Source organism: Clostridium sp. CTA-17 (genome assembly GCF_054767895.1).
In genome coordinates, this window is sequence record NZ_BAAABF010000012.1 from 1 (window position 1) to 57,448 (window position 57,448).

Here is a 57,448-nt window from a genome sequence, read left to right on the forward strand (position 1 = left end):
ATCGAAGGATTACAAGCTAACTTTGTAGGAGAATGTACAGAAGTAGGAATGTACTTAGCTATGTCAAGACAAGCTGACAGAGAAGGATTCCCAGAAGTTGCAGAAGCTTATAAAAGAATAGCTTTCGAAGAAGCAGAACATGCTGCTAAATTTGCAGAAATGTTAGGAGAAGTTGTAGAAGCTGATACAAAAGCTAACTTACAAGCAAGAGTAAATGCAGAGCATGGAGCTTGCCAAGGTAAAAAAGACTTAGCTACTTTAGCTAAACAATTAAACTTAGATGCAATCCACGACACAGTTCACGAAATGTGTAAAGATGAAGCTAGACATGGAAAAGCTTTCGCTGGATTATTAAACAGATACTTTAAATAAGATATAAAAATTACACGCTTTATAAATTAAAAATTTAATTACTTCCTTATTAGAAGAGATACCTTTAAGGTATCTCTTTTTACTTACAAATAAAAAGTTTTTTATTATGATATTTTTAGTATAAGGTATATAATTATTACAGAGTTAACTACTTATAATTTAAAATAATCTTTTTAAATCTAATTTTCTTAATACAAATAAGTAAATAACTATTTTTATGCCACAAAGATAATAATAGATGGTTATTGGTGAAAGATGATTGATTTAAAGAAGTTTATATTTAAATGATATTTAAGTAGAAATAAGATAAAATTTATGTATAAATAAGATGAATAGAAGGGAGAAGTATTTTTAATATGAAAATATATTTCACAAGACATGGGGAAACTTTATGGAATCTTGAGCATAGATTTCAAGGGTGGAAAGATTCTGAGTTAACTGAAAATGGAGTTAAAAGAGCAGAGTTATTAGGAAAGAGATTTAATGATATTAAAATAGATAAAATTTTTACAAGTCCTATAAAAAGAGCAAAGAGAACTGCATACTTAATAAAAGGCGATAAGGATATTGAGGTTGAAGAAGTTGAAGGATTAAAAGAAATAAGCTTTGGAAAATGGGAAGGAATGACTACTGAAGAGATAAAAAGTCATGAGGAATACGTAAATGAGTTAGATAATCTATTTAATAAACCATTTTCTTATAAGAGTTTTGAAGGAGAAAATATAAAGGAATTTACAGAAAGATTATTTAAAACTGTAGATGATATAATAAAAAATAATGAAGATAAGGACATTTTAATAGTTACTCATGGAATGTGTGTAAGATATTTAATAGGATACTTTAAAAATGAGTTTGAGGAAAGCAAAATAATAGATTATCCTATATTCCATCAAGCTAGTTATAATGAGGTTGAATGGAATGGAGCAAATTTTGAAGTAGTTACTTTGAACAATATTGACCATTATGAATATGATAAATAATATAAGAAGTTTAAATTTTTATTATATGATTTAATGAATAAAAATTTAAAAATTACACAACTTAATAGTAGACTTGTGCTACAATCTTAAATCTAAAATCTAGTGATTTTTAAATCTACTTTCTTCGATTTTTGGGAAGATGGGAATAGATTTTAGAAGTAAGATTTTTAAATATTGAGGTGCTTTAAGTAGCACCTCCCTAATCTAAAAGTTATGGCTAAATCAAAATATTAGCTTAAAGTTTAATGTAAAAGGGATATTTAGCTAACTGTAGCTTAGAAAGTAGCAATAAAGTTATAGAAAATTATGCTTTTAGATAATTTATAAGCACATTAAAAAATAGGGATACATACTTGTATCCCTATTTTCTTAGTAAATTATTTTTTCGCAAATTTTTAAATTTACATTATTATCATTAAAGTATTCAATATATTCATTACTAGGTTTTGTATCTGTTATAACATAATTTAAATCATTAATTTCACAGAAAGTCATTAAAGAAACATGATCAAATTTTGATTGATCAGCTAAAAGAAAACATTCAGCACTTCTAGAGATTGCGGTTTTCTTTATTTTAAATTCTTCTTTAGTAGAATTAGTAACCCCTCTTTTTAGTGAAATACCAGTACAAGCCATGAAGCATTTATTTATATTATAACTTTTTAATATATCTGTGCTATGTAAGCCAGTAAAAGATTGAGTCTTTCTGTTAAGAATTCCTGATAAACAAATTATATTTAAGTTATTATAATGAATTCCTTTGCATATAGCTGTAACGCTATTAGTGAAAATAGTTATATCTTTTTTATCTTTTAAGAAATCAATAATATTAACCGTTGTTGTACCAGAATCTAAAAAGATGCTATCTCCATCTTCAATAAATTCAGCAGCAGCCTTTCCTAAAGCTAATTTTGAGTTGCTATTTTTAACATTTCTTTCTTCAAAAGATACTAACTCTTGATTTTCATTAACCGTTACTCCGCCATAGACTTTTTTTATGGTTCCTTTTTCAACTAGAACACTTAAATCCCTTCTTATGGTATTTTTTGATACATCAAACACTTCACATAGTTTGTCAATTGATACGGTTTTGTGATTAATAATGTAATTTTCTACTAGGTCTATTCTTTTTGAACGCATATCTTTCCCTGTTGCTCGTAATTTTCTATCAATAATATTAAGTTTAGTTAATTAGTGAGTATAAAATTTAATCTATTTATAATATATAGAGTTTATACTAAAGGTATTGCTTTAATTTCATGATTAACAAATAAAAAATACTAAGAAGATAATCAATATAAACTAAAATTAACTCAAAATATTATATGTGATTAATCTGGATTTAGTACAGCAATTTATTGTAATGATACCTACTGCAACAAGTGTTCATCTCCTTTCATAGGCTTTGTGATTCTATTATAAACGAAATTCTTAATAAAAGGAAGGGCAATTGTGAAAATAAATGAGTAACTTTTGATTATATTTTTATAAATAATGATTATATTTGTGGTAAATATGTGAAAATGTTATTGACATGTTATGGTTAAGTTGGTATTATTAAAACATAAAGAGAACAAACAGTAAATAAACAGAAAACGTTAACTCATGAGAGGTGATTATATGGCGAATCAATTTATTATGCCAAAACGTATTATTTCAGGTGAAAATGCTTTAAATGAAAGTAAAGCATATTTAAAGAATTTTGGTAAAAGGGTTTTAATAGTTACTGATAAAGTAATGACTGATCTAGGCAATGTAAAGGTTTTAACAGATGTATTAGATAGTGAGAATATTGGGCACGTTTTATACAATGAAATAAATAGTGAACCTACAGATACTATGATAGAAAAAGGAATTAAGCTTTATAAAGAAAATCAATGTGATTTTCTAATTGGTTTAGGTGGAGGGAGTCCAATAGATTCTACTAAAGCAATTGGAGCTATGATAACAAACAAAGGTAAGATATCTGATTATATGGGTAGAGAAATAGAAAAAGAACTTCCACCCTTTGCTGTAATACCAACTACAGCAGGAACAGGTTCAGAAGCTACTCAATTTACAATAATTACAGATACAAAAAATGATGTTAAGATGCTTTTAAAAGGAGCTAACTTATTACCAAACTTAGCAATAGTGGATCCAAGATTTACAATGACAGCACCTGCTAAGATAACAGCAGCTACAGGGTTAGATGCATTAACTCATGCTATAGAGGCTTATACATCTAGAAAGGCACAACCACTTTCAGATAGTTTTGCAGTTTCAGCTGTAAAAAGAATATTTAAGTATTTACCTATAGCTTTTGATACTCCAAAGGATTTAAAAGCAAGAGAAGAGATGTCAATTGCAGCTTTAGAAGCTGGAATAGCATTTAATAACTCTTCAGTTACAATAGTTCATGGAATGAGTAGACCAATAGGAGCTTTATTCCATGTACCACACGGATTATCAAATGCAATGCTTTTAGAAGCTTGTTTCACATATGTAGTAGATGGTGCTTATGATAGATTTGCTCAATTAGCTAAAGAAATAAATATAGCTAACGACAACATGAGCGATGAAGAGGCAGCAAAAGCATTTATAGATGAAGTGGTTAAATTAATGGTTAAATTAGAAATACCGACTTTAGAAGAGTTTGGAGTAGATAAAACTAAGTTCTTTGATAATATAGAAAAAATGGCAGCTGACGCTATGGAAAGTGGAAGTCCAAGCAATACAAGAAAGATTATTGAAGTTGATGATGTGATAAAAATCTACAATAATCTTTGGAGGTAATAAATTATGGCATTAGTAAAGATGACTGAGCTTTTAGATGCTGCAAGAGAAAAAAATTATGCAGTGGGAAGCTTTAGTATAGCAAACATGGAAATGGTGAAGGGTGCTTTAAAAGCAGCTGAAGAAATGCATTCCCCGATGATTCTTCAGATTGCTGAGGTTAGATTAACTAATTCCCCATTAGAATTAATCGGACCTTTAATGGTAAGCGCTGCAAAAAATGCTAAGGTACCAGTAGCAGTTCATTTTGATCATGGACTAACCTTAGAGAATATAGAAAAGGCTTTAAAGATTGGGTTTACATCAGTAATGATAGATGGATCTCATTTAAGTTTTGATGAAAACGTTAAGATAACTAAAAGGGTAAAAGAATTAGCAGATAAATATGGGGCTGCTATAGAAGCTGAAATTGGACAGGTTGGCGGAAGTGAAGATGGTAGTGAAGATATAAAGATGAAAGTAACTAACGTAGAAGACGCTAAAAGGTTTGTTCAAGAGACTAAAGTAGATGCTTTAGCAGTGGCTATAGGAAATGCTCATGGAGTATATAAAGGAACTCCAAAACTTAGATTTGATGTATTAGAGAATTTGAGAGAAAACATCGAAACACCATTAGTTTTACATGGTGGATCAGGAATAACACCAGAGGACTTTAAAGAGTGTAAAAATAAAGGAATAAGAAAAATAAACATTGCAACTGCAACCTTCAATTCTGTTGAAGAGTCTGTAAGAAAATTATACGTAGATAATGAAAAGAAAGACTATTTCACACTTCAAGCTGCAGAGGTTCAGGGGGTTTATGAGAATGTAAAGAAGCATATGGATATTTTTGAAAGTGTAAATAAGGCTTAGGAGATGGGTTAGTATGAGATATATAGAATTTGATGAGAAAAGAAAATTTGATATTGTCCCAGTAGGGAGAGTAGCAATAGATTTTAATCCTACAGATATTCACAAACCATTATCAGAAAGTAGGAATTTTAATAAGTACTTAGGAGGTTCTCCTGCAAATATAGCAGTTGGACTTGCTAGATTAGGAAAAAAGGTTGGATTTATAGGAAAAGTTTCAGATGATAGATTTGGAGAGTTTGTAGTAAATTACTTCAAAAAAGAGGGAATAGATGTATCTGAAATAAGTAAAGCTAAAAATGGTGAATCTTTAGGATTAACATTTACAGAAATATTAAGTCCTACAGAAAGTAGTATTTTAATGTATAGAAATGGTATAGCTGATTTACAATTAGACGTTAATGATATTGACGAAGACTATATTAAAAATACAAAGGCTATAGTTATTTCAGGAACTGCTTTAGCAATGAGTCCTTCAAGAGAGGCTGCATTAAAAGCTTTAAGACTTGCTAAAAAGAATGGAACAGTTGTTATATTTGATGTTGATTACAGAGAATATAATTGGAAAAACAAAGATGAAATAGCAATTTACTATTCAATAGTAGGAAAAGAAAGTGATATCATAATGGGATCAAGAGAAGAGTTTGATCTAATGGAAGGCTTAATAGCTAAGGATAGCACTGATGAAGAGACAGCTAAAAGATGGTTAGATTATGGTAATAAGATAGTAGTAATCAAACATGGTAAAGATGGTTCTACAGCTTATACTAGAGATGGAAAAGCATATAGAATAAAACCTTTCCCAGTAAAACTTTTAAAATCCTTTGGAGGTGGAGATGCTTATGCATCAGCATTTATATATGGAATCTTAGAAGGATGGGATATGATGGATGCTCTTGAGTTTGGAAGTGCCTCAGCAGCAATGTTAGTTGCAAGTCATAGTTGCTCAGAAGACATGCCAACAGTAGAAGCTATTAAAGAATTCATAAAGAAAGAAAAAGAAGAGTATGGAGAAATGGTAGCTAGAAGCTAAGGAGGTTATAACTATGGTAGAAAATATAGGTTTTTCAGAAGATGGGAAAAAGATTGTTACAGAGATTAATGGTAAGCATAGCAGTATGCTAATGGATATAGAAGTTATAAAAATGAAAAAAGGTGATAAAATAGTAATTTTAGAACCTAAAAAGGAAGTTGCAGTACTTCTTATGGAAGGTAAAATAAAATACCTTTGGGAAAATAAAGAGGTTGAAGCTAGCAGAAAAAATGTATTTGAAGAAGAGGGTTTTTGTCTACATGTTTGCAAAAATGTAGAAGTTAAAGTTGAGGCATTAGAAGAGGCTAAGATATTAATTCAAAAAGCTGAAAATGATAAAGAATTCTTAGCTAAGCTGTATAGACCTGAGGATGTAATAATCCAAGAATCATCTTTAGATAAATGGGATGGAACTGCAGCTCGTAAGATAAAAACATTCTTTGATTACAGTAATGCACCATATTCAAATATGGTTAATGGGGAAATAGTTTCTTATCCAGGAAGATGGTCAAGCTATATTCCACATGAACATCCACAACCAGAAGTTTATTATTATAAATTTGATAAGCCACAAGGCTTTGGAGCTTGCTTTATAGGTGATGAGGCTTACAAAGTTAAAGATGGTGGATATGCAATAATAGAAGGTGGATATACACATCCACAAGCTACTGCACCAGGATATAGAATGTATTATTGTTGGATGATAAGACACTTAGATGGAAACCCTTGGACAGATAGAATTGATGATCCAGCTCATGTTTGGTTATTAGATGAAAAATAGGAAGGATGAGAAGTTTATGAGAATGACTACAGGCCAAGCGCTAGTAAAATTTTTAGATAATCAATACGTTTCTTTTGATGGTAAAGAAGAAAAATTTGTTGATGGGATATTCACTATATTTGGACATGGTATTGTAGTTGGATTGGGAGAAGCTTTATATGAAAATCCAGGTGAACTTAAAGTTTATCAAGGAAGAAATGAGCAAGGTATGGCTCATGTTTCAACAGCTTTCGCAAAACAAAACAATCGTAGAAAAATAATAGCTTGTTCAAGTTCAGTTGGCCCTGGAGCTGCTAATATGGTTACTGCAGCAGCTACAGCAACAGTGAATAATATACCATTATTACTATTACCAGGAGATTCATTTGCTACAAGACAACCAGATCCTGTACTTCAACAGATAGAACAATCTTATAATTTAGGAATAACAACAAACGATGCTTTTAAACCAGTTTGTAAGTATTGGGATAGAATAAATAGACCAGAACAACTTATGTCAGCAATGATAAATGCTATGAGAGTATTAACAGATCCTGCTGAAACAGGTGCTGTTTGTATAGCATTACCACAAGATGTTCAAGGAGAAGCTTATGACTTCCCACAATATTTATTTAATAAAAGGGTTCATAGGATAACTAGACCTCTAGCTGTACAAGAAGAGTTTGAAGAGGCATTAGATATAATAATGAATAAAAAGAAACCTATAATAATTTGTGGTGGTGGAGTTAGATACTCAGAAGCAGGTGAAGTTTTAGTTGATTTTGCAGAGGAGTTCAATATTCCAATATGCGAAACACAAGCGGGTAAGAGTGCTATTAAATCAAGTCACCCATTAAATTTAGGTGGTATAGGGGTTACTGGTAACCTTGCTGCAAATATGATTGCTAAAGATGCTGATTTAGTAATTGGTGTTGGAACAAGATTCTCAGACTTCACAACTTCATCAAAATCATTATTTAAGAATCCAGAAGTTGATTTTATAACTGTAAACGTATCAAAATTCCATGGTGGAAAAATGGATGCTCACAAGATAATAGGTGATGCAAAGGTATGTATAGAAGAATTACAAGCTATGTTAGAAGCAAATAACTATGAATCATCATATGAAGATGAAATAGTAAATGCTAAAAAAGCTTGGAAAGAAGAGATGAAGAGATTAACAAATATTAAATATGATGAAAACTTTGAAGCTTTAATAAAACCTAAGAGAGAAGGATGTATAGAAGAGTTTAGTGTATTAACAGGAGGTTTAATCACTCAAACAGCTGCTTTAGGAGTTATTAGAGAAACAATAGATGATGATGCCATAGTAGTTGGAGCTGCTGGAAGTTTACCAGGAGATCTTCAAAGAATGTGGGAAACAGATGTTAGAGATTCATACCATATGGAATATGGATATTCATGTATGGGATATGAAATAGCAGCTACATTAGGAGCTAAGTTAGCAGAGCCAGAAAGAGAAGTTTACTCAATGGTTGGTGATGGAAGTTACTTAATGCTTCATTCAGAGATGGTAACAGCTATGCAAGAGCAAAAGAAGATAAATATACTTTTATTTGATAACTGTGGATTTGGATGTATAAATAATCTACAAATGTCAAATGGTATAGGAAGCCTTGCTACAGAGTTTAGATATAGAGATGAAAATGGTAAGTTAGAAGGGGGATTAATCCCTATAGATTTTGCTAAGGTAGCTAGTGGGTATGGATTGAAAACATATTCAGTAAAAACTTTAGCTCAATTAAAAGAAGCTTTAGAAGATGCTAAAAAGCAAAAGGTTTCAACTTTAATAGACATAAAGGTGTTACCAAAAACAATGACAGATGGCTATGATGCATGGTGGCATGTTGGAATAGCTGGAGAATCAGAAATTGATGGTGTAAATAAGGCATTTGAGAACAAAGAGAAAAATTTAAAAGCTGCTAGAAGATATTAAAATATTTAAAGCAATTTTACTTTATATTATTTTGAAAATAAATTTAAATTTTAAAAGATGATGGAGGAAATGGTCATGATTAATATTGGTGTTATTGGAGCAGGAAGAATAGGAAGAATTCATGCTCAATCTATTCAAGAAAAAGTACAAGGAGCTCAAGTTAAAACTATAGCAGATGTATTTGAAGAATCAGCTAAAAAAGCTGCTGAGGAATTTAAAATTCCAAATTATACAGGAGATTACATGGAAATCTTAAACGATCCAGAAATTGATGCTGTAATAATATGTTCATCAACAGATACTCACTCAAAAATATCAATTGAAGCTGCTGAAAGAGGTAAACACATATTCTGTGAAAAACCTATAGATTACGATGTTGCTAAAATTGAAAAAACTTTAGAAGCTGTTAAAAAAGCTGGAGTAAAATATCAAGTTGGATTCAATAGAAGATTTGACCACAATTTTGCTAAATTAAAAGAGCTTATAGAAGAAGGTAAAATAGGAAATCCACACATAATAAAAATTACTTCAAGAGATCCACAAGCTCCACCAATAGAATACGTAAAAGTTTCAGGTGGTATGTTCTTAGATATGACAATTCATGATTTTGATATGGCTGCATTCTTAAGTGGAAGTAGAATTTCAGAAGTATATGTACAAGGTGCATGTATGGTAAATCCTGAAATAGGAGAAGCTGGAGATGTTGATACAGCAATTATATCTTTAAAATTTGAAAACGGATGCATAGGTGTAATAGATAATAGTAGAGAAGCTGCTTATGGATATGACCAACGTGTTGAAGTATTTGGTGGAAAAGGATATGTAATGGCTGATAATGACTCAGATACAACAGTTACAATAGCTTCAGTTGATGGTATTGTGGGAGAAAAACCAAAATATTTCTTCTTAGAAAGATACATGGATGCTTATGTTAATGAAATGCAACAATTTATAAACTGCTTAGTTAATGATACTGAAGTTCCTGTTGGAGCTAATGAAGGATTATATTCAGTTTTAGTTGGACTAGCTGCTACTAAATCATTAAAAGAAGGTAGACCAGTTAAAATAGAATACTAATATTAAAAATGAGAATTAAAATGGTATAAAAAATTAAAAGGTATAAATAAGTTTTGGTCAGAAGAGCTAAATGGGAGTTAGCTTTTCTGACAAATAAAAAATGTAATGGGGGAAACGAGAATGTTTAATTCAAATGTAAAATTAGGAATAGCACCAATAGCATGGACAAATGATGACATGCCAGACTTAGGAAAAGAAAATACTTTCGAACAATGTATAAGTGAAATGGCTTTAGCTGGATTTAAAGGATCAGAAGTTGGAAACAAATATCCAAGAGATGTTGAAGTTCTTAAAAAAGCTTTAGAATTAAGAGATATGGAAATAGCAAGTGCTTGGTTCAGTTCATTTTTAACAACTAAACCATACGAAGAAACTGAAAAAGCATTTATAGAACATAGAGATTTCCTTAACGCTATGGGAGCAAAGGTAATCGTAGTATCAGAACAAGGACATAGCATACAAGGTCAAATGGAAACACCAATATTTGATGGAAAATATATTTTAAATGAAGAAGAGTGGAAAACACTTGCTGAAGGTTTAAATAAATTAGGAGCTTTAGCAAAAGAAAAAGGAATGAAGCTTGTTTACCATCATCATATGGGTACAGTAGTACAAACAACTGAAGAAATAGATAAATTAATGGACTTAACAGATGAAAATTTAGTTTACTTATTATTTGATTCAGGTCATTTAGTTTATTCAGGTGAAGATGCTTTAGAAGTATTAAAGAAATACGTAAATAGAGTAAAACATGTTCACTTAAAAGATATAAGAAAAGAAAAAGTAGAAGAAGTTAAAAGAGATAAATTAAGTTTCTTACAAGGAGTAAGAAAAGGAGCATTCACAGTTCCTGGAGATGGAGATATAGATTTTGAACCAATATTCAAAGTTCTTGAGGATAATAACTATGAAGGATATTTACTAGTAGAAGCTGAACAAGATCCAGCAATAGCAAACCCATTAGAATATGCAATAAAAGCAAGAAAATATATAAAAGAAAAAACTAACCTTTAATAAATTTGGTCAATAATGAATTTTAGGTAACAGCATAATTAAATTATGCTGTTACCACAAAATAGGGTAGGGGGAGAATTTATGTTCATATTTTTGAGTTTTGCAATATTCTTAGTAGCTGTATTCGCTATTGCTTGGTATAAAGCTAAAGGCACTGATAATACAGAAACAGCAACAGGATATTTCTTAGCAGGAAGAGGATTAAGCGGTCCTGTAATCGCTGCAACAATGATACTTACAAACCTTTCAACTGAACAGATCATAGGTCTTAACGGTCAAAGTTATGCTACCAATATGGGACCAATGGCATGGGAAGTTACATCATGCGTAGCACTTATAACACTAGCTCTTATATTCTTACCAAGATACTTAAAAGGCGGAATCACAACAATCCCAGATTATTTAGAAGAGAGATTTGATAGCACAACTAAAAGAATAGTTTCAATTTTGTTCTTAGTTAGTTATGTTGTAACTTACATACCTACAGTTTTATATTCAGGTGGACTAGTTTTAAATCAGATTTTTGGTATATCAGATTTATTAGGAATAAGTACATTCCAAGCTGTAGCATTAACTGGATTTTTACTAGGGGTAGTAGGTGCTATATATACAGTTCTTGGAGGTATGAAACTAGCAGCATTCTCTGATACTGTAAATGGAATTGGTTTATTAATCGGAGGTCTTTTAGTACCTATATTAGGAATATTATTACTTGGAAATGGAGATTTTGTTGGAGGATTTGAAATAATAATTGCAACTCCAGAAAAGCTTAATGCTATTAACCCAGCAAATGCACAATCACCATTAATTCCATGGCCTGTATTATTCACTGGATTATTATTTAATAACTTATTCTATTGGTGTACAAACCAATCAATAGTACAAAAAGCCTTAGGAGCTAGTAGTTTAAAAGAAGCTCAAAAAGGTGCTATACTTGCAGGATTAATTAAGGTTTTAACTCCAGCAATACTTGTATTTCCTGGAATCATAGCTTTTGCTAAATATGGAGATGCATTACCAAATGCGGATATGGCATATCCAACATTATTACTTGATGTATTACCAAAACCTTTATTAGGAATATTTGCAGCAATTTTATTTGGAGCTGCCATGAGTTCATTAAATGGTGCTATGAACAGTTCATCAACACTATTTACTTTAGATCTATACAAACCTATCATAAATCCAGAGGCTTCAGATAAACAACTTGTAAAAGTAGGACAAAAATTTATTATAGTGGTATCAGTTATATCAGTTATAGTTGCTCCATTTATCCTATACGCTCCATCTGGATTATACAACTTCTTACAAGAGTGTAATGGATACTTTAACGTACCAATATTAGCTTGTGTAATAGTTGGATTCTTTACAAAAAGAGTTCCAAGTCTTGCCGCTAAAGCAGTATTCGTAGTACACATTGTTTTGTATACGTTATCAAAATTCTTCTTATCAGATATACACTTCTTATATGTACTAGGTGTGTTACTACCAATAGGTGTAATTGTAATGCTTATAATAGGTAAGATAAAACCAAGAGAAACAGATTTTGTTCAAGCTGATAAGGCATTAATAGATATGACTCCTTGGAAATATGCAAAACCAGCATCATTAGCTGTAGTTCTTGTTATGGCATTTATATATCTATTATTCTCACCTATAGGATTAGCTTAAAGTTAATAAATATAAGGTATAAAGGGTTAAGAATGAACCTTAATGCAATAAAATTTTGTTAGAAATTATGGTTTTGGAGGGGATAAAATGAAAAAGATAAATTTTGGTATTGTTGGTTTAGGAAGATTAGGAAGAGCTCATGCTGAAAACCTAGCTTTTAAAATTCCAAATTCTAATCTTTTAGCAGTTTGTTCAATAGATAAGAGTCAAGTTGATGAAGTTCAAAAGGCATGGAATATTTCATATGGATATACTGACTTTGATGAAATGTTAAAAAATAAAGAGTTAGATGCTATATTTATAGCTTCACCATCAGGATTCCATTGTGAACAAATAGAAAAAGCTTTAGATGCAGGTTTTCATGTATTTAGTGAAAAACCTCTTGGGCTGTATTTAGATGATGCAGTTAGAGCTATGAAGGCAGTTAACTCACATCCAAATCAAATATTTATGTTAGGTTTTATGAGAAGATATGATAAATCATACGCCTATGCTAAGAAAAAAATAGAAGATGGTGCTATAGGTAAACCTGTACTAGTTAGATGTTATGGATTAGATCCAGCTAAGGCTTTACCAAGCTTCTTAAAGTTTGCAAAAGATAGCTATAGTGGTGGATTGTTCTTAGATATGGCAATTCATGATATAGATTTAGCTAGATGGTATCTAGATTCAGAGGCAGATGAATTATGGGCTATAGGTGGAGCTTATGGACATAAGGAGTTTGATGAAATAAATGATGCTGAAACTGGAGCAGCCATGGTTAAATTTAAAAATGGAACAATGGCATTACTTGTTGCTGGAAGAAACTGTGCTCATGGTTATCATATAGAAACTGAGATCATAGGAACTGAAGGTACATTAAGAATTGGAACAACTCCAGATAAAAATTTAGTTACAGTATTTGATAGTAGAGGAGTTAACAAGGAATGTGCAGGGGGATTCTTAGAAAGATTCGAAGATGCATATTTAGCTGAAGTTAAAGAATTTGTTGACTGCGTATTAGAAAATAGAAAGCCAGTAGTAACTGTTGAAGATGGCGTTTTATCTACTATTGTTGGATATGCTTGTAAAGAGTCTTTTGAGACTGGAGAATTAGTAAAGGTTAATTACGAAGGTTATGATAAATTAATAAAATAGCCGCCTAATACTCAATAAATATCTTTGTATTAGGAAGCTTTAGAATATATTGAATATAAAGTTCAATTGCTTTAAAGAGCTTCCTAATATATATGATTAAAGAGTATTTTATATAAATTGCTTATTAATGTAGGATGTTTCATAGTTTTTTATCAAGGTAAAAATTCAACCTTCTCCTTAGCATGGTAAACTTGGAATATTGTCTAAAGGTTACATCCTACATTTTTAAATTAAAAATCTAATAACTTTAAATTAAAAGATGGTTATTTATCATTGAGGAAGTTAAGTTTTACTTAGCACTTTAGTGATTTAAACTAATAAATAAAAATCAGCCAAATAAAAACATAATATATAAATAAAGGAGAATAAATGCAAAAAAAAGATATAAATTTAATTTCAGACATGGCAGTTAAGAAGTTTAAGTTTGCAGATAGAGCTCCTATAAAGTATTTTTTTAGAGCTATAGTTGCAGGATTTTTCCTAGTAGTAGCCATAATTCTTTCATATACTACTGGAGCTGTTTTAAACAATTCATATCCAGAGATGGCAAGAATAATGGTAGCTGCAACCTTCTCGTTAGCATTAGGTCTTATTGCTTTTATTGGAGGAGAGCTCTTTACAGGAAATAACTTAGTCATGGCAATTGGGATATACAACAATGAGTGTACCTTAACTATGGCCTTAAAAGTTTGGTTTATGAGTTATTTAGGAAATTTTATAGGATCTATATTATTAGGGTTTTTATTTGTTAAGAGTGGAGCATCTATGGATTTAATCAAGGATTATGCCAAAGGTATAGTTGATATAAAAATTAATTTACCGGCTCTTGAACTATTTTTAAGAGGGATGCTTTGTAATTTCATGGTTTGTATAGCATTTCTAAGCACAATAAAAATGAAATCTGAAACAGGCAAATTAATAATTATGTTCTGGTGTATATTTGCATTTGTTATCGCTGGTTTTGAACACAGCATTGCTAATATGGGAATATTCTCTATAACTTATTTCGCCTTAGGTGATGTAAGTTTATCACTTGTTTTCCGTAATTTATTTTGGGTTACATTGGGAAATATGGTAGGAGGGGGAGTCTTATTAGCATTGCCACTTAAATTTATGAGCATGGAATAACTTTTATGGATTAACTAACTTCCTTACCTGTTAATTATAATTTTTATTTAGCATCTAAAAACAATGATTTTTAAAAATTACCACCTTTTAAAATTATTGATTTTAATAAATTACTACACTGAAAATTAAATATCTAATTTACTTTAATATATAAATTTAAAACTTAGAAATTTATATTAACAGGAAAAATCTAAAAAATATATATAGGGTTGAAAGGAAGTAGAGTTTTTATGGAAAATATTATTTTTAATGAATCAAATGGAATTGCTGAGGTAATTATAAATAGACCTAAAGCATTAAATGCCTTAAATAATCAAACTATAACTGAACTTGGTGAAGTTATAAATGAAATTTCAAAAAGAAAAGATATAAAAACTGTAATTATAACAGGAGCAGGAGAAAAGGCTTTTGTAGCTGGTGCAGATATTGTTGAAATGAAAGATTTAAATTCAATGGAAGCAAGAGATTTTTCAAGATTAGCTCAAAAGGTATTTTCAGATATAGAAAATATGCCACAAATTGTAATAGCTGCTGTTAATGGATATGCATTAGGCGGTGGATGTGAGCTTTCAATGGCTTGTGATATAAGATTAGCTTCTAAGAAAGCTAAATTTGGACAACCAGAAGTTAATTTAGGAATTCTTCCAGGTTTTGCAGGAACTCAAAGACTTCCAAGATTAGTTGGGAAAGGAATAGCTAAAGAGCTTATATTCTCAACAGATATGATTGATGCTGAAGAAGCACATAGAATAGGACTTGCTAATAAGGTTTATGAGTCAGAAGAGTTAATGGATAAGGCAAGAGAATTAGCTAATAAGATAATGAGTAAGAGTCCAGTAGGAGTTAGATTAGCTAAGGCAGCAATAAACAATGGCTTAAACATGGATACTGAATCAGCATATAACTATGAGGCAGATTTATTTGCTTTATGTTTCTCAACAAAAGATCAATTAGAAGGTATGAATGCCTTTGTTGATAAGAGAAAAGCTGATTTTAAAGATAAATAAGACTACTTTGAATATATAAAATTCTAATAAGTTTATAAAAATTAAAACAGCAATTAAGTTTATGTAACTTATATTAATCTACCCACGAAAGGATTGTTATGTATGGTAAGAGTTAGTTTTTTAAAACCATGTGAAGTAGCGGAATTTGTTAAAGATGGAGATACTATAGTGACAGAAGGATTTGTTGCTAGCTGTTGCCCTGAATCCTTGACTAAGGCTTTAGAAAAACGTTTTTTAGAAACTGGTCATCCAAGAAATTTAACTTTGATGTATTCTGCAGCACAAGGAAATAGAGATGGAAGTGGAGCAGATCATTTTGCTCACAAAGGAATGACAAAAAGAGTAATAGCAGGTCATTGGAACATGGCTCCAAAGCTTGGGAAAATGGCTGTTGAAAATGAAATAGAGGCATATAATTTGCCACAGGGAACTTTAGCTCAATTATTTAGAGATATAGCTGGCAAGAGAGTTGGAACTATAACTCATGTAGGATTAAATACCTTTGTTGATCCTAGAATAAGTGGAGGAAAGTTAAACGAAGTTACTAAAGAGGATATAGTTAAGCTTATTGAGATTGAGGGAGAAGAAAAGCTTCTTTATAAATCCTTTCCAATAGACGTTTGCTTCCTGAGAGGTTCATCAGCAGATGAATGTGGAAATGTAACTTTAGATAGAGAAGTGGCAACTTTAGATGTTACTTCAATTGCTCAAGCTTGTAAAAATAACGGAGGAAAAGTTTTTGTACAAGTTGAGAGAGTGGTATCAGGGGGATGCTTAGACCCTAGACTTGTTAAGATTCCAGGAATATATGTTGATGGAATTGTTTTAGCTGAGCCATGTGATCATGAGCAATGTTTAGGAATGAAATTTAATCCAGCTTATACAGGAGAAGTTAGAATTCCTTTAAGCAGCATAGAAAAAGCACCTTTAAATGCAAGAAAAATAATTGCAAGAAGAGCAGCTATGGAGCTTAAGAAGGATACAATAGTTAACTTAGGAATTGGTATACCAGAGGTTATATCACTTGTTGCCAATGAAGAAGGTATTGGAGATTATATGACACTTACAGTTGAATCTGGTCCCGTTGGAGGAGTACCTCAAGGGGGAGCAGCCTTTGGAGCTTGCATAAATCCAGATGCTATTTTAGATCAGCCTTATCAATTTGATTTTTATGATGGGGGTGGAGTTGATTTAGCATTTTTAGGATTAGCTCAAGCTGATAAAAATGGAAATATAAACGTAAGTAAATTTGGACCTCGTATAGCAGGATGTGGAGGATTTATAAACATAACACAAAATGCTAAAAAGGTTATATTCTGTGGTACTTTCACAGCTTCAGGATTAAAAGTAGAAACTGGAGATGGAAAGCTTCATATAATTCAAGATGGTAAATCAAATAAATTCCTTGAAGATGTTGAGCAAATAACTTTTAGTGGAGAGTATGCTAATAAAACTAATCAGCCAGTTATGTATATAACTGAAAGAGCTGTATTTGAATTAAGGAATGATGGACTACATTTAACAGAAATTGCTCCAGGAGTTAATCTTGAAGAAGACATTTTAGCTCATATGGACTTTGTTCCTAAGATAGATGAACCACTTAAACTTATGGATGAAAGAATATTCTACGATAAGCTTATGGGGTTTAAATAAAACAGTAAGATCTTAGATTATTAATGAAATTAATCTAGAATTAAATGATTTAAGGAGTTGTAACTCTAGATATAATTACAGAATTTTGGGAGGAATTAAGGTATGGATTTCAGTTTAACACAGAAACAATTAGACGTACAAAGAGCAGTAAAAGAATTTGCAGAAAGGGAATTAAAACCATTTGCTATTGAAAATGATGAAAATAGTACATTCCCAATAGAAGCTTATAAAAAGTTAGGTGAATTAGGTGTCATAGGACTTCCATATTCAACTGAATACGGCGGAACAGGTGGAGATTATCTTTCATATGTCTTAGCTATAGAAGAAATTTCAAAGGTTGATGCATCTATGGGGATAGCAGTATCAGTAACTACTTCATTATGTGCTGGTGGAATTAGTAATGCATCAGAAGAGCTTAAGAAAAAATATCTACCAGATATACTTTCAGGTAAAAAGCTTGGATCTTTTGGATTAACTGAACCTAATGCTGGCTCAGATGCTGGTGGAGTTATTACTGTAGCTGAGAAAAAAGGAGATAATTATATATTAAATGGGGCTAAATGCTTCATAACAAATGCACCTTTATCAGGAACATTTATAGTTTTTGCTCTAACAGATAGAACAAAGGGACCTAAAGGATTATCAGCATTTATTGTAGAAAAAGATTTTCCAGGAATATCAATAGGAAAAATAGAAGATAAATGCGGTATTAAATCAGCACAGGTTTCAGAAGTTCTATTTAATGACTGTGTTGTACCAGCTAGCAATTTAGTTGGTAAAGAAGGTGATGGATTCAAAATAGCCATGAAAACTCTAGATGGAGGAAGAATTGGGGTTGCTGCCCAAGGCTTAGGAATAGCAGAAGGAGCTTTTGAAATAGCTAAAGAATACATGAAGGAAAGAAAACAATTTGGTAAACCTTTATTTAAACAACAATATTTAGCTTTCAAAATGGCTGAATTAGCAGTTGAAATTGAACAAGCTAAGTATATGTTATATAAGGCAGCAATGGACAAACAAGAAGGAAAACCTTATTCAGTATCAGCTGCTAAGGCTAAACTAGTTTGTACAGATGCAGCAATGCATGTTACTACTGAAGCTATTCAAATGCTTGGTGGTAATGGATACATGAGAGAGTACCAATTAGAAAGAATGATGAGAGATGCTAAGATAACTCAAATTTATGAAGGTACAAATGAAATTCAAAAATTAATAATAAGTGGAAGCTTATTTAGATAAGGAAATAAACTTACATTATCTGCAGTTTTAATTAACTGTAATTAAAAAATACACAACTATAATAACTAAAAGTTAAAAATCAATTCATTTTATATAGTAAAATATATATTAATACTTAGGAATTTTAGTAAGCTTTAATTAACCCTTAAAGAAATTTATTTAAATTCCAAATTAAAATCTTAGGTTTGTAATTTTAAAACAACTAATAACAACTAACAACAAAAATAAACAACAACTAATTAATAAATAAAGCACCCCTATTACCCAAGGGGTGCTTTAATTTTGCAGGATATTCCAATATTATATTAGTATTGAAATATCTTTTTTTAATGGTTTAAATTTTCAATTTGAAAGAGAAGTAAATGTTGCAAATTATGTGTAGTTTTTAAGAAAGTCAAAATTATATAATTATTTATATAGATTGGATTAATTCATATAAGAGAAGAACTAAGGAGAAGAAATGGAGTTAAATAAAGATTGTATTAGGATATTACAGTATCTCATAGAAAAAAACGATTATGTAGAAATTGATGAAATAGCAGCTGAATACAAGGTAACTAATAGAGCTATAAGATATAAAATTGATAAAATAGAGAAATTTTTGGTTAATAATGGCTTTGATTATATAGATAGAAAATATAAAAAGGGTGTAAGAGTTAAAAGCACAGAAAAGCTTAGAAATTTCATGAAGAAATTTGCAGGGGAATATACACCATATAAATATAGTTATTCTAAAGAAGAAAGGTTTGTATATATATTACTTAAATTACTTCAAGAAAATAAACCTATAAAAATAAGACAGTTTGAAGAAAAACTTTGTGTATCTAGAAATACCTTGCTTAAGGAGCTAGATTACATAGAAGCTTGGCTTCAGGATAAAAATCTAAAGTTAATTAGAAAACCTAAAGTTGGCTTAATGATTTCTGGAGATGAGATAATAAAGAGGAGCATAGCAGGAAGAATATTATCTAAAACCATATCTTCTGAGGATCTTTTAAATTATATATCTCAAAAAACAATTAAATCAAAAATAAACAATCTTCAATTTGATACTTTATTTTCAGATATAGATATAGATTTTATTGATGGTTTAATAAAGTTTGCAGAGGTTGAGCTAAAAAGAGAATTTAGTGACGAGTCTTATGGTGGGTTAGTTACACATTTAGCCATAATGATAAAGAGGGTTCAATTAAATAAGAGTATTTATCTTCATAATGTAAATGAAGAGTTTATGAAGGAAACAAAGGAATATAGTGTTTCGGAATACATAATAAGAAAAATAGAAAAGCACTATAATATAAAGGTTCCTAAAGAGGAGACAAACTATATAGTAATACATTTATTAGGGGCAAAAGTTCTAAAGGAAAATGTCATGGATGAAACTAAATATAAGGAGAGCGAGTTATATAATGTTATAGATAAAATGACAGCATGTATAGAGTCTTTTTATAATATAAGCTTTGGAGAGGGAAGACAGAGCTTAATGCAGGGGCTTATGCTCCATCTAAGACCATCAATCTATAGAATTAAATATGGAAATAGACTAGTAAATCCACTATTTGATGATATAAAAATAAAACATGAAGAATTGTTTAAGCAAGTAAAAGCAGCAAGTAAATATTTAGAGGATTTCATCGGTGTAGAGCTTGGAGAACATGAAATTTCATACATAGTAATCCATTATGCTGCAGCACTTAGACGATATAATGAAAAGAAAAGTAGAAAAACTAAAGTAATAATTGTCTGTGGAACTGGAATAGGAACATCAAAGATGATAGCAGCAAGTATTAGTGAGAGATTTCATGTTGATATAGTAGGAACTTATGCTAGTAGGAATGTAACTAGAGAGATTATAAATGAATGTGATTACGTAATAAGCACAATAGATATACAGTCCTTATCTGATGATGAATATATAAAGGTTAGCCCTATACTTAATGAGAAAGACTATGAAAAATTAGAGAAGTATCTTTTAGGTAAGGTTAAAGATAATAATAAGAGCAATGAAATTGAGCTTGCAAATAGAATTTTGGAGGCTGTTAAAAAGCATTGTGATGTGGATGATGAAGAGCAACTTAGATATGAGGTTTTATATGAGATAAAAAGACAAGAAGAAAAGAAGCCCAAATCAAATGAAAAGCTATCATTAATAGATTTTATAAAGAAAGATAATATAAGACTTAATTTAAATTGTAAGGATTTTGAGGATGTTATATTACAGGGAACAAAATCTTTGGAGGAAAAAGGCTTTGTAACTCATAATTATGGATTAGGTATAATAAATAAATTAAAAGAGTTTGGAGCATACATGGTTATAGCACCAGGGATATGCTTAGCTCACACAGATTTAACTAATGAAATTAATAAAAGCTGTATGAGTTTTATTAATTTAAAATATCCAATTAAGTTTAATAGTGAGTTCAATGATCCAGTGAAAATAGTACTTACTTTTGCTAGTTTAGATAAGGAAATTCACTTAAATGCTTTATTAGAGTTTATGGATGTTATAAATAATCCACAAGATTTAGATAGATTAAAAAAGACATCATCTAAGGATGAGGTTCTAGAGATTTTTTCAAAATATAAAAGGAATTAAATATATAAAGATAAATATAAAAAGCTCTGTTTTAAGTTTATATAAGCTTAAAATAGAGCTTTAATTTTATATTTAAATTAGTTCAATATTTCAAATTTGATTTTACGCATAAGGTTATGTAAACATATTCAAAAGTTTTTTCATGGATATTATAATTAAATCAAGCTAAAGGAAAACTTAAAGATTTAAATAATGAAAGGATTTGTTATGTTAGGAGATTTAGTCACTAAGGATTTAATAAAAGTTAATGAAGAATGTAATGATTGGAAAGAAGCTATAGAAATTGGAGCTAAATTATTAGAAGAAAAGGGACTAGTTAAAGAAAGTTATAAAGAAGCTATAATTAATAATTTTTATGAATTAGGTCCATACATGGTGATTGCTCCTGGTATTGTTTTATCCCATGCCAGACCAGAATTTGGTGTTAATGAAACTGGAATAAGTATAATTACACTAAAAGATGAACTGAATTTTGGGAGTGATCAAAATGATCCAGTAAAATTAGTGGTAACATTAGCCGCTAAGGATAATGATAATCATGTTGAAGCTTTAGCAGATTTAATGCAATTATTTATGAATGAAGCTGATTTAAATGGAATTTTAAATGCTAATTCTATAGAGAATGTCTATGAAATTACAAAGAAATATGCAAAAGGAAAATAACAATTAAAATAAATAGAATTAAAAAGGAGAGGATTTTTATGAAAATATTAGTTTGTTGTGGAAGTGGATTAGGAAGTAGTTTTATGATTGAAATGAATATCGAGAATGTTTTAAATGAACTTGGAGTTAAAGGAATTGAAGTAAACCATTCAGATCTTGCATCAGCTAAAGGTACAAATGCTGATATATACGTTGGAACAAGAGATATAGCTGTTAGATTAGAAGGATTAGGTGGAGATGTTGTTTCTCTAAATAACATGATAGATATCAATGAGCTTAAAGAAAAACTTACAGAGGTTCTAAAGAAAAAAGGTGTTTTATAAAATAGACTAATATTTAAGTTAGACATAACTTAAATTTAGTTTTAAAATTGATTTTTAGGGCTACTAAGCCTGAGTTATCGGGTTTAGTAGTTTGTTTATACAATTTAATAAATATGAGGAGAGAAGAAGCATGTTAAAGTTTTTATTGGATATATTAAGTACACCAGCTATTCTAGTTGGTTTCGTAGCTTTAATTGGTCTTATATTTCAGAAAAAATCTGCATCCGATTGTATAACTGGAACTATTAAAACTATAATGGGATTCTTAGTTCTTGGTGGTGGAGCAACAATAGTTGTTGGAGCTCTAGATGCCTTTGGAAAAATGTTTGAGTATGGATTTGGAATAACAGGAATAGTTCCTAATAATGAGGCTATAGTTGGACTAGCTTTAGTTGACTATGGAACACAAACAGCCTTAATTATGGCTCTTGGAATGATAGTAAATATACTTATAGCTAGATATACTAAATTAAAATACATATTTTTAACAGGACATCATACATTATATATGGCATGTATGCTTGCAGCTATATTAATAGCTGGTGGCATGAATGGAGTTCCTTTAGTAATAGTAGGAGCATTGCTCTTGGGATTAATAATGGCCCTTATGCCAGCTTTAGCACAACCTGTAATGAGAAAAATAACAGGTGTTGATAACATAGCTTTTGGACACTTTGGAACAGTTGGATATCTTGTATCAGCAGGAGTTGGTAAATTAGTTGGAAAAGGTTCAAAATCAACAGAAGATATGAATGTACCTCAAGGATTAACTTTCTTAAGAGATACATCAGTAGCAATAAGTTTAACAATGCTTATATTATATATAATAGTTGCACTTGCAGCTGGTCCAGCATATGTTGAGCAAAACTTAAGTAATGGACAAAACTTCTTAGTATTTTCAATGATTCAAGCAATTACATTTGCAGGTGGAGTATATGTAATACTTGCAGGTGTTAGATTAATACTTGGAGAAATAGTTCCTGCATTCAGAGGAATAGCTATGAAACTTGTACCAAATGCTAAACCAGCATTAGATTGTCCAGTAGTATTCCCTTATGCACCAAATGCTGTTTTAATAGGTTTCTTATCAAGCTTTGTTGGTGGAATAGTTGGAATGTTTATCTTAATTGCATTAAAAGCACCAGTAATATTACCGGGAGTTGTTCCTCACTTCTTCTGTGGAGCTACAGCAGGAGCTTTTGGTAATGCTACAGGGGGAAGAAGAGGAGCTATATTTGGAGCATTTGCTAATGGATTACTTATAACATTCTTACCAGCATTATTATTACCTACACTAGGTGGATTAGGATATACTGCTACAACATTTAGTGATGCTGACTTTGGAGTAATAGGAATAATATTAGCTAAGATAATAGCAATATTTGCATTATAGAATAATTGATTTATTTAAAATAATAAAGCTCATTAAGATCTTATAAAATCTTAATGAGCTTTTTATTTTAGAAATTATATAATTTAATATCTCCGCTTGCTGTTGTAATATTTAGTTTATTTTCTCCTGAATTAAAGGTTGCTTTTAAAAGTTTATCACCTTTTTCTATATTTGGATTGTTTACATTATTAGAAACTTCTATAGATCCAGATGCTGTCTTTCCTTCCAAGGATAAGTTGTTTGAAACCTCTATAGCTATTTCAACATCACCAGAAGCAGAGTTGATTGTTGATGCGCCTTTGATTTCAGTTAAATTCATATCTATTGAACCAGAGGTTGAATCTACGGTTAATGCTCCTATATATGATTTAACTTTAATATCTCCAGAAATAGTTTTTAATGAAGAGGTATTGGAATTTAAATTATTAAATTCTATATCACCAGAAGTTAGATTAGCTGTTACTGTTGAAGCAGATACAGAGTTAAACTTCACATTGCCACTTACTGTTTCAATCCTAAGAGAATTAAGTTCTAAAACTCTTTCAGATTTAATATCTCCAGAAACACTTGATATTGATATATCACCTTTATAGCTTTCAGGGATATATAGATTTAAAGCTAAATCACTTGAATACACATTATTGGGTGTATTTTGAGTCTCTATAATTAACTCTCCATTATCCTCTGTTATATTAAGTTTTATTGAATTGCTATCATTAGAACTATATTTACCTTTAAGTTCAGCTTTTAACTCACTGGTATTAGATTTAAGTATATTAACATCTGTAACTTTTGAGTTAACTGTAATTTTATTTATAGATTCTATATTGCGAAATTCTGTATCATTTATAGTATGTTTATTATTAAATAAGTTAAATTTAAATGGACTATACTCAAATTCATTTAAATAATTAGATACTTGTGGAGCTAAGTCACTTCCTATAGAAAGGCCTGATGAAATAGTTTGAAATAATCCTACTGAAAATGTTGCTATGAATAACACTAAAGAAATTATCATAGCAATAATAGCTTTTTTGCTCCAGAATGATTTCTTATCTTTTGATTTAGGTTCTGTTAAATATTCAATGGCTTTTTTTATTAATACAACGCATAACTTGATTCCGTAATAACCTAGAATAGTCATAAGAATCCCTAAGAAAATTAAAGACACTAAAATCAAAACAACTCCAAAGAATAATGAAGTAATTCCTCCCGTACCTGTTGCTGCTAAAGCTATACAGGATATCATTCCTATTAAACAAGCAAATATAAGACTTATTCCACCTACAAATATACCAATTATAGTTCCAGCAATACTTAAAATAATAGGAGATAAAATAATAGCTAATATAATGAATATAGCTATTTGTACAAGTTTATCTGTTTTAGTTGAGTTTTCAGACATACTTTTGCTGAAAGCTCTTGTTTTTTCCTTTGCTTTTTCTTTATAATATCTTGCTGTTTCTTCAATGGTTGGATTACCCTTAGCTTTTTTATATTGATCAGCTATATCTTTTGGGGCACCAAGGTCTTCAGCTATTTCTTCTTCAGTTTTGCCTGAGGATAATCCAATAGAGAAGTGTTCTTCATAATCATATAAAATATCATCAATCTCATCTTGGGAAAAACCTTTTAAATTTTTTCTAAGTTCTTTAAGATATTCTTGTTTAGTCAATTTCATCACCCTCCTCTAATAAATAATTTACTCCATCTAATAAATCAAACCATTCACGTTTTAGAAGTTCTTTACGTTGAAGGCCTAATTCTGTAATTCTATAATACTTTCTTGGTGGACCTTCTTGAGACTCTCTTAAGTAAGTTGTAAAGAAACCTTCTTTACTAAGTTTTCTTAAGATAGGGTATATTGTTCCATCTGATATATATATTCTTTCTGAAATTTTGCTTATAAGTTCATAACCATAATAGTCTTTTCTTGAGAGTAGAGATAGAACACAAAGCTCTAATATTCCCTTTTTAAATTGAGAATTCATCTATTCACCTGCTTTCATAATTAAATAATTTTAAAACCTTGTAGTAGACAGGTTTATAGCTTTTATTAACATATATTTATTAAATTTACTATAATATACCATAAGCTATTATATAATACAAGGTAGTGAATAAAAAAATATACTATATTTTATATAGTACTGTATACAAATGTTACTATTATGTAATTTTTAATAAAATATATTTAGAAATTTGACTTTGTTTTATTGGTGTAGTGATTTGAAATGAATTTAAATGAGATAAATTCAAATAAGTAAATCTTTAATAAAGTATAAAATTAGAAAAGTAAAAAAACTCTATGATTTATAACATAGAGTTTTTTAGAAAATTTTAAAGGGTAGTAAGTTATGTTAAATTTTATGGTTTGATGTATAGATATCCTTCTGATTGCTTTTCAGCAAGTTCAATAATTCCAGCAGGAACTACCTTACAAAAAGAGAACAATTCATCTTTAGATATATTGAATTTATTAAGTGAGTTATTACATACTGCAAAAACTACTCCTTGTTCAGCAGGTTCAATAATTTTATCTATTAGATGAGTATTTCTAGCTATCAATTCTCTTAACTGAAATACAGCCATAGAATTTGCTAACACTTCTAATTCATATTTTCTGTTAGTCTCCTTAGCATTATTTAATACATTTTTTAAATTTTCTAAAACCATAGGCCATTTATTAGGCTCATCAATATGAAATATAATTTTCAACTTAACCACTTCCAAACTTAGATTAATTTCTAAGGTATTATATAAATATTAAATAAGATTTTAAAGTTGCTGATGTTATTTCTTTGTTCTATAACCACTTACAGAAGTGGACTACTTCTTAGTAAATAGATTATTTTGTCTAAATTTACTAAGCGGATTTTTAACAGTACTTTGAACAAAATTTCTAACATCAACAACCTTGTCTTTAATATATTCCTTTAAAAATAAATAATCAAATAATATAAAAATAAGATTATTAAAATAATAGATTTATTTTAATAATATTTAGATTTATTACAATTTTATAATCATAGTTTTTAATAATTTGTATTTAAAACTTAAATATGTGTATTTTTATAATGATTAGAATATAAAAGAAATTAGATATAAAGTTAATTGGATTTTTTGAATACGTTTGCTATAAAAGTTTTAAAAATCCTATGTTTTTGTGAAAATGTTTGCAAATGAGTTAAGATTGTCCGATATTATATCAGTAAACTTCAATGTAATAGTTTGCAATTGAGTTTATAATAGCATCATAACATTTAGTAAATGATTTTATTGAGGAGATGATTTTATGAGAAAGGCTTTTATATGCCCAACAAAATATGTTCAAGGAGAAAATGAATTACTTAATTTAGGTTACTTTGTAGAGACTTACGGAAAGTCAGCACTTTTAATAGCTCATCCAGAAGATATAAAGAGAGTTAAAGATAAATTAGATGCAACAGCAAAGAAATTTAACATTGAATTTGTAGAAGGCGGATTTAAAGGTGAATGTTCACGCCAAGAAGTTAAAAGACTTCAAAATCTTGCAAAGGAAATGAAATGTGATTGTACAGTAGGACTTGGTGGAGGAAAAGCTTTAGACACAGCTAAATGTGTTGCTGAAGGTGAAAAACTTATAGTAGTACCAACAATAGCAGCTACAGATGCTCCAACTAGTCACTCAGCAGTTTTATATACAGAAGATGGATCATTTGATGATTATGCATACTTCAAAGCAAGCCCAAGTGTTGTTTTAGTAGATACAGAGGTAATAGCAAAAGCTCCGACTCGTTTCTTAGTAGCAGGTATGGGAGATGCTTTATCAACTTACTTTGAAGCAAGAGCAACATCAAGTTCATTTACTAAAGTCAATGCGGGATTACCATGTGGAGTAAGAGAAGAAAAATGTAGACCAGCAATCGGAACAAATGCTTCATTAGCACTTGCTAAGCTTTGCTATGAAACATTATTAGAAGACGGAAAGAAAGCTAAAGATGCTTGTGATTGCAACTGTGTTACTAAATCTTTAGAAAACATAGTAGAAACAAACATATTATTATCAGGTTTAGGATTTGAGAGTGGTGGATTAGCTGCAGCTCACGCTATACATGATGGTTTAACAATATTAGAAGGAACACATGGATACTTCCATGGAGAAAAGGTTGCTTTTGGAACAATAGCTCAATTAGTTCTTGAAAATGCACCAAAAGAAGAATTATATGAAGTTTTAGATTTCTGTTTAGAAATAGGTCTTCCAGTATGTCTTGAAGATATAGGTGTAACAGAAGTTTCAGATGAAGAATTATTTGAAGTTGCAGAAAAAGCTTGTATACCAGAAGAGTCAATTTACTCAATGCCATTTGGAATAGAAGTTTCAGAAGTGGTATCAGCAATTAAATTAGCAGATAAGATAGGTAAAGACTACAAAAATAGAAAATAATTTTAATAGCAAGGGAGAGTTTAACATGAAGAAAATAATGAATTCAGCAGAAACACTAGTAAGAGAAATGTGTAACGGAATGGTTATGGCACACCCAGAGTTAGAATTTTTAAACAAGTATAAGGTTGTTAAAAAGAAAGATATTAATGAAAATAAGGTAACACTTATAAGTGGTGGTGGAAGTGGTCATGAACCAGCACATGCAGGGTTTATAGGAAAAGGTATGTTAGATGTAGCTGTATGTGGAGATGTATTTGCTTCACCTTCACAAATACAAATTTATCAAGCTATAAAAGTATCTAAGAGTAATAAAGGTACACTTCTTATAATTAAGAATTATAGTGGTGATATGATGAACTTTAAAAATGCAGCTCACCTTGCTATAGAAGATGGAATAAAAGTTGATTACATAAAGGTTGATGATGACATAGCTGTTGAAGATAGTCTATATACTGTAGGCCGTAGAGGGGTTGCAGGGACTGTTTTAGTACATAAAATAGCAGGAGCTGCTGCTGAAAGAGGAAATAGCTTAGAAGAAGTTAAAAGAATAGCTAAAAAAGCTGCTAACAGTGTAAAAAGTATAGGATTTGCTTTCACATCTTGTACTGTTCCAGCTAAAGGAACTCCAACATTTGAATTAGGTGAAGATGAAATGGAATATGGAGTTGGAATACATGGAGAGCCTGGAATTCGTAGAGAAAAAATAGCTAAAGCAGATGAATTAGCTGAAAGAATGGTTAATCAACTTATAAATGAATTAGATTATAAAGATGAAGAAGTAGTTGTTCTTGTAAATGGATTTGGAGCTACTCCGCTTCAAGAGTTATATTTATTAAACAACTCAGTATTTAGAGAATTACATAAAAGAGGAATTAAAGCTTGTAAAAACTTCGTTGGTAACTATATGACAAGTATAGATATGGCTGGAGCTTCATTATCAATAATGAAACTTGATGATGAGTTAAAAGAGTTAATGAAAGATGAGTGTGATACTCCAGCATTTAAAGTTGCTAATCATATGGATATGAATGAATATGAAGAAGTAGTAATTGAAGAAAAAGAAATTCCAGTATCATATAAAGTTGAAACTTGTGAATCATTCAAAGAAATAAAGAACGAAAAGATTTCACTTGAGAATATGATTTATATATTAGATAAAATGAGTGAAGTAATAATTGATAATGAAGTACCTTTCTGTGAATTAGACTCTCATGCAGGTGATGGAGACTTTGGAATGAGTGTTGCCAAAGGATTTAGAATACTTAAAAGAGAGTGGAAAGATATATTAAAAATAGAAAACTTAAATATATCAGAGTTCTTAAATGCTTGTTCATTAGTTATAATGGAGCACTGTGGTGGAGCATCAGGTCCAATATGGGGATCAGCTTTCAGAGCAGCAAGCAAAAATGTCATAAACAAAGATGAATTAACAGTTAAAGATTTTGCAGAAATGATGCAAGAAGCAGTATTAGGAATTCAAAAAACTGGAGAGCGTTCATTTGGAAGAGGAGCTGTAGTTGGTGATAAAACATTAATAGATGCTTTAGTACCTTGTGCAGATTCTTGGACAAATAGTGCTGAAGAAGGAATAAACTTCAAAGAAGCATTTAAAAATGGAGCAGAAGCAGCAGTTTTAGGCGCTAAGAAAACAGAAGAAATAGTAGCTCGCATGGGTAGAGCTGGTACAGTAGGTGAAAGAAGTATTGGTTATCCAGATGCAGGAGCATATGGTTTAGGCGTAATCTTCACTGAAATATCAAATGATATTAAATAAATTAAGATATGTTATATAGTTAAATAATTCAAATAGTTTTATAGAGTAAAAGAATGTATTAAAGGATTAATCTTGTTATAACAAACATTTCACATTTGTCTTTAATACATTCTTTTTTTATTTTAATAATATAAAAAATTAATTGATTTATTTTATGTAATTTTGTTCATAAAATAATGATAAATTTTAAGTAGACAATGTTTAAATTGATAAAATAATAATTATTATAAAGAAGTATTTATTTATTTTAATAAGAGTGATATAATTAAATTGTAAACATTGTTAACAAAATGTTCATTAATTATGTTTGTTTTTAGGAGGGGTATAAAATGAGTAAAAAAGTAGAAGAATTAAAAAATGAAGTTATGGCTGATGTAGAAAAATCATGTGTAGAAGACATAAAAGCTCATATGATTGATAAAATTGAAGAGGATGTAAAAGTTCTTGATGAAGATAGCAAAGCTTACAAAGAAGATGAAAAAGAAGCAGCTAAATTAGGAAAAGCTATCAATAAAGAGTTAGATAGAGAAATAAAAGAAGAAGCTGAAAATGCTAAAGAATTTGCTAAAGAATTAAAAGCTGATATAGAATCAAGAGAATAATATTTTAAATAATTAAATAAAATTTTCACATTACTTTTGATGTAAAAAGACTGTATGTAATATCCCGTAAGTGCATATAGTCTTTTTATTTTGCTTAATTTTAGTTTTAAGAAATAGTAATAAAAAAAGTATAATGCAATGAAAATATTGCATTATACTCTTTTTTATTAAAAGGGTTATGTAATTAAGGAATATAAATTTGTTAGCTTTGATGCTAATTAATATTCAAAATTTATTTGAACATTAATTAATTTCAAAGTATAAAGTATAGTTTTGAAATTTAATTTACTTCAGGTGTAAGTAAATTAAAGCTTACACCTGAAGTAATATGCTAATCTAATTCTGAATTAGCTATATGACCTTTTAAAATTTCGGCTGATTTTATTAGGTTTTCTTTTTCTTCATTTGATATAGGGACATCTAGAATTTGTCTAGCTCCACTTCTATCAACTATAGTAGGCATTGCTAAATAAACATTATCAATTCCGTATTGGCCTTCAAATAGAGAAGAAACAGTTAAAATAGCATTTTCATCACGAAGGATTGCTTCAACTATTCTTGTAACGGCCAGAGCTACAGCATAGTTTGTATAGCCTTTACTATTTATTATTTCATAAGCTGCATTTTTAACTTTTTCAGGAAGTTGCTTTTTGAAGGAACCATCGCAGTTAGCGCAAACTGTTTTACAATATTCTTCAACATTTGCTCCGGCAATATTAGTTAAGCTCCAAGCTGTTATTTCTGAATCACCATGTTCTCCAATTATATATGTGTGAACATTTCTAGCGTCTATATCAAAATGTTCTGAAAGCATATATTTTAATCTTGAAGTATCTAAGACAGTTCCAGATCCAATAACACGTTCTTTAGGGAATCCAGAAAGCTTGTAAGTTATATAAGTTAAAATATCAACTGGGTTTGATACTACTAAAAGTATTGAGTTTGGGCTATACTTAACGACCTCAGGTACTATACTTTGGAAGATTTTTAAGTTTTTATTTATAATATCTAATCTTGTTTCGCCTGGCTTTGGACCAACTCCAGCAGTTATTATAACTATGTCAGAATCTTTTGTATCTGCATAGTCTCCTGATTTTATATCAACAGATTTAACAAATGCCGCACCTTGTGCTAGGTCCATAGCTTCAGCATGTGCCTTATCCTTATTTATATCAACAATTACTATTTCGGATGCTAATCCATCTTGCATTAATGCGAAGGCTGTTGTTGAACCAACGAATCCTGCACCTATTATTGAGATTTTATTAGTTTTTTCTCTTATCATATATATCATCTCCTAAACTAATTCCTAGTTAATTACTCTGAATTATAAGTTAATTATATAACAAATAATTATTATTATCAAGTAGTTTTTCTATTATTTTCTATGTTTAGAGTATTTAAATAGGTATTTATTCTTATAATCTAAAAAGTTTATAAAAATATTCTTTCTAATTAGAAGGATATTTATACTTAGAAGAGAATATAAATATTGAAGAAAATATATTTAATAGTATAAAGATTGAATAAGTAAATAAGCAATAAATTTGTGGGCTTTAGGATAAAGAAAAATATCTTTAAAAACTTAAATATATTTTATTAAGAATATTATTTTATAGGGAAAGAAGAGTTAAATTAAAAAAGTGAAATGGGGCTTAGAAATTTAATTTTAACTCTTATAAGAATTAAGAGGTTATATCAAAATAAATTCTAATATGAAACTTATAAATTAGTAATGCAATTTATTAATTTTAAAAATATATAAGTTTTGTATTAAAGTTTTGATATAACCTCTTAGTTTAGTTTTAAGGAAGATTTAAAAGAAAATATATATAATGATAAAGTGATATTTTGGGAAAAATAGTATATAATTGAATGGAAATAGAAAAAGCTATTTATTATGATTTTAAAGGGGTGAGCATCTTTGAAAAAATTAGAAAAAAAATATATTAAAAAAGATGCCGAAAAAAAATATGAATATAGATTCTATAGATATTTAGGGTTAGTTATAATTATTCTTTTTTCTTGCATAGTTACTGTAAGTAATTTAATAAATCCAGGAGAAACAAGAAAGTTAATTGCAGAGATAGTTAGAAATGATTATAGTGAGTTTTTCCAATATGAATTACATAATAGTGATAAATCACTTGAGGATATATATGCTTCATATTCAAAAGATAAAGATATAGAAGTATATAAACTTATGGCCTTGAATACTATATATTTTGGACAAGATAAAAATAGGTATTTAGAGCCCTATATTAGACCATATATAGATAAAAATAACTTATCTAAAAGTGATAGAATAAAATTATACGGAGATGTAAATAGAGAAATAAAAAATATTGAAAATAAGTATACATTTAAGCTAATTGTTAAGAGATTTTCACCATACATACTTGCTATTGCTTTTGTAACCTTGATAATGGGAAGTGCTTCATTTATTAGAAAAAGAAATAATGTTGAAAGAAATATAATTAATATTTTTATATTTTTAGCCGGAATATATATATGCTATTTATCAATTATAAATGTAAAGCATGGTATATGGATTAATTTGGCTATTATGTTGGCTTTAACAGAGTTTATTATAGAAAATAAAACTATATTATTAGAATATATTGGAGGTTCTATTATACTAATTATTTTAGCCTTAAGTATATTAGGTAAATTTGAGTGTAAAACAAATGAATTAGATAAATATGATGTAAATAAATTAGTTTTAGTAAATAATTTTCAAGGAGCTAATTTTGTTGATGGAGAACAAGCTATTCAAAGAATTGGACGAGCATTGTATTCTGAGATGAAAAAAGAAAATATGATATTAATAGATAATTCTAGTGAGGAGATAAATAGTATAATCGAGAATAAAGAAAAGATTATATTTAATAGTAAAGAAACTAATAAACCTGCATTTTATATGTGTTTATATAATAATATTCCCATATATAGATTAGCCTTAGTTAAGGATGGATACATAATAAAGATATATGAAGGAGTACTAAGCCCGTATATGAGAAGCACACTTATGAAGCTAGAAAGAGTAAAAGGTTATAAGAAAAATAAGATGTGTAATATAAAGAATGTCAAAATAATAAATTAAGCTTTAAATTTTATGTAAATTAACATTAAAAAAATCATAATGATATATTAAGCGGAATATTAATATACTAAGGACAAATATAATTATATTTGGTTCTTAGTATATTTTTTATATAGAATGTTGTTTTATGGAGTGATTTGAGTGGAGTATAAAAAAGAGCAATTCGATGAAAAGGTTTTAACTAATCATATTACTAAAGAACAATGGATTAATATATTAAGAAATAGTAATTTAATTGGATTAAGGGATATGAAAATATTGCTTAATTTACATTCTAGTAATGGACAACCTCTTAAGACTTCTTTAATAGGAGAACATTTAGAATTTGGAGATATTGGTACTAGAATTCAAAAAATGTGTAAAAGAATAGAAACAGAATTGGGAATAAATTTAGAAGAAACAAGTGAAATAGGAAGTTGGAAATATAAATTTAGACATTGGTTTATTATTCTAAATGGATCAAAGATATATGATGAAAAGGAAGAAAAAAATTATTTCACATGGACGTTAAAAAAAGAGCTTAAAGAAGCTATAGATTTTTTATTGGGAAAAGAATAGTATGACTTAAAGAAGTATTGTATAAAATAAGATAATAAAACTTATGCTTATCTCCTAAAATAAGCTATTTAAAATATAATGGTTTTATTATTTGCTTTTTATACAATACTTTTTTATTATTTATAAATATAACTTGAAATGTTTGACAGTAAGAGCCTTAGGAGGTTAATATCTTATTAGCAGAAGAAGGGAGTGAAAAGAGTATGAATAGAAAAGAGATAAAAAGTATTGCTAAATCTAAGTTAAAAGGTAGATGGTTTAATATTGTCTTATTAACTTTAATCATAGCAATAATTGAATTTGTAGCAAGTGAGATTGTTGGAAGAACTGAAGGAATAACTTCTAATATTTTAAGTATAGCTAATAACTTTTTATTAATGCCAGCCATAACGGCTTCAGGGATTATATATACAATTAAATTTGTTAAGAGTAATGAGGTAGTATCTTTAAGTGAGGCTATTCCAAGTGTTAAGGCTTGGGGAAGATTTATAATAAGTATGATAGTTACTATGATCTTTAGCATACCTATACTTTTAGTTGTGTTTTTAGGAAATATATTTTTAGTGTTATCTATAACATCATTACATAGTGCAATGCTTACTGGACAAATATCTATGAATCCTATGATAGGAATTTGGGGAGTAGTATTTTTAATAGTTATATTAGTATTAATTTTAGCTGCTATAGTAGGAATTTTATTATTCCCATTACCATATTTAATGGCTGAAGATACCTGTGGAATATGGGAAGCTGTTAAAAGAAGCTTTAAAATAATGAATGGTCATAAATGGGAACTATTTATTATGGGACTTAGCTTCTTAGGATGGTTAATATTATCAGTATTAACCCTTGGAATAGGATTGTTATGGCTTTTACCATATATCCAAGTTACTTTAAGAATATATTATCTTTCAATTACAGGAAGAGAAAGTGAAATAAATTAAAATTAGAACTGTATCCTCAATGGGTACAGTCTTTTTTTGGAGTTTACAGAATTGACATAAATTTGATATGATGTTAATCTTTTATTAAAAATAGAAGGAAGTGATTATTTTATGACCAGAAAAGAAATAAAAAGTTTATCACAAGATAAGCTAAGAGGAAGATGGACAAACTTTCTTTTACTTGTATTAATAGTTTTAGGAGTACAAGGGTTAGTTACGTATTTCATATCAAATGTAGAAAGTATAGGGCTAAGTTCAATTTTGAATTTAGGAAATAGCTTTTTATTAGGACCTTTTCTTGAATCTTTGCTTGTAGTATTTGTAATAAAATTAGTTGATAGAGATGATAAGGTTGGATTAAAAGAATCTATTCCTTCATGTAAAGTATGGAGAAATTTTATTAAGAAGTTCCTTGCTTTAATATTATTTGAGCTTCCAATATCACTTATAGCATCAATAATTGCTGTGGTATCATTTATTAGTATAATATCAAATCATTTTTATGAGTATTTATTTATGGCTTCTATAAATTATGTAGATATATTAAAGGATTATATAGGTATTTTTATTATAATAATATTAATAGTAGCTATTTATAATATTATAGTTTCATTATTCTTTTTCCCTGTTAAATATATTATAGTTGAAGAGCCAGAACTTGGTATATGGGAAGCTGTAGGAAAGGCTTTTAAAATGATGAAAGGTCATAAATGGGAGCTTTTCGTATTAATTTTAAGTTTTATAGGATGGGCAATACTAGCTGTTTTACCTATAGTATTAGGAAGTATAATTATTGTTTTAATGAACTTAAGTGTAAAGATATTACCTATTTTCTCTATAGGATTAATATGGTTCTTTGTATATAGAGATACTATATATAGAGTTTATTATCTTTCAATTTCAGAAAGAGCATTAGAAATAGGAAAAGATGAGTTAAATCAGGATATTGAAGTTGAAGAAGAGGACTTCGAATTTAGAGATTAGTTTAAATGCCTAAGAAATACAATTAAAATGTGTTTCTTAGGCATTTTTATTTTAGTAAAAATATATTACTATTTAATTTTTTAGTGTAATGAATTTACTAATAGAAATTACTTTAGATTAATACTAATTAAAAATATTTACTTAAGGGGCTCCATTACCCTGTCTAATATATTATTAATTTCTGCAATTGATGTACCAAAGTTTGTTATAGGAACTAAAGCGTCATCACATATTCCTATTCTATTCATTATTTCAGCTTTGTTAAACATGCATCCTCCACAATGAATTACAAGGGCATATTCATTAAGATTTTTAGGAAAATCTTTACCAGAGCAATTATGAACTATTATTCCAGGACAAGTTTCTTCTAGCCAGGTAGGCAATTTTTCTCTTGCTATATCACCTTTTAATTGATGGTGAGTACAAGCTTCTGCTATTAAAACTTTATCACCTGCTTTAAGATTCTTTATTGCTTTGGCTCCTGAATAGAACTTATCTAAATCCCCCTTGTATCTAGCCATAAGTATTGAGAAGGAAGTAAGAGGAACACTTCTATCTAATTTTGCATTAACTTGTTTAAATACTTGAGAATCAGTGATTACTAAATCGGGTTTACCATTAAAGATTTTTAATCCTTCATCTAACTTATCTAATGTAACCATAGTTGGTATTCCGCCATAATCTAATATATCTCTTAATACTTGAACTTGAGGAAGTATAAGTCTTCCTTTAGGAGCTTGTATATCTTGAGGAGCTACTAAAAGAATTTTATCTCCAGCTTTGATTTTATCACCTATTATTGGGCTTTCAGTTATTGAAGAGGGTGATACATTAACAAGTTTCTTTTTTAATTCATTTATGTTTAAGTTATTTTTAGCACTTATTGCAACATAAGGTATTCCTAATAATTCACCAATTTCTTTTAAAAAATTATTTAAATTAGTATCAACAAAGTAATCTTTATTAGATTCATTTGTTTTATTAATATCCTTTAAATCAATTTTAGACTCAATTAGGTTATTAGGAGCTAAATCACATTTATTAATAACTAGTATAGCTGGTTTTTTGGCTTTTTTTAATTTATTAAGCCATAATATTTCCTTAGAAAGCATGTCTTTAAATTCTATGTTTGATTTTATTGACTCTAGTATTTCAGAAAGTGAAAGAGTTATAAGAGCTACATCAGTCTTTCCTACAACCTCTTCAGTTTTTTCAACTCTAAGTTTACCAATTTCTCCTTCATCATCAAAACCAGCTGTATCAACGAAAACGACAGGTCCTAATGGTAAAAGTTCCATTGCTTTATAAACTGGATCAGTTGTTGTCCCTTTAAAGTCTGATACTAGAGAAATATTTTGACCTGTTAAGGCATTTATTATGCTAGATTTCCCAGAGTTTGTTTTACCAAAAAGAGAAATATGTATTCTACTTCCTCTAGGAGTTTCATTAAAATTACTCATAAATTTTTCTACTATTGCAAGATATAAATAGTAGAATTGCACCTCCTTGTATTAATTCTTGTGTGAAAATATTTTCAATTGTGAATAAACCTGTGGATAACTTTTTTATTGAATTTTCACTTTCAAATTCTAATTAAATAATGAAAATAAGCTGTGAAAAAAGTAAAAAAATTACAGTTATAAATGGCTTAATATAGCCATTTACAGGAGTTTTTATCTTTTGAAAAAATTACTTTTTTAAAGAGTAAATCTTATTAAAAGATAATGACAAAATAGTATAATTTTTTTCTTTTAAAACAAGTTATCCACATAGGGTTGTGGATAACTTGAGAGTTATTCACAATATATAGTTGTGTCATATTTATATACATACTAAATATTGATAAGGAAAAAAATGTAATATAAATATGTTGAATTTTTTTATATAAAAAACCATAAATAAATACTATGTATATAAGTAATAAAAATTACAGTATTTAATATAAATAAAAATTTGCTTCTTTAAGTTTAATTGAAAATAAGCTTAATAATAGAAATTTTAGCTTAAAAATAGCATCAAATAATAGAAGGATAATTATTATTTTACTAAAAGTTATTAGAAAATCTGTGATTTGTTATATGTTTTTAGTAAATAAAATTATAAAAATTATTCAAGAATAATTATATAATTTTGAGTATGAGATTAGAAGAGGATTTTAAGTGAAGAATATAAAACTAAAAAATAAAATAGGACAACTCTTGAAGAAAGAAGTTGTCCATTGTAATCAAATTATTAAATTTAGTGATGAGGTACCAAAACTACCTCGTTACATTCTTGGAAATTTAAAGCATTTTCATCTATATCTTTTATAGTTAGTAAGAAGTCATTAGCATTTATTTTTAATAGTGGATAATCTCCAATATTGTTTTTTGTATCATTACATCTATATCCTTCATTTTGAAGGTGAGTTATAACTGCATATTTTAAAGATTCCATAGAAGAAAAACCCTTCTCTAAAGTTAAAACTATTTTGTGTATATTACAACAAGTTCTTCTTTCTAATGAATTTTGATCTACTGCCATAAAAAAACCTCCCTCACAATAAGTCAAACTCTCAAATCATTCCTAATATTTACATAATGTTTAATTACATTTTACAACCTTTACATTTAATAGTCAAATTTTTAACAATGTATTTTAAGGAGAATTATTATAAAAATATTTAGGGATTAGTTAATAAATTAAGGAAATAAGAGAAAGTTAAAGAAAATATAATTTCGAATTAAACTTTCTATATTAATAATATGAATATGATAAAGATTAATATGCACAATATTGTAGATAATATAACAGTGTTGTTTATAAGTTCTTCATATTCTGGACAATGTTTACCTGAAAAAATAGGTAAGGAAAATGGTAGTGGAAGTATTAAAAATGTAAAATATGCATAATTAAAAATCCTGTCTTCAACTATGAGCTTGTCTATTATCAAGAATTTAATTAAATAACCAACTACAAGTATTACTATCATTCTAATTGTTACAAATTTAATACTTTTTTTAGTATATTCTTTATTGAATCTTAAGGTGAATCCAATTATAAGCAATATTAGTGGAGTACCTAAATTTGCTATGTACTGAATAGTGCTATAAAAACCAATAAGTAATACGTTGGTTCTAAATAGTTCTGCAAAACCTAAAATATTAAATATCATACCTACAAATATGCTTATTAAAAGTGGGGATTTAAATAACTCTTTTAATATGTGTATTGAGAATTTCTTATCATTAAATCTAAGCTCTAAAGTATTATAATATACAAGCCAACAAAAAAGTTCATTACCAACTCCTAGTATAGAGATTTTACCTAAATTTTCTGATCCAAAAACTGTGCCAAATAGAGGAATACCAAGTAATCCAAAACAAAAGGCTGAGGATACAAAGGGATTCATGGGGTGGTATAGGGGCTTAAACTTATTAATAAAAAATCCTATTAGAAAAAATACACAAAGCATAGCAAAGGATATTAATATAACTAAAAAATAGCCATTTTCAAAATTCATATTAAGAAAGGTTGAAAATAATATAGCTGGTAATGATATATCTAAAACAAGTTTTTTAATACCGATCATAGTTTCTGCTTTTAGCAAACCTTTAATTCTTATAATGTATCCCAATAATATAAGAAGTATTATTGGGACTACATTAGACATAACTCCTGTCATTTCTTTTAAGTCTCCTCTCAAATAAAAAAGTTAAAACCATAGTTAGTTTAATATTAACATAGATAAAGGTGAATTAATTTGCCCATTTTTGACTAAAGTTACTCAAATTAAAACCTGAAATTATTGATTTATCAAGTGTTTGTGAAAAGGATATATCATTCTAAGTTTAATTTTTATTATGAGTTATTTATACTTTAAGAAATTTTGATTAAAGCTTATGAAAGTATATATCAGTAAGTTTAGAGAATAGAAAGACATTCTTTGGGAGGGTAAAGAAATAGGTGGAAAATAAGTTATATTTAACAAAAATGTGATTAAAATTGAAATAGAATATGATATAATTAATAAAATATTAATTAATAATAACTATTTTAAGATATTTATAACAAATCAAAAAAATTAGTAATATGAATGGTTTTACGTTGATATTATAGAAATAAACTTTGAATTTTATAAAAGAACAATATGATAAAAATAATATTAATAAAATAAATATACTAGTAAGAAAACTTAGGAGGGCAAATGAATAATAGGTACTTAAGATTTTTATTATTTACTTTAGCTGGGAAGTTAGTCAGTGAATTAGTAGGTAAAGAAAAGAAGCATAACAAAAACTCATTAAATTTACCTAGTTTTATTGGAGTTATAGAAGTTAAACATAGCATAAGAGGAAGAGTTAGATTATATGTGCCAGTGCTTAAAAATGATGAAGCAAGTAGAAGAATTATACTAGAACAATTAAGCAGGGTAGAAACTATAAAGCACATTGAAATAAACAATATTACAGGTAGTTTAACAATAAAGTATGACCCAGAAAAAATAGATCCAGCTTTATTAATTGGAGTAGTAGCAAAGTTACTTCAATTAGAAGGGGAGCTTGTAAAGAAAAAAGAATCTCTTATTACTAGAGAGATGGGAAATATGAAAGAGGCAGTAAATTTAGCTATTTATAATAAAACTAGAGGTATTGCAGATATAAAAGCTATATATATTCTTATAGTATTATTCTTCGGTATAAGAGGAATAAGACAAATGCCTAAGATGTTGCCTAATGGATATACCATGGTTAGATGGGCATATGCAGGTTTATAGGAGGAAGTAATAATGTTTAAGAAGATGATAATATCTCAACTAGCTAAAATAAAGGTATCTCATAGCATACCAGGAAGAATAAGATTTAAAATGAACTCTTTAAAAATGATACCTGATGAATATAGGATTTATGAAAAATTCCTTCATCAAGCTTTACAAAAATTAGATGGAATTGAAAAGGTGGAAGTTAACACTGTAACAGGTAGTATATTAGTTATCTACGATATAAATAAGGTTTATGAAAAGAAAATTCTAAAATGGGTAGATAAGGTTAAGGCTATAGGAATAAAGAACTATGACTTAATTGAAAAATATGGTGAAACTAATTTAGATTACGTTGTTAAGACTATAGAACAACAGTTAGATGAAGCTTTAAAAGAAATTTAGTTTAAAGAGGAGTAGTGAATAATATGAGAAAAAATGATTTGCTACTGAAAAGTACTATAAAACACAGCATGGCAGGAAGAATTAGACTTAGATGCCAGGGCTTAAAGTATTTAAGTGATTACAAAAAAGAGATAGAAGATAAAATTTCTAATAGCTCAATTGTAAATTCTTTAGAGATTAGCACTATAACAGGTTCTATTTTAATAAACTATGATAAAAACATAAGTGAAGACAGAATAATACATAGAGTAGATAATATTTTAAAGGAATACTCTTTAAAAGTTTTTACTGCATTAAGAGGAAAAGAAAAGATAGATGTAAATAGTGTTGAGAAAAATGAAGAAACTTCAGTTGATATACTAAAGAGATTAGCAATAAATGTTGGTGTTTTAGGCTATTCAGTGGTAAAAGAAAAATTGAATTTAAGAGATTTATATAGTGTAGAGAGATTTGGATCTTTAGGAAAGTTTTTAACTGTACCAGCCTTAGCTAGCATATATCTAAATAAAGGTTTGCTAGATAACGGAATTAGAGGGGCAGTAAAAAATAAAAGACCTAATGCAGATACTTTAACACTAACTTCTATAGCAGCAAGCTTAATGCTAGGTAATGATAAATCTGCTCTTATGGTTACTTTACTATCAGATGTAGCAGAACTCATGACAATATACACTATGGAGAGAACTAGAGATTCTATAAAAAACATGCTTTCTGTAGCAGAGGAAGAAGTTTGGAGGATTGATGAGGATGGAAGCCTTAAAAAAGTTCCAATAGATAATATAGTTAAAGAGGACAAGGTTGTTATTTACACAGGAGAAAAAATATGTGTAGATGGAGAAGTTATTGAAGGAGAGGCTGTTGTAGACCAAGCTTCTGTAACTGGTGAATTTGTACCAGTGATTAAAAAGGTTGGAGATAGTGTCTTTGCTGGGACAGTTATTAAGAGTGGAAGCATAACAGTAAGAACTGAAAAGGCAGGAGATGATACTGTTGTATCTAGAATAATTCATTTAGTTGAGGATGCGGCATCTAAAAAAGCTCCTATTCAGGATTATGCAGATAAGTTCTCAAGCTATTTGGTTCCATTTAACTTCTTATTTGCAGGGTTAACATATATGTTTACTAAGAGTCCAAGTAGAGCATTAAATATGATGATTATTGATTACTCATGTGGAATCAAGTTGTCAACGGCTACAGCCTTCTCAGCTGCCATAAATAATGCTGTTAGAAATGGAGTTCTAGTAAAGGGTGGAAATTATTTAGAAGCATTATCAAATTCAGATACATTAATTCTAGATAAAACAGGGACTTTAACAGAAGGAAAGCCAGCTGTAACAAGTATAAAATTACTTAATGGGAATTTATCAGAGGAGGATGTACTAAAAATAGCAGGGGCAGCGGAGGAAACTTCTTCTCACCCAATGTCAGTTGCTATAATGACTAAGATTCTTGAAAAGGGCATAGAGGTACCTAAACATGGTCCTGTTATTACTCATATTGCAAGAGGTATGGAAACTGATTTAGATGGTAAAAAAGTTTTTGTTGGAAGTAAGGTATTCTTAGAAGAAAATAAGGTTGATATGAGTAAGGTTGATTCTGATGAAAAAGAATTAAGTAATAGTAGTTCAAATCTTATATACGTAGCATATGATGGAGAATTAATTGCCATAATAGCTATTAAGGATAAGATGAGAGAAAATATGAGAAAGGCCATAAATAACTTAAGATATCAAGGAGTAGATAATATTTTACTTTTAACTGGTGACTTAGAAGAACAGGCTAAGGAAGTTGCAATGCTTATGGGTGTTGATGGATATAAGGCTGAGCTTTTACCTTCAGATAAGGCTGAAGAAGTTTTAAAATATCAAGCATCTGGTTCAAGAGTAATGATGGTTGGAGATGGAATAAATGATGCACCAGCTCTTGCTTATTCTGATGTAGGAATAGCTTTAGGTGGAAGAAGTACTGATGTGGCCATGGAAGCTGCTGATATAACTATTCAAGGTGATAATCCAATGATGTTACCTACAATAATAGATTTATCAAAGAAAACTATGAATGTTGTTAAACAAAATTTTGGACTAGTTATAGGTATAAATAGTGCTGGGCTTATACTAAGCGCCGCAGGTGTATTACCAGTATTTTTTGGAGCAGTTTTACATAACTCAAGTACTATTTTAGTAGTTGCAAACTCTTTAAGACTTATGTTCTTCAATATGGAAAGAGGTGCTTAAAATGAATAATCCTACTATTGTTGTTGCTCATAAAATTAAAGATAGAATAAGGTTTAAACTTTCCCATCCTATTAGAAATAGTTTAGCTGTAATGGAAGAGCTTACTAAAAAGGATGGAATAAGAACAGCTAGATATACAGATATAACTAAATCTATAGTTGTAGAATATAATTCTTATAGAATTTCAGAAGATGAAGTAATAATGAGAGTTATAGCAATGTATTCAAAGAACTATGATTTAATACCTGTTAGACTTATTTATAATTCAAAGAAAAAGAATATGCCACCTATGGCGTATTATTCTTTACTTACACTTATAATTGGTGGAGTTAGTAGATATATACCTATGAATCCTAAAATTTCAGAACTTATTAATTGGGCAGTAGTAGGTACTACTATAGGAGCTATTGGAGAGCATGCTTATAAAGAAATAAATGAAAAAGGATATTTTGATCCTGAGGTTGTTTCTGTAATGTACTTAATGAATTCAATAGGAAAAGGTAAATTCTTAATGCCATCAGCCATAACTTGGGGAGCTACTTTTGGAAGACATATATTAGAAATGTCTTATGGAAGAATGCTTATATCAGTTAAGGAATTTAAGAATAAGTGTTCAAATGAAACATACTATGATATATCAGTTATGCCTGATACTGAATCATCTAAGAGTGCAAACATGCTTAGGGTATTTTTAGAGAAGTTTATAGAGACAGAGGGTAATACTATAGGTAAGTCCTTTATGATTTCTGGGAAAGGCATGTCAAAGCATGAAGGAAGTTTATTTGCTGGATTTGAAAATGGACCGGCTTTCATGGGAATGAATGATAAGAGCAGACAAGTATATAAAGGTGCTATAAATTAAATTTATAATAAATTATAAGATTAAACAATTAAGGAGGAATTTAATATGATACAAGGGATAAACAAAGACCATATAACAGGAGCATTAGTTGGGGTTGGTATATGTGCTGCAGGATACTATGTATATAAGAAAAATCAAGCTAAGGTTGATGATTTCTTAAGAAAACAAGGAATAAATGTTTCAAATGATTTAGGAAGAGACTATGCTTCAATGTCATTAGAAGAATTAATGGAAACTAAAGAAACTTTAGAAGACTTAATTGCTGAAAGAGAGTTAGCAATAACAAGTTCAGCTAAAGATGAAGAAGAATTAATTACTGAATAAAGGTATGAAAATTTATAGGGCAACTAAGGTTGCCTTTTTTTTATAAAAAAAAAGCCAGCTTACGCTGGCTATATATTAATTATAAATTGATTTTTAGTTTTGATTTTGATTGTTAGTTTGTACCCATATGAAAGATATAAATTTTAATGTGGAGTTAAAGTTATAATCTTTAATACAGGTTTTGCATGAATAAATAATCTTTAACTTTAATTGATTAAAGCTAGTGAATTAATGTGATATAAAAAGTTACAATATATTTAATTAACTAGAATCTTAAATCTCTAGTACCATTACTTATCTTATTTATTTTTTCTTCAACAGATTTTCTAAATGATTCGTTATCTATTTCATTTATTGATTTTTTAATTAATTTATCTCCGATTTCTCTTGTTCTATCTGTGCCGTAATCATCAATAAATTCTTTTAAGGTTATTAAAGCGTTGGCTTCACATATTTTATAAAGTTCACCACTTTTAACGATGTCCATAAATCTTTCACCAGTTCTACCTTCTCTATAACAAGCTGTGCAATAACTTGGTATATATCCAGCTTCCATAAGGCTTTCTATCATTTCAACTGGTGATCTATGATCTCCAACTTCAAATTGTGGTTTTTCCTCAGGATCACTGTATGCTTCTGAATAACCACCAACACCTGTACATGAACCTGTACTTACTTGAGAAACTCCAAGAGCTATTATTTCGTCTCTTAAGCCTGGTTCTTCTCTTGTTGAAAGTATAAGACCTGCATATGGTACTGCTAATCTTAAGATAGCAACAATCTTCTTAAAATCTTCATCATCAACTAAGTAAGGATAATTTTCTAAGCTAACATTTTCAGCTGGTCTTATTCTTGGAACTGATAGAGTATGAGGACCAACCCCTGTAGTTTCTTCTAAATCCATTGCGTGCATAAGCATTGCTAATGTTTCATACTTGTAATCATAAAGTCCATATAGAACTCCCATACCAATATCATCTATACCAGCTTCTCTTGCTCTATGCATAGCTGTTGTATGATAATTATAGTTATGTTTTGGACCACTTACATGTAATTTTTCATAAGTTGGTTTGTGGTAAGTTTCTTGGAATAAGATATATGTTCCAATTTCAGCATCTTTAAGTCTCTTATAGTTTTCAACTGTTGTTGCAGCTATATTAACATTGATTCTTCTTATTGATCCATTATCAAATTTAATTGAGTATATTGATTTTATACAATCTAAAATATAATCTAGAGGAGCATTAACTGGATCTTCCCCAGCTTCAAGTGCTATTCTCTTATGACCTAGGCTTTCAAGAACTTTAACTTCTTCAATAAGTTGCTCTTTGTTAAGTTTCTTTCTTTTTAACTCATCATTACAGTGTTTATATCCACAGTAAGTACAGTTATTTACGCAATAGTTACTTACGTATAAAGGTGCAAATACAACAAGTCTTTTTCCATATAATTTTTCCTTAACTTGTCTAGCTGCTTTAAACATTTCTTCAATAAGCTCTTTATCTTCAAGATTAAGAAGAACAGCAGTCTCTTCAGGTGTTAACCCTTCTGCACTTTTACTTTTTTCAATGATTTCTCTAACTAGTTCTTTGTCAGAAACAAGCTCTTTTCCTTTTGCTATAAGACTATTAATTTCATCATCCTTAATAAAATCTAAAGCATTGTACTTTTCGTTATCTTTTAACATAACAAATCTCCTTTAAAATTACTTTTAGGGTATGTCAAAAAATAATATAAACAACTAAAATATACTTATGGGAACTCAATGATTAAGAGGCTTAAAGCGATTAAGCTAAAAGCTAGTTTTAGATATGGCAGCTTTAACGGAAACACCTTTAAGTTTGCCTATTTTTCCTGTTATAGCTGAAATTTCATCGGTGGTTCCATCAACTACAATAGATATAACTCTAATGTTTTTTTCTTTGTATGGTAACCCCATTCTTCCAACAATTAATTTGTCGTATTCACTTAAGATAGAATTTACTTCTTTTATATTATCAAGGCTTTCAATAACAATGCCAACAACGGCAATTCTAGTACTCATACTGTCATCAAACCTTTCTAAATTTCAAAATTTTTTATTACCTTTTTGTTCAGAGAATTCCTTACAATTAGGGATAAAGTATATTTATATTATTTTTTTGACTGGTTTCTCAGTTGAAAGAAGTATTTTTATATAGCATCTCGCAACAAAGAAGACATAGTATAATTATACTACAAAATTTTCAAAAATATAGATTAAATTTCTAGTATAGAAAAATATAAGTTTTATACTGAATTAAAACAATTTGTAAACTTTTGAGAATTTATTTTGATATAATCTAAAGTAAGATTTAAATTTATTATACTTTTAAAATAATAAGTTTTACTTTAAATTAGGCTATGGCAAAGTCATTTATATACTAATTATAACTTGAAAATATAGTGTAGGATTTAATATATTTTTGATTAAGCTTTGATATGAATGCTTAGAAAGGAAGAAGGCAAATGAAGAGAAATAAATTAATAACAGCAATGATATTAGCTGGAGCAATAAGTATTGGCTCATTTACAACAGTTTTTGCCGATACTAAGGAAGTAGTAACTTTAGGAGCTAATCTAAATTCAAGTCAAAAACAAGAGATGTTTAAGGAATTCGGAGTTAAGCCTAATGATGTTAAGGTTATAACTATGAATGTTAATGAAATAAGAGAGCAACTTGGATTGCCTAAAATATCAGGAGAAGTTAAAGGAAATGCTTATTCAAGTGCTTTTGTTAAGATAGAAGAAAAAGGTTATGGCATAAAGGTAAAAACAAATAATTTAACAGAGGTTACTCCAACTATGTTAAGTAATGCCTTATTAACATCAGGGGTTACTGATGCTGATGTTATTGCTACAGCACCATTTAAGGTAACAGGTACATCAGCTTTAGCTGGGGTCCTTCAAGCTTTTGAAAAGGCTACTGGAGAAAATATACCAGTTGAAAATAAAGAAGTGGCAAGACAAGAATTAAGCATAACAAATAATTTAGCTAATGCTAAAAATAGCGAAGGACAAGATATTGGAAAAGATGGAGCTAGTGCTATAGTAAACCAGGCTAAAGAAGAGGTAATAAAAGATAAACCTAAAAATGATAAAGAGGTTGGTGAAATAGTAAATAATATTACAAATAACTATAATATTGAGTTGACTCCAACACAAGAGCAAGAATTAGTGGGCCTTTTAGCTAATATAAATTCCTTAGGGTTAGATTATTCTAGCTTAAAAGGAGAACTTGATAGCATTTCTAATAATATACAAGAAGCTTTAAAAGAAAATGGACAAGAGCTTAAAGAGAGTGGAACTTTAGATAGGATATTAAATAAAATTCTAAGTGTTTGCAATGATATAAAAGATTGGTTTATATCACACTTTGGAGATGGAGAAGTTACTATAAATGGAGTTACATATGATAAAGATGGTAATATGATAAACAAAGATCAACTAAATAATGTAGGAACTTCAGTAAATGATGAGGTTAAGGATAATAGTGAAACTAAAAATAATGTAGATGATAAATTACAATCAAGTGATTCTAATGAGAAAGCAACTTATAATGCCAATGGTAATAAGCAAGGTGGTTTTAATACTGAAGGAGATCAAAATAAGGTGAATAGTTCACAGAATAAGGATGTCCAAAACAATAAAGAATCTCAAAATAAGGATACTCAAGGTGCTAAAGAGTCACAAAACAATAAATCTGAAAATAATGTAAATTCATCAAAGGGTAATTCAAATAAAAATAATAGTGGAAGTAATACCAATTCAAAGGATAAAAGTAAGGAAACTATAAAACTTCAAGATGGTACTGTAGTTCCTAGATATAATTCAAAGGGTGAAGAGTATAATCCTGTTACTGGTGGATATGGCCATATTCAAGAAACTGAAGATGCTGGAAAAGATTCAGATGGAAATAATGATTATATAATAGTTGATGGTAAGAAGGTTCCACTTCATGATGAACAAGGAAGAGAATATAATCCAGAGACAGGAAGATATGGAGATCCTGATGATAACTAAAAAATAGTCAAATAACTTTACTTAGTATTATAAATATAAATTAACTGTAATAGAAACAAAAATGTTTTTATTACAGTTTTTTTATTATTTTACAACAGAAATAACGGGTAAGGAATATTTATATAGTGAAAGGAGTTGATAAACATGGCAAAGGCAATCTTAACAAAGAAAAGCTTAGTATTAAAGTATCAAAAGGGGGTAGATGATAGTGGAAACCCTAAATTTTCAACACAAAAGTTTTCTAAGATAAAGGTTGATGCAGAGGATGTAAAACTTTATGAGGTGGGAAAAGCCTTATCAGATCTTTTATCATCAAGGGTTAATTCTGTATTAAAAGAAGATGACTTTAAGTTTGTAGAAGACACTCAATAATCTAATAAAATTAGAGGGGTGATCAGTTGATTTTGTAGTATTTAAAAAAATCAAGATGCTTTTAAATTCTACATTAAAGATAATCAAAAGAATAGAGAGGATATTAGTTTCTCTAAGAAAAACCTTAGAGTTCATAGATAGGCACTTTTAAAGATAAATTATAAGCTAACAAAAAGTATTAAAAGAGATTAATGAGTAAGATAAGACATACATTTTAGGAGAAAAAATAGAAGAACAAAAGATGTAACATAATAAATTAATGGTAAATAGAAAAGGGGGACTTTAAAATGGAGAAAGAATTATATCTTGTAATGTCTTTTAAAAATGCTGGAGGAAGTATAACAAAAATAACTCTTAAGAATATTAAGGAAGATGCAACTGAGGAAGAAGTTCAAAATCTTATGGAAAAAATAGTGACAGCAAATATATTTGTTTCTAAGGGTGGAGATTTAGTTTCTAAAGTCAAGGGTGAAATAGTAGAAAAAACAACAGAAAGCTTTGAAATGGCTTAGTTTATAATTTAAAGAGTGTAGAATATAATTTGGTTTCTACACTCTTTTGATATTTTACATATATAAAATTAATAAATGTCTTTTAAGTTAATTGTGTTATAATTATTAAAAGGAATTTTTTGCCGTACAAATATCTGTGCGGCTTTAGTTTTATAAGGGGCGTAGATTAATGGAAAGTAAAAAGATTTTTATTATAGAAGATGAAGAAAAGATAAGGGAAGAGATTACTAAATTTTTAGAGAAGTATGGCTACGCTGTAGAGTCATCAGATGATTTTGAAAATATAGTTGATACCTCATTAAGTTGTAATCCTAATATGATTTTACTAGATATAAATCTCCCTTATTATGATGGTTACTATATTTGCAGGGAGATAAGGAAGAAAAGTCAAGTTCCAATTATAGTTGTAACTAGTAGACAAAGTGAGATGGATGAGCTTATGAGTATGAATTTAGGGGCTGATGATTTTGTTACTAAGCCTTATAATACTCAAATACTTTTAGCTAGAATTGCATCAATTATGAAAAGAACCTATTCAGGAATTGAGGGGGAAACAGAAATATTTAATTGTAGAGGATTAAAATATAATATGTCTACTAGTGAGGTTTCATTTAATGATGAAATTGAGGAGCTTACTAAAAATGAAAGTAAGATTTTAAATATTCTAATAAGAAATAAAGGGAAAATAGTATCAAGGGATAATATTATAAAGGCTTTATGGCAAAGTAATGAGTTTATAGATGATAATACTTTAACTGTTAATGTAAATAGACTTAGAAGAAAGATTGAAGGAATAGGTGCAGAGGGATATTTACAAACTAAGAGGGGGCAAGGGTATATATTATCATGAATTTAAGAGATTTCATAAAAGAAAGAATAGTTTTTATTATTATAAATTCATTAATATTACTTTTTACAGCTCTATTGCTTATGGTTTTAAAAGTTGATAGCTTTGCCATTTTATTTATTGTTATTATAAATGGGGCAGGAATTCTAATTTATCATATTTTTGATTATTTAAGAAAGAAGCAATATTATAATGAGATAAAGGAAAATATGGAATCTTTAGATAAGAAATATTTAATATCAGAAGTAATAGAAGAGGGAACTTTTACAGAGAGTAAGTTAATATATGATGTTATATGCAAGAGTAATAAGGCTATGAATGATGAAATAGGGGAATTTAAGAGAGGGATAAATGATTATAAGGAGTATATAGAACTATGGGTTCATGAAATAAAAACTCCCATAGCAACTTGTAAGCTGTTAATAGAGAATAATGAATCACCACTTACAGAGAGTATTGGAGAAGAGGTTTGTAAGCTAGAAAATTATATAGATCAAGCTCTCTTTTACACTAGAAGTAATACCATTGAGAAGGATTATATAATAAAAGAAATGAGTTTAAGTAGTTGCGTAAACAAGGTTTTAAACAATAATGCAGATTCTTTAATAAAGAAAAGAGTTAAAATAAGTTTAGGTGATTTAGAAAAAAAGGTTTATTCAGATAGTAAGTGGATTGAATTTATTTTAGGGCAAATAATATCAAATTCTATTAAATACATGAATAAGGAACATAAGGAACTAAAAATATATTGCAGTGAAAGTAGTAAATATGTGATTTTAAATATTGAGGACAATGGTGCTGGAATAAGTGAAAAAGATATTTCTAGGGTTTTTGATAAAGGATTTACAGGAGAAAATGGACGTAAGTTTGGAAAGTCTACAGGTATAGGACTATACCTATGTAAAAAGCTTTGTAAGAAACTTGGGTTAGATATAACATTGATTTCTGAAGAAGGTAAGTTTACAAGAGTTTCAATTATCTTTCCAATAAACAGGATGATGATTTTTGAATAGGTAATACTAGATTTATTCTTATTATGATTTAAATAGTGAGGGGGAGAATATATGGGTAAAAAGTTTTTGGTTGTAGTTATAGTATGTATTTTTATTAAATGTTCACTTAACATAATAGAAGCTATTATGTTAAATATTGAATTTTTAAAGAATATAAATTTTTATTATATTAATACATTTGTTAATGCTTTTTTAGTTATAATTATTATAGGATCGTATATATATCTTTATAAAAATTATGAAAGATAATCAATGTGATTAATTTAGTTCATGATTTTTATATAAATATATTTTAAAATAAATATTTATATGAAAATTAAGGAGAGGTATTAAATTAAGTTTTGATAATAGTTGTTAAAAAAGGTGGATTCAATTGATGAATCCACCTTTTTATATACTATTATAATATATTTTAATATGTTAGCTAAATTTTTTATAAAAAGGTTTTAGAACTGTTTTTATGGACTAGGTTTATTATTTAATGGAAACTAAAGTGATAATAGCAAAGTCAAGATAATAAAGTGAATCTAGCACCTTTAGAAGCTGGATAAAAAATAGACTTAAAGACTTAGGTTCAATCTAATTGTTTTGCAGGTTATTCTAATCTTTACATAAGAATATTTTAAAAATTACAATGTGACACTTTTGTTAGTTTAGTGTTATATAGTTCTATGGATTGAAATTTTTATATGAAATAGAATTAAAGTATAGAAATAAGAGTTTAAATAGATAATTTTAAGCTTTTGATTAGAGTTTTAAGATAATATAAGTAAGGATAAGGAGTGTAGTTTAATGGGTAAAGAGGTTTTAAAGGTAAGTAATATAGAAAAGTATTATGGTAAAAAAGGAAATGTTACAAAGGCCATTAATGATATTAGTTTTACTGTTTCAGAAGGGGAGTTTGTTGGAATAATGGGGGCTTCAGGAAGTGGTAAAACAACACTTTTAAATTGTATATCAACTATAGATAAGGTGACTAGTGGTCATATATATTTAGAGGGGGAGGATGTTACAAGCTTTAGCTCAAAAAAGTTAGCTAAGTTTAGAAGAGAAAAAATAGGGTTTATATTTCAGGATTTTAATCTTTTGGATACTTTAACAGCTTACGAAAATATAGCTTTAGCCCTTACAATTCAAAGAGTAAATAACAAGGAAATAGATAAAAGAGTAAGACTCGTTGCAGAAGCATTAAACATAAGTAATGAGCTTAATAAATATCCTTATGAAATGTCAGGGGGACAAAAGCAGAGGGTGGCATCAGCAAGGGCAATAGTTACTAATCCATCTTTAGTATTAGCTGATGAACCAACAGGAGCCTTAGATTCAAAGGCAGCTACCATGCTTCTTGAAAGCTTAGAAGATTTAAATAAGAATTTAAATGCCACAATTATGATGGTAACTCATGATGCTTTTACAGCAAGTTATGCAAATAGAATTTTATTTATTAAGGATGGAAAGATATTTAATGAACTTATAAAAGGAACTGATTCTAGAAAAGAATTTTTCAATAGAATAATTGAAGTCATAACTCTTCTTGGAGGTGACAGTAATAATGTATTTTAAGTTAGCCTTTAAAAATATAAAAAAGAGTTATAAAAATTATGTAATATATTTTTTAACCTTGATATTTGGAATATGTATATTTTATACTTTTAACTCCATAGAGTCACAAAGTGTAATGATGGAACTTAATGAGCAAAAGCAGTCAGCCTTTATGATGGCAGAACAATTAATAGGATATTTCTCTGTGTTTATAGCTTTTGTCTTAGGATTTTTAATAGTTTATGCAAATAATTATCTAATAAAAAGAAGAAAAAAAGAGTTTGGAATTTATATGACTCTTGGAATGGAAAATGGAAGCTTATCAAAAATGATATTCTTAGAAACTCTACTTATAGGGGCTATATCTTTAGGTATAGGAGTGGTACTAGGAATAATGTTATCTCAAGCACTTTCAGTACTTACAGCCTATATGTTCCAAGTAGATCTTACAAAGTTTCAATTTGTTTTTTCTCCACTTGGATTTAAAAGAACAGTACTTTGTTTTTCAATAATATATCTTGTTGTATTAATTTTTAACTTTATAAGTGTTAGAAAGATTAAATTAATAGATTTATTAACAGCTTCAAAGAGAAATGAAAAGCCTACTATTAAAAACTTATGGGTATCAGTAATATTATTTTTAGTTAGTGTGGGAATATTAGTAACAGCTTATTATAAGGTCATACATGATGGAATTGCCTTTGCTAGTTTTAATGCTCTTGGATTACCAATTTTACTAGGATGTATAGGAACATTTATATTCTTTTATTCTTTAACAGGATTCTTTTTAAAGGTGATTCAAGGAAATAAAAAGTTCTATTTAAGAGATTTAAATATGTTTGTTATGAAGCAAATAAGCAGTAAAATAAACACAACCTTTGTATCCTTATCATTTATATGCTTAATGTTATTTTTAGCTATTTGTACATTCTCAGGAGGGTTAGGAATAAATAGGGCTATAAATGCTGACTTAAAGGATTTAACTAAATTTGATGTTACCTTTTGGAGTAATAGTGGTGAAAATATAGAAAACTTATTAAAGGAAAAAAATATTGATATATCTAATATAGCTAAAGAAGATTCAAACATGGTTATGTATGATAGTGGAGTTAAATACAGTAATTTCTTATCGAAAGAGGGAATGACTGCTATGAAGAACTATTTTCCAGTGGCTAATGATAATGATATATTAGTAATTGGTGAAAATGGATACAATAATACATTAAAACTTCTTGGGAAAGAGCCTGTTAATTTAAAGGAAAATCAATACTTAGCAGTTGGAAATATTGATGAAATGAAAAAGTGGGTTAATGAGAGCTTAGAAAATGGAAATATGGATCAAATGAAAAAGTTGGTTAATAAGAGCTCAGAAAATGGAAAGAAGATAAATATTTCAGGAAAAACCTTAGAGCCTGCAAATAAAAAGTATGAAAATATTAATCTATATAATTTTACTATGAAAGGTGATATTTTAATTTTTGTTGTTAAGGATTCTCTCCTTGAAGGATTAAAACCAGTGTCTAGTAGATTTAATGTGATGCTAAAGGATAACTCTAATACAAAGGAAGAATTAGAGAATGTAAGAGATCAGTTAGTAGAAAGTCAGGTTTATTCAATAACAAAAAAAGAAATATATGATAATGCAGCTGGTCTAGGTGCAACAATGGCTTACTTGGGAATATACCTAGGTTTAATATTTATAATAACATCAGCAGTTGTACTTGCTATTCAGCAACTTACAGAATCAACTGATAATATAGAAAGATACAGATTATTAAAAGAAATAGGTGTGGATCAAAAGATGATAAATAAAGCTATATTCACTCAAGTAGGAGTATATTTTATGCTTCCTTTATCACTTGCTATAGTACATTCAATAGTTGGTTTAAAGATATCTTCTACCATAGTAGGGGTATTTGGAAATGCTAGCATAATGCCAAATGTGATTATAACAGCAATAATTTTTGTTATAATTTATGGAGGATACTTTTTAGCAACATATTTAGGGGCTAAGAAAAACATAAATGAAAGATCATAGAGAATTAAATATTAAGACATAAGGCTTATTAATTTTAAGGGAGTGTATCAAAATATAATAAAAATTATTTTGATACGCTCCCTTTTTATTTATTAGGTTACATTTTTAAAGAAAATAACTTTTTATATCATATAAAACAAATTGAAGCTTGATTTTTTCTAATAAATTCTAATGTGATAAATTATAAAAAAATTTATAAAAGTGGGAATAGCATACTGCAAAACCACAACTAAGTAATAACATACCTAATGCAATTATCAAATCTTGGTTTAAATTTAATTTAGATAAAAATAAACCTAATAAACTACCAATAACTATTAAACCATAGTTAGGATAGTTTTTTAAGATTTTACTTTTATAACTATTGGATTTATAAAAATTTTTAATATGATTTATTGATAGAATAATTATTAAAATATATATTATGATGAATAAAATAGATAAATTAATAAATTTATTTATAGAAAGAATTTCATTTAATTTGTATAAACCAGATAAAAATAAAAATAGTGAAAAGGATGATAGTGAAAGAGCAGTATATAAGTCTATAAAACTATATAGTTTTTTCATAAATATTAAATTTATGAAAGAAAAAATATTAAATATAAATATATAAGCATAAATAAATATATTAAAGTTATGTATAAATAAAATAAATATAAAAAAGTCTATAAGAAACATTACTGCTAATATAAGTGGGCGATTAGATTCTAATTTTTTTTCTTTTTGTTTAACCATGAAACATCTCCCCTTTCTTATAAATTATAAAATATTGTAACATAGATGTATAAGAATATTAATTATTTTATTAAAAGGAGGTATAGTAAAAATGGAACAGCTTAACAGAAAAAAGATAATAGAATTAGTAAATATTATTAGAAATCCTAAGGAAGAATGGTCCGAAGCTATGATTGATGAATTAATATTTAAATTAAAAAGGAATGTTATTTATCCCAATCCAATTGATTTAATTTTCTATACTGAATTATCTGCTGAAGAAATTGCAGAAAAAATATTAGATTATAAACCAATACTATTATAAATTTATTAATAAAAGTAGAGTTATAAAATTTTATAGTTCTACTTTTATTTTTTATATTACAAAATATAATTCTAAAATTTATGTGTTGAGGTGATAATTTCCTTGACATTTTTATGTAAAAGTTTTAATATTTAATACGAACATATGTTCGCATTAAATTAGAACAATGCCAAAAAATGATTTTATAATAAATTGAATAAGTGGTATGCACATAGAGAGGGAATGTTTAAAAGTAGATTGGAGGATGAGTTTATATGGAGAGTGAAATTTTTAAATTAATAGCTACACAAGGAGGATTTGCAATATTATTTTCTTATTTGTTATTTTATGTTTTAAAAGAAAATAGTAAAAGAGAAGATAATTATCAAAGTATAATACAAGAACTTACAGAACTATTAACAACTATAAAAAAGGATGTAGAAGATATTAAAAGTAATTTGAATAATAAATGAAAAGAAGTTTTAATAGAATATAAATCTAAATGTTACCACAGCAGATTTTTATGTTTAAGATATTTAAATAGAAGTTACTAATAAAAAAGAGCATAGTATTTAAACTATGCTCTTTGTTTAATTAAAGTTTATTTTCTAACTTTTTTTAGTTTTAATGAAAGGAAACAAACTATTGATAAGATTATAATACCTAACATAGTGAAACCTATATTAGTTAATCCTTCTCCAGTTTTAGGTAATTTTAATTCTTTTTTATTTTGATCATAATTATCAGGTTTTGTTAAATTAGAATTATTTTTATTAGAATTATCTTTATTAGAAGTACCTTCAGTTGTTGGTGATTTAGGTGTTTCTACTATAAGAGTTTGAGCCTTATCATCTTTGTTTTCATGTTTTACAATTTGTTTTGTATCTAGTATATAGTCATTATTTGTATCAATTAGGTTTTCTACAGACTCAACACTTTCAAAGACAACGTATTTTTCACCAGCTTGAAGTTTTTGATTACCAAAGTCTAACTCCCATTGGCCACTTCCGYTTTCACCGGCTGTAACCTTAGCTATTTTAGTAGCAACTTCTTCTAGAGATCCATCAGCTTTTACGTGCATTAATGTACCAGTTAAAGTATAGTCTTGTCCAGCTACTAAACCTTCGTAGTTTATAGTATCTTTAACATCTACACCATCTTTAGAATTTTCAAAGCTTACTAAAGCTTCTTTTTCAGAAGAACCATTTACACCATCAGCAGTTACAGTAGTTTTTAAAGTACCATCTTTAACTTCTGKAAGAGTAGGTTTTTCAACAATAAGAGTTTGAGCTTTATCATTTTTATCTTCATGTTTAACAATTTGCTTAGTATCTAGGTTGTAATCTTTATCTGTATCAATTAGGTTTTCAACAGATTCAGCATTTTCAAAGACAACATATTTTTCGCCAACTTGAAGTTTTTGATTACCAAAGTCTAGCTCCCAAGTACCACTTCCGCTTTCACCGGCTGTAACCTTAGCT

Annotated in this window: 52 protein-coding genes; 41 read left to right on the forward strand and 11 right to left on the reverse strand. The window is 28.6% G+C overall.

Going from position 1 to position 57,448, the window contains the following annotated elements; translation table 11 throughout:
- Positions 1-372, forward strand: a 372-nt coding sequence (locus ACYUCG_RS13980) for a ferritin-like domain-containing protein (RefSeq protein WP_283684457.1), incomplete at its 5' end; no start/stop codon positions are given.
- Positions 373-728: 356 nt separating this feature from the next.
- Positions 729-1,352 (forward strand): histidine phosphatase family protein, encoded by a 624-nt coding sequence (locus ACYUCG_RS13985; RefSeq protein WP_060794557.1) that lies wholly within the window; start codon positions 729-731, stop codon positions 1,350-1,352.
- A gap of 369 nt (positions 1,353-1,721) precedes the next feature.
- Here ACYUCG_RS13985 and ACYUCG_RS13990 read toward each other — a convergent pair whose 3' ends face one another.
- A complete protein-coding gene (locus ACYUCG_RS13990) occupies positions 1,722-2,492 on the reverse strand; it encodes a DeoR/GlpR family DNA-binding transcription regulator (protein ID WP_139932515.1) in 771 nt (256 codons plus the stop codon).
- 480 nt (positions 2,493-2,972) lie between these two features.
- Here ACYUCG_RS13990 and ACYUCG_RS13995 point away from each other — a divergent pair, with 480 nt between their 5' ends.
- The 17 genes from ACYUCG_RS13995 (at position 2,973) to ACYUCG_RS14075 (ending at position 23,627) form a co-directional block, all read left to right on the forward strand.
- Positions 2,973-4,127 carry an iron-containing alcohol dehydrogenase gene (locus ACYUCG_RS13995; RefSeq protein ID WP_283681968.1) on the forward strand — a complete coding sequence of 385 codons (1,155 nt, stop codon included), beginning with the start codon at positions 2,973-2,975 and terminating at the stop codon, positions 4,125-4,127.
- A 6-nt stretch (positions 4,128-4,133) separates the two neighbouring features.
- A complete protein-coding gene (locus tag ACYUCG_RS14000; protein WP_283684452.1) occupies positions 4,134-4,979 on the forward strand; it encodes a class II fructose-bisphosphate aldolase in 846 nt (281 codons plus the stop codon).
- Between the two features lie 13 nt (positions 4,980-4,992).
- Positions 4,993-6,009: a 5-dehydro-2-deoxygluconokinase gene (gene iolC, locus ACYUCG_RS14005; RefSeq protein WP_283684449.1), complete on the forward strand. Its 1,017-nt coding sequence runs from the start codon at positions 4,993-4,995 to the stop codon at positions 6,007-6,009.
- Between the two features lie 13 nt (positions 6,010-6,022).
- On the forward strand, positions 6,023-6,790 hold the full coding sequence (locus ACYUCG_RS14010; RefSeq protein WP_460268774.1) for a 5-deoxy-glucuronate isomerase: 768 nt from the start codon (positions 6,023-6,025) through the stop codon (positions 6,788-6,790).
- A gap of 16 nt (positions 6,791-6,806) precedes the next feature.
- Complete coding sequence (gene iolD, locus ACYUCG_RS14015) at positions 6,807-8,726, forward strand: 3D-(3,5/4)-trihydroxycyclohexane-1,2-dione acylhydrolase (decyclizing) (RefSeq protein WP_415342378.1); 1,920 nt, start codon at positions 6,807-6,809, stop codon at positions 8,724-8,726.
- A gap of 75 nt (positions 8,727-8,801) precedes the next feature.
- Entirely contained in the window at positions 8,802-9,803 is a 1,002-nt protein-coding gene (iolG, locus tag ACYUCG_RS14020) for an inositol 2-dehydrogenase (protein WP_003459931.1), read from the forward strand.
- A 120-nt stretch (positions 9,804-9,923) separates the two neighbouring features.
- The gene (iolE, locus tag ACYUCG_RS14025) at positions 9,924-10,817 is read left to right on the forward strand and encodes a myo-inosose-2 dehydratase (protein WP_283684445.1); all 894 of its coding nucleotides are present in this window, start codon (positions 9,924-9,926) and stop codon (positions 10,815-10,817) included.
- A gap of 81 nt (positions 10,818-10,898) precedes the next feature.
- On the forward strand, positions 10,899-12,488 hold the full coding sequence (locus ACYUCG_RS14030; RefSeq protein WP_003448574.1) for a solute:sodium symporter family transporter: 1,590 nt from the start codon (positions 10,899-10,901) through the stop codon (positions 12,486-12,488).
- 87 nt (positions 12,489-12,575) lie between these two features.
- Positions 12,576-13,625: a Gfo/Idh/MocA family protein gene (locus ACYUCG_RS14035; protein ID WP_460268775.1), complete on the forward strand. Its 1,050-nt coding sequence runs from the start codon at positions 12,576-12,578 to the stop codon at positions 13,623-13,625.
- 369 nt (positions 13,626-13,994) lie between these two features.
- Positions 13,995-14,753 (forward strand): formate/nitrite transporter family protein, encoded by a 759-nt coding sequence (locus ACYUCG_RS14040; RefSeq protein WP_460268776.1) that lies wholly within the window; start codon positions 13,995-13,997, stop codon positions 14,751-14,753.
- Between the two features lie 230 nt (positions 14,754-14,983).
- Complete coding sequence (locus ACYUCG_RS14045; RefSeq protein WP_460268777.1) at positions 14,984-15,760, forward strand: enoyl-CoA hydratase-related protein; 777 nt, start codon at positions 14,984-14,986, stop codon at positions 15,758-15,760.
- Positions 15,761-15,862: 102 nt separating this feature from the next.
- Complete coding sequence (locus ACYUCG_RS14050; protein WP_460268778.1) at positions 15,863-17,413, forward strand: acyl CoA:acetate/3-ketoacid CoA transferase; 1,551 nt, start codon at positions 15,863-15,865, stop codon at positions 17,411-17,413.
- A gap of 102 nt (positions 17,414-17,515) precedes the next feature.
- Positions 17,516-18,652 carry an acyl-CoA dehydrogenase family protein gene (locus tag ACYUCG_RS14055; protein ID WP_003459936.1) on the forward strand — a complete coding sequence of 379 codons (1,137 nt, stop codon included), beginning with the start codon at positions 17,516-17,518 and terminating at the stop codon, positions 18,650-18,652.
- Positions 18,653-19,112: 460 nt separating this feature from the next.
- Positions 19,113-21,248: a BglG family transcription antiterminator gene (locus tag ACYUCG_RS14060; RefSeq protein ID WP_240297378.1), complete on the forward strand. Its 2,136-nt coding sequence runs from the start codon at positions 19,113-19,115 to the stop codon at positions 21,246-21,248.
- A gap of 192 nt (positions 21,249-21,440) precedes the next feature.
- The gene (locus ACYUCG_RS14065) at positions 21,441-21,911 is read left to right on the forward strand and encodes a PTS sugar transporter subunit IIA (protein ID WP_240259673.1); all 471 of its coding nucleotides are present in this window, start codon (positions 21,441-21,443) and stop codon (positions 21,909-21,911) included.
- A gap of 38 nt (positions 21,912-21,949) precedes the next feature.
- Entirely contained in the window at positions 21,950-22,234 is a 285-nt protein-coding gene (locus ACYUCG_RS14070; RefSeq protein ID WP_060794567.1) for a PTS sugar transporter subunit IIB, read from the forward strand.
- A 130-nt stretch (positions 22,235-22,364) separates the two neighbouring features.
- Positions 22,365-23,627 (forward strand): PTS ascorbate transporter subunit IIC, encoded by a 1,263-nt coding sequence (locus tag ACYUCG_RS14075; protein ID WP_060794568.1) that lies wholly within the window; start codon positions 22,365-22,367, stop codon positions 23,625-23,627.
- 67 nt (positions 23,628-23,694) lie between these two features.
- Here ACYUCG_RS14075 and ACYUCG_RS14080 read toward each other — a convergent pair whose 3' ends face one another.
- The 3 genes from ACYUCG_RS14080 to ACYUCG_RS14090 all read right to left on the reverse strand — a co-directional run bounded on the left by ACYUCG_RS14080 (position 23,695) and on the right by ACYUCG_RS14090 (position 26,345).
- Positions 23,695-25,302, reverse strand: a complete 1,608-nt coding sequence (locus ACYUCG_RS14080) for a DUF4097 family beta strand repeat-containing protein (protein WP_460268779.1) — start codon at positions 25,300-25,302, stop codon at positions 23,695-23,697.
- Positions 25,295-25,618 (reverse strand): PadR family transcriptional regulator, encoded by a 324-nt coding sequence (locus ACYUCG_RS14085; RefSeq protein ID WP_060794570.1) that lies wholly within the window; start codon positions 25,616-25,618, stop codon positions 25,295-25,297. Before ACYUCG_RS14085 ends, ACYUCG_RS14080 begins: the two co-directional genes overlap by 8 nt.
- 376 nt (positions 25,619-25,994) lie before the next feature.
- Positions 25,995-26,345: a DsrE family protein gene (locus ACYUCG_RS14090; protein WP_003459957.1), complete on the reverse strand. Its 351-nt coding sequence runs from the start codon at positions 26,343-26,345 to the stop codon at positions 25,995-25,997.
- A gap of 577 nt (positions 26,346-26,922) precedes the next feature.
- Between ACYUCG_RS14090 and ACYUCG_RS14095 the strand changes: the two genes are divergently transcribed.
- The 3 genes from ACYUCG_RS14095 to ACYUCG_RS14105 all read left to right on the forward strand — a co-directional run bounded on the left by ACYUCG_RS14095 (position 26,923) and on the right by ACYUCG_RS14105 (position 30,429).
- Positions 26,923-28,053 (forward strand): glycerol dehydrogenase, encoded by a 1,131-nt coding sequence (locus ACYUCG_RS14095; RefSeq protein WP_060794571.1) that lies wholly within the window; start codon positions 26,923-26,925, stop codon positions 28,051-28,053.
- 25 nt (positions 28,054-28,078) lie between these two features.
- Positions 28,079-29,827, forward strand: a complete 1,749-nt coding sequence (dhaK, locus tag ACYUCG_RS14100) for a dihydroxyacetone kinase subunit DhaK (RefSeq protein ID WP_415319668.1) — start codon at positions 28,079-28,081, stop codon at positions 29,825-29,827.
- A 329-nt stretch (positions 29,828-30,156) separates the two neighbouring features.
- Positions 30,157-30,429: a hypothetical protein gene (locus ACYUCG_RS14105; RefSeq protein ID WP_003448587.1), complete on the forward strand. Its 273-nt coding sequence runs from the start codon at positions 30,157-30,159 to the stop codon at positions 30,427-30,429.
- 331 nt (positions 30,430-30,760) lie between these two features.
- On the opposite strand, the gene ACYUCG_RS14110 is transcribed toward ACYUCG_RS14105, so the two are convergent.
- Positions 30,761-31,714: an L-lactate dehydrogenase gene (locus ACYUCG_RS14110; RefSeq protein ID WP_003475322.1), complete on the reverse strand. Its 954-nt coding sequence runs from the start codon at positions 31,712-31,714 to the stop codon at positions 30,761-30,763.
- A 639-nt stretch (positions 31,715-32,353) separates the two neighbouring features.
- On the opposite strand from ACYUCG_RS14110, the gene ACYUCG_RS14115 reads away from it, so the two are divergent.
- The 4 genes from ACYUCG_RS14115 to ACYUCG_RS14130 all read left to right on the forward strand — a co-directional run bounded on the left by ACYUCG_RS14115 (position 32,354) and on the right by ACYUCG_RS14130 (position 36,018).
- Complete coding sequence (locus tag ACYUCG_RS14115; RefSeq protein ID WP_415319667.1) at positions 32,354-33,532, forward strand: hypothetical protein; 1,179 nt, start codon at positions 32,354-32,356, stop codon at positions 33,530-33,532.
- A gap of 141 nt (positions 33,533-33,673) precedes the next feature.
- Entirely contained in the window at positions 33,674-34,090 is a 417-nt protein-coding gene (locus tag ACYUCG_RS14120) for a hypothetical protein (protein WP_415319666.1), read from the forward strand.
- A 203-nt stretch (positions 34,091-34,293) separates the two neighbouring features.
- Positions 34,294-35,034: a DUF975 family protein gene (locus ACYUCG_RS14125; RefSeq protein ID WP_139932530.1), complete on the forward strand. Its 741-nt coding sequence runs from the start codon at positions 34,294-34,296 to the stop codon at positions 35,032-35,034.
- 111 nt (positions 35,035-35,145) lie between these two features.
- A complete protein-coding gene (locus ACYUCG_RS14130; protein WP_460268780.1) occupies positions 35,146-36,018 on the forward strand; it encodes a DUF975 family protein in 873 nt (290 codons plus the stop codon).
- 137 nt (positions 36,019-36,155) lie between these two features.
- On the opposite strand, the gene ACYUCG_RS14135 is transcribed toward ACYUCG_RS14130, so the two are convergent.
- The 3 genes from ACYUCG_RS14135 to ACYUCG_RS14145 all read right to left on the reverse strand — a co-directional run bounded on the left by ACYUCG_RS14135 (position 36,156) and on the right by ACYUCG_RS14145 (position 39,682).
- The gene (locus ACYUCG_RS14135; protein WP_283681946.1) at positions 36,156-37,478 is read right to left on the reverse strand and encodes a GTP-binding protein; all 1,323 of its coding nucleotides are present in this window, start codon (positions 37,476-37,478) and stop codon (positions 36,156-36,158) included.
- Between the two features lie 778 nt (positions 37,479-38,256).
- The gene (locus ACYUCG_RS14140) at positions 38,257-38,541 is read right to left on the reverse strand and encodes a hypothetical protein (protein ID WP_060796394.1); all 285 of its coding nucleotides are present in this window, start codon (positions 38,539-38,541) and stop codon (positions 38,257-38,259) included.
- A gap of 208 nt (positions 38,542-38,749) precedes the next feature.
- Positions 38,750-39,682 carry an AEC family transporter gene (locus tag ACYUCG_RS14145; RefSeq protein ID WP_415319663.1) on the reverse strand — a complete coding sequence of 311 codons (933 nt, stop codon included), beginning with the start codon at positions 39,680-39,682 and terminating at the stop codon, positions 38,750-38,752.
- A 522-nt stretch (positions 39,683-40,204) separates the two neighbouring features.
- Between ACYUCG_RS14145 and ACYUCG_RS14150 the strand changes: the two genes are divergently transcribed.
- Genes ACYUCG_RS14150 through ACYUCG_RS14170 form a run of 5 tightly spaced genes read left to right on the forward strand, consistent with a single transcriptional unit; the run spans position 40,205 to position 44,581 of the window.
- Positions 40,205-40,774, forward strand: coding sequence for an HMA2 domain-containing protein (locus ACYUCG_RS14150; protein ID WP_415320253.1), 570 nt, complete (start codon positions 40,205-40,207; stop codon positions 40,772-40,774).
- Between the two features lie 12 nt (positions 40,775-40,786).
- Positions 40,787-41,161, forward strand: a complete 375-nt coding sequence (locus tag ACYUCG_RS14155; RefSeq protein ID WP_460268781.1) for an HMA2 domain-containing protein — start codon at positions 40,787-40,789, stop codon at positions 41,159-41,161.
- Between the two features lie 23 nt (positions 41,162-41,184).
- On the forward strand, positions 41,185-43,395 hold the full coding sequence (locus ACYUCG_RS14160; RefSeq protein WP_415320251.1) for a heavy metal translocating P-type ATPase: 2,211 nt from the start codon (positions 41,185-41,187) through the stop codon (positions 43,393-43,395).
- Position 43,396: 1 nt separating this feature from the next.
- Positions 43,397-44,257, forward strand: a complete 861-nt coding sequence (locus ACYUCG_RS14165) for a hypothetical protein (RefSeq protein WP_283681941.1) — start codon at positions 43,397-43,399, stop codon at positions 44,255-44,257.
- Between the two features lie 45 nt (positions 44,258-44,302).
- Positions 44,303-44,581, forward strand: coding sequence for a hypothetical protein (locus ACYUCG_RS14170; protein ID WP_060796388.1), 279 nt, complete (start codon positions 44,303-44,305; stop codon positions 44,579-44,581).
- A 265-nt stretch (positions 44,582-44,846) separates the two neighbouring features.
- Here ACYUCG_RS14170 and hydG read toward each other — a convergent pair whose 3' ends face one another.
- Both hydG and ACYUCG_RS14180 read right to left on the reverse strand, forming a co-directional pair.
- Entirely contained in the window at positions 44,847-46,268 is a 1,422-nt protein-coding gene (gene hydG / locus ACYUCG_RS14175) for a [FeFe] hydrogenase H-cluster radical SAM maturase HydG (protein ID WP_460268782.1), read from the reverse strand.
- Positions 46,269-46,373: 105 nt separating this feature from the next.
- Positions 46,374-46,625: a TM1266 family iron-only hydrogenase system putative regulator gene (locus tag ACYUCG_RS14180; protein WP_003448558.1), complete on the reverse strand. Its 252-nt coding sequence runs from the start codon at positions 46,623-46,625 to the stop codon at positions 46,374-46,376.
- Between the two features lie 443 nt (positions 46,626-47,068).
- Between ACYUCG_RS14180 and ACYUCG_RS14185 the strand changes: the two genes are divergently transcribed.
- The 10 genes from ACYUCG_RS14185 to ACYUCG_RS14230 all read left to right on the forward strand — a co-directional run bounded on the left by ACYUCG_RS14185 (position 47,069) and on the right by ACYUCG_RS14230 (position 56,440).
- Positions 47,069-48,622, forward strand: a complete 1,554-nt coding sequence (locus tag ACYUCG_RS14185) for a DUF1002 domain-containing protein (RefSeq protein WP_460268783.1) — start codon at positions 47,069-47,071, stop codon at positions 48,620-48,622.
- A gap of 144 nt (positions 48,623-48,766) precedes the next feature.
- Positions 48,767-48,994, forward strand: a complete 228-nt coding sequence (locus ACYUCG_RS14190) for a DUF1659 domain-containing protein (protein WP_283681936.1) — start codon at positions 48,767-48,769, stop codon at positions 48,992-48,994.
- 287 nt (positions 48,995-49,281) lie between these two features.
- Positions 49,282-49,506 carry a DUF2922 domain-containing protein gene (locus tag ACYUCG_RS14195; protein WP_060796384.1) on the forward strand — a complete coding sequence of 75 codons (225 nt, stop codon included), beginning with the start codon at positions 49,282-49,284 and terminating at the stop codon, positions 49,504-49,506.
- 169 nt (positions 49,507-49,675) lie between these two features.
- On the forward strand, positions 49,676-50,356 hold the full coding sequence (locus ACYUCG_RS14200; protein ID WP_283703792.1) for a response regulator transcription factor: 681 nt from the start codon (positions 49,676-49,678) through the stop codon (positions 50,354-50,356).
- Entirely contained in the window at positions 50,353-51,366 is a 1,014-nt protein-coding gene (locus tag ACYUCG_RS14205) for a sensor histidine kinase (RefSeq protein WP_139932537.1), read from the forward strand. The genes ACYUCG_RS14200 and ACYUCG_RS14205 overlap by 4 nt, the downstream gene beginning before the upstream one ends.
- 51 nt (positions 51,367-51,417) lie before the next feature.
- Entirely contained in the window at positions 51,418-51,615 is a 198-nt protein-coding gene (locus ACYUCG_RS14210; RefSeq protein ID WP_060796381.1) for a hypothetical protein, read from the forward strand.
- A 543-nt stretch (positions 51,616-52,158) separates the two neighbouring features.
- On the forward strand, positions 52,159-52,929 hold the full coding sequence (locus tag ACYUCG_RS14215) for an ABC transporter ATP-binding protein (RefSeq protein WP_003448577.1): 771 nt from the start codon (positions 52,159-52,161) through the stop codon (positions 52,927-52,929).
- Positions 52,919-54,946: an ABC transporter permease gene (locus ACYUCG_RS14220; RefSeq protein ID WP_460268784.1), complete on the forward strand. Its 2,028-nt coding sequence runs from the start codon at positions 52,919-52,921 to the stop codon at positions 54,944-54,946. The genes ACYUCG_RS14215 and ACYUCG_RS14220 overlap by 11 nt, the downstream gene beginning before the upstream one ends.
- An 829-nt stretch (positions 54,947-55,775) precedes the next feature.
- Positions 55,776-55,988, forward strand: coding sequence for a hypothetical protein (locus ACYUCG_RS14225; RefSeq protein ID WP_415342376.1), 213 nt, complete (start codon positions 55,776-55,778; stop codon positions 55,986-55,988).
- A 254-nt stretch (positions 55,989-56,242) separates the two neighbouring features.
- On the forward strand, positions 56,243-56,440 hold the full coding sequence (locus ACYUCG_RS14230) for a BhlA/UviB family holin-like peptide (RefSeq protein WP_003474210.1): 198 nt from the start codon (positions 56,243-56,245) through the stop codon (positions 56,438-56,440).
- A gap of 128 nt (positions 56,441-56,568) precedes the next feature.
- Here ACYUCG_RS14230 and ACYUCG_RS14235 read toward each other — a convergent pair.
- Positions 56,569-57,448, reverse strand: an 880-nt coding sequence (locus ACYUCG_RS14235) for a VaFE repeat-containing surface-anchored protein (RefSeq protein WP_460268785.1), incomplete at its 5' end; no start/stop codon positions are given.

What these genes read in the sequence shown, in the direction of transcription:
- ACYUCG_RS13985 (WP_060794557.1), top strand. Translation starts at nt 729, where the DNA reads ATGAAAATATATTTCACAAGACATGGGGAAACTTTATGGAATCTTGAG.
- ACYUCG_RS13990 (WP_139932515.1), bottom strand. Translation starts at nt 2,492, where the DNA reads ATGCGTTCAAAAAGAATAGACCTAGTAGAAAATTACATTATTAATCAC.
- ACYUCG_RS13995 (WP_283681968.1), top strand. Translation starts at nt 2,973, where the DNA reads ATGGCGAATCAATTTATTATGCCAAAACGTATTATTTCAGGTGAAAAT.
- ACYUCG_RS14000 (WP_283684452.1), top strand. Translation starts at nt 4,134, where the DNA reads ATGGCATTAGTAAAGATGACTGAGCTTTTAGATGCTGCAAGAGAAAAA.
- iolC (WP_283684449.1), top strand. Translation starts at nt 4,993, where the DNA reads ATGAGATATATAGAATTTGATGAGAAAAGAAAATTTGATATTGTCCCA.
- ACYUCG_RS14010 (WP_460268774.1), top strand. Translation starts at nt 6,023, where the DNA reads ATGGTAGAAAATATAGGTTTTTCAGAAGATGGGAAAAAGATTGTTACA.
- iolD (WP_415342378.1), top strand. Translation starts at nt 6,807, where the DNA reads ATGAGAATGACTACAGGCCAAGCGCTAGTAAAATTTTTAGATAATCAA.
- iolG (WP_003459931.1), top strand. Translation starts at nt 8,802, where the DNA reads ATGATTAATATTGGTGTTATTGGAGCAGGAAGAATAGGAAGAATTCAT.
- iolE (WP_283684445.1), top strand. Translation starts at nt 9,924, where the DNA reads ATGTTTAATTCAAATGTAAAATTAGGAATAGCACCAATAGCATGGACA.
- ACYUCG_RS14030 (WP_003448574.1), top strand. Translation starts at nt 10,899, where the DNA reads ATGTTCATATTTTTGAGTTTTGCAATATTCTTAGTAGCTGTATTCGCT.
- ACYUCG_RS14035 (WP_460268775.1), top strand. Translation starts at nt 12,576, where the DNA reads ATGAAAAAGATAAATTTTGGTATTGTTGGTTTAGGAAGATTAGGAAGA.
- ACYUCG_RS14040 (WP_460268776.1), top strand. Translation starts at nt 13,995, where the DNA reads ATGCAAAAAAAAGATATAAATTTAATTTCAGACATGGCAGTTAAGAAG.
- ACYUCG_RS14045 (WP_460268777.1), top strand. Translation starts at nt 14,984, where the DNA reads ATGGAAAATATTATTTTTAATGAATCAAATGGAATTGCTGAGGTAATT.
- ACYUCG_RS14050 (WP_460268778.1), top strand. Translation starts at nt 15,863, where the DNA reads ATGGTAAGAGTTAGTTTTTTAAAACCATGTGAAGTAGCGGAATTTGTT.
- ACYUCG_RS14055 (WP_003459936.1), top strand. Translation starts at nt 17,516, where the DNA reads ATGGATTTCAGTTTAACACAGAAACAATTAGACGTACAAAGAGCAGTA.
- ACYUCG_RS14060 (WP_240297378.1), top strand. Translation starts at nt 19,113, where the DNA reads ATGGAGTTAAATAAAGATTGTATTAGGATATTACAGTATCTCATAGAA.
- ACYUCG_RS14065 (WP_240259673.1), top strand. Translation starts at nt 21,441, where the DNA reads ATGAAAGGATTTGTTATGTTAGGAGATTTAGTCACTAAGGATTTAATA.
- ACYUCG_RS14070 (WP_060794567.1), top strand. Translation starts at nt 21,950, where the DNA reads ATGAAAATATTAGTTTGTTGTGGAAGTGGATTAGGAAGTAGTTTTATG.
- ACYUCG_RS14075 (WP_060794568.1), top strand. Translation starts at nt 22,365, where the DNA reads ATGTTAAAGTTTTTATTGGATATATTAAGTACACCAGCTATTCTAGTT.
- ACYUCG_RS14085 (WP_060794570.1), bottom strand. Translation starts at nt 25,618, where the DNA reads ATGAATTCTCAATTTAAAAAGGGAATATTAGAGCTTTGTGTTCTATCT.
- ACYUCG_RS14095 (WP_060794571.1), top strand. Translation starts at nt 26,923, where the DNA reads ATGAGAAAGGCTTTTATATGCCCAACAAAATATGTTCAAGGAGAAAAT.
- dhaK (WP_415319668.1), top strand. Translation starts at nt 28,079, where the DNA reads ATGAAGAAAATAATGAATTCAGCAGAAACACTAGTAAGAGAAATGTGT.
- ACYUCG_RS14105 (WP_003448587.1), top strand. Translation starts at nt 30,157, where the DNA reads ATGAGTAAAAAAGTAGAAGAATTAAAAAATGAAGTTATGGCTGATGTA.
- ACYUCG_RS14110 (WP_003475322.1), bottom strand. Translation starts at nt 31,714, where the DNA reads ATGATAAGAGAAAAAACTAATAAAATCTCAATAATAGGTGCAGGATTC.
- ACYUCG_RS14125 (WP_139932530.1), top strand. Translation starts at nt 34,294, where the DNA reads ATGAATAGAAAAGAGATAAAAAGTATTGCTAAATCTAAGTTAAAAGGT.
- ACYUCG_RS14130 (WP_460268780.1), top strand. Translation starts at nt 35,146, where the DNA reads ATGACCAGAAAAGAAATAAAAAGTTTATCACAAGATAAGCTAAGAGGA.
- ACYUCG_RS14135 (WP_283681946.1), bottom strand. Translation starts at nt 37,478, where the DNA reads ATGAGTAATTTTAATGAAACTCCTAGAGGAAGTAGAATACATATTTCT.
- ACYUCG_RS14140 (WP_060796394.1), bottom strand. Translation starts at nt 38,541, where the DNA reads ATGGCAGTAGATCAAAATTCATTAGAAAGAAGAACTTGTTGTAATATA.
- ACYUCG_RS14145 (WP_415319663.1), bottom strand. Translation starts at nt 39,682, where the DNA reads ATGACAGGAGTTATGTCTAATGTAGTCCCAATAATACTTCTTATATTA.
- ACYUCG_RS14150 (WP_415320253.1), top strand. Translation starts at nt 40,205, where the DNA reads ATGAATAATAGGTACTTAAGATTTTTATTATTTACTTTAGCTGGGAAG.
- ACYUCG_RS14155 (WP_460268781.1), top strand. Translation starts at nt 40,787, where the DNA reads ATGTTTAAGAAGATGATAATATCTCAACTAGCTAAAATAAAGGTATCT.
- ACYUCG_RS14160 (WP_415320251.1), top strand. Translation starts at nt 41,185, where the DNA reads ATGAGAAAAAATGATTTGCTACTGAAAAGTACTATAAAACACAGCATG.
- ACYUCG_RS14165 (WP_283681941.1), top strand. Translation starts at nt 43,397, where the DNA reads ATGAATAATCCTACTATTGTTGTTGCTCATAAAATTAAAGATAGAATA.
- ACYUCG_RS14170 (WP_060796388.1), top strand. Translation starts at nt 44,303, where the DNA reads ATGATACAAGGGATAAACAAAGACCATATAACAGGAGCATTAGTTGGG.
- hydG (WP_460268782.1), bottom strand. Translation starts at nt 46,268, where the DNA reads ATGTTAAAAGATAACGAAAAGTACAATGCTTTAGATTTTATTAAGGAT.
- ACYUCG_RS14180 (WP_003448558.1), bottom strand. Translation starts at nt 46,625, where the DNA reads ATGAGTACTAGAATTGCCGTTGTTGGCATTGTTATTGAAAGCCTTGAT.
- ACYUCG_RS14185 (WP_460268783.1), top strand. Translation starts at nt 47,069, where the DNA reads ATGAAGAGAAATAAATTAATAACAGCAATGATATTAGCTGGAGCAATA.
- ACYUCG_RS14190 (WP_283681936.1), top strand. Translation starts at nt 48,767, where the DNA reads ATGGCAAAGGCAATCTTAACAAAGAAAAGCTTAGTATTAAAGTATCAA.
- ACYUCG_RS14195 (WP_060796384.1), top strand. Translation starts at nt 49,282, where the DNA reads ATGGAGAAAGAATTATATCTTGTAATGTCTTTTAAAAATGCTGGAGGA.
- ACYUCG_RS14200 (WP_283703792.1), top strand. Translation starts at nt 49,676, where the DNA reads ATGGAAAGTAAAAAGATTTTTATTATAGAAGATGAAGAAAAGATAAGG.
- ACYUCG_RS14205 (WP_139932537.1), top strand. Translation starts at nt 50,353, where the DNA reads ATGAATTTAAGAGATTTCATAAAAGAAAGAATAGTTTTTATTATTATA.
- ACYUCG_RS14210 (WP_060796381.1), top strand. Translation starts at nt 51,418, where the DNA reads ATGGGTAAAAAGTTTTTGGTTGTAGTTATAGTATGTATTTTTATTAAA.
- ACYUCG_RS14215 (WP_003448577.1), top strand. Translation starts at nt 52,159, where the DNA reads ATGGGTAAAGAGGTTTTAAAGGTAAGTAATATAGAAAAGTATTATGGT.
- ACYUCG_RS14220 (WP_460268784.1), top strand. Translation starts at nt 52,919, where the DNA reads ATGTATTTTAAGTTAGCCTTTAAAAATATAAAAAAGAGTTATAAAAAT.
- ACYUCG_RS14225 (WP_415342376.1), top strand. Translation starts at nt 55,776, where the DNA reads ATGGAACAGCTTAACAGAAAAAAGATAATAGAATTAGTAAATATTATT.
- ACYUCG_RS14230 (WP_003474210.1), top strand. Translation starts at nt 56,243, where the DNA reads ATGGAGAGTGAAATTTTTAAATTAATAGCTACACAAGGAGGATTTGCA.